General features: G+C 63.2%; 51 protein-coding genes and 1 tRNA gene (2 of these 52 running past the window's edge). 26 read left to right on the forward strand and 26 right to left on the reverse strand.

Going from position 1 to position 57515, the window contains the following annotated elements:
* A protein-coding gene (gene tyrS / locus ACX1DW_RS13640; RefSeq protein WP_200600368.1) for a tyrosine--tRNA ligase crosses the window boundary here: on the reverse strand, positions 1-1096 show its 5' portion. 104 nt of this gene lie to the left of the window's left edge; 1096 of the gene's 1200 nt are visible here — the first part of the coding sequence; the start codon lies at positions 1094-1096; its stop codon lies beyond the left edge, outside the window.
* 169 nt (positions 1097-1265) lie between these two features.
* On the opposite strand from tyrS, the gene ACX1DW_RS13645 reads away from it, so the two are divergent.
* Entirely contained in the window at positions 1266-2678 is a 1413-nt protein-coding gene (locus tag ACX1DW_RS13645; protein WP_102839641.1) for a peptidoglycan DD-metalloendopeptidase family protein, read from the forward strand.
* Between the two features lie 2 nt (positions 2679-2680).
* Complete coding sequence (locus ACX1DW_RS13650; RefSeq protein ID WP_200600370.1) at positions 2681-3772, forward strand: anhydro-N-acetylmuramic acid kinase; 1092 nt, start codon at positions 2681-2683, stop codon at positions 3770-3772.
* 53 nt (positions 3773-3825) lie between these two features.
* Here the strand turns inward: ACX1DW_RS13650 and erpA are convergent, their stop codons facing one another.
* On the reverse strand, positions 3826-4176 hold the full coding sequence (erpA, locus tag ACX1DW_RS13655) for an iron-sulfur cluster insertion protein ErpA (RefSeq protein WP_003296689.1): 351 nt from the start codon (positions 4174-4176) through the stop codon (positions 3826-3828).
* Positions 4177-4286: 110 nt separating this feature from the next.
* Entirely contained in the window at positions 4287-5321 is a 1035-nt protein-coding gene (gene argC, locus ACX1DW_RS13660; protein WP_102839639.1) for an N-acetyl-gamma-glutamyl-phosphate reductase, read from the reverse strand.
* 129 nt (positions 5322-5450) lie between these two features.
* Here argC and hemJ point away from each other — a divergent pair, with 129 nt between their 5' ends.
* Both hemJ and ACX1DW_RS13670 read left to right on the forward strand, forming a co-directional pair.
* Complete coding sequence (gene hemJ, locus ACX1DW_RS13665) at positions 5451-5879, forward strand: protoporphyrinogen oxidase HemJ (protein ID WP_063539679.1); 429 nt, start codon at positions 5451-5453, stop codon at positions 5877-5879.
* 111 nt (positions 5880-5990) lie between these two features.
* Positions 5991-6929 (forward strand): DUF805 domain-containing protein, encoded by a 939-nt coding sequence (locus tag ACX1DW_RS13670; protein WP_458991697.1) that lies wholly within the window; start codon positions 5991-5993, stop codon positions 6927-6929.
* Between the two features lie 16 nt (positions 6930-6945).
* Here ACX1DW_RS13670 and ACX1DW_RS13675 read toward each other — a convergent pair whose 3' ends face one another.
* Positions 6946-8421, reverse strand: coding sequence for an AAA family ATPase (locus ACX1DW_RS13675; protein ID WP_458991698.1), 1476 nt, complete (start codon positions 8419-8421; stop codon positions 6946-6948).
* 77 nt (positions 8422-8498) lie between these two features.
* Between ACX1DW_RS13675 and ACX1DW_RS13680 the strand changes: the two genes are divergently transcribed.
* Positions 8499-8840 (forward strand): histidine triad nucleotide-binding protein, encoded by a 342-nt coding sequence (locus tag ACX1DW_RS13680; protein WP_458991699.1) that lies wholly within the window; start codon positions 8499-8501, stop codon positions 8838-8840.
* 61 nt (positions 8841-8901) lie between these two features.
* Positions 8902-9549, forward strand: coding sequence for a 2-polyprenyl-3-methyl-6-methoxy-1,4-benzoquinone monooxygenase (gene coq7, locus ACX1DW_RS13685; protein ID WP_156245578.1), 648 nt, complete (start codon positions 8902-8904; stop codon positions 9547-9549).
* A 77-nt stretch (positions 9550-9626) separates the two neighbouring features.
* On the opposite strand, the gene ACX1DW_RS13690 is transcribed toward coq7, so the two are convergent.
* A complete protein-coding gene (locus tag ACX1DW_RS13690) occupies positions 9627-10049 on the reverse strand; it encodes an OsmC family protein (protein WP_063539674.1) in 423 nt (140 codons plus the stop codon).
* Positions 10050-10261: 212 nt separating this feature from the next.
* Here ACX1DW_RS13690 and crp point away from each other — a divergent pair, with 212 nt between their 5' ends.
* Complete coding sequence (gene crp / locus ACX1DW_RS13695; RefSeq protein ID WP_037037793.1) at positions 10262-10906, forward strand: cAMP-activated global transcriptional regulator CRP; 645 nt, start codon at positions 10262-10264, stop codon at positions 10904-10906.
* Positions 10907-10945: 39 nt separating this feature from the next.
* Here crp and trpC read toward each other — a convergent pair whose 3' ends face one another.
* From trpC to ACX1DW_RS13770, 15 genes are all read right to left on the reverse strand, one after another.
* Positions 10946-11782, reverse strand: a complete 837-nt coding sequence (trpC, locus tag ACX1DW_RS13700; protein WP_458991700.1) for an indole-3-glycerol phosphate synthase TrpC — start codon at positions 11780-11782, stop codon at positions 10946-10948.
* On the reverse strand, positions 11779-12825 hold the full coding sequence (trpD, locus tag ACX1DW_RS13705) for an anthranilate phosphoribosyltransferase (protein ID WP_458991701.1): 1047 nt from the start codon (positions 12823-12825) through the stop codon (positions 11779-11781). The genes trpC and trpD overlap by 4 nt, the downstream gene beginning before the upstream one ends.
* Positions 12825-13418: an aminodeoxychorismate/anthranilate synthase component II gene (locus tag ACX1DW_RS13710; RefSeq protein ID WP_063539671.1), complete on the reverse strand. Its 594-nt coding sequence runs from the start codon at positions 13416-13418 to the stop codon at positions 12825-12827. The genes trpD and ACX1DW_RS13710 overlap by 1 nt, the downstream gene beginning before the upstream one ends.
* Before the next feature lie 305 nt (positions 13419-13723).
* Positions 13724-15877, reverse strand: a complete 2154-nt coding sequence (locus ACX1DW_RS13715; RefSeq protein ID WP_458991702.1) for a putative bifunctional diguanylate cyclase/phosphodiesterase — start codon at positions 15875-15877, stop codon at positions 13724-13726.
* A 146-nt stretch (positions 15878-16023) separates the two neighbouring features.
* Positions 16024-17502: an anthranilate synthase component I gene (gene trpE / locus ACX1DW_RS13720; RefSeq protein WP_110778154.1), complete on the reverse strand. Its 1479-nt coding sequence runs from the start codon at positions 17500-17502 to the stop codon at positions 16024-16026.
* Positions 17503-17682: 180 nt separating this feature from the next.
* Positions 17683-18384: a phosphoglycolate phosphatase gene (locus ACX1DW_RS13725; protein WP_458991703.1), complete on the reverse strand. Its 702-nt coding sequence runs from the start codon at positions 18382-18384 to the stop codon at positions 17683-17685.
* Positions 18381-19055: a ribulose-phosphate 3-epimerase gene (gene rpe / locus ACX1DW_RS13730; RefSeq protein WP_045159403.1), complete on the reverse strand. Its 675-nt coding sequence runs from the start codon at positions 19053-19055 to the stop codon at positions 18381-18383. The genes ACX1DW_RS13725 and rpe overlap by 4 nt, the downstream gene beginning before the upstream one ends.
* A 103-nt stretch (positions 19056-19158) precedes the next feature.
* Positions 19159-20439, reverse strand: a complete 1281-nt coding sequence (gabT, locus tag ACX1DW_RS13735) for a 4-aminobutyrate--2-oxoglutarate transaminase (protein ID WP_063539667.1) — start codon at positions 20437-20439, stop codon at positions 19159-19161.
* Positions 20440-20596: 157 nt separating this feature from the next.
* Positions 20597-22057, reverse strand: coding sequence for an NADP-dependent succinate-semialdehyde dehydrogenase (gene gabD / locus ACX1DW_RS13740; RefSeq protein WP_458993407.1), 1461 nt, complete (start codon positions 22055-22057; stop codon positions 20597-20599).
* Between the two features lie 18 nt (positions 22058-22075).
* Complete coding sequence (locus tag ACX1DW_RS13745) at positions 22076-22903, reverse strand: ABC transporter permease (RefSeq protein ID WP_011911951.1); 828 nt, start codon at positions 22901-22903, stop codon at positions 22076-22078.
* A 63-nt stretch (positions 22904-22966) separates the two neighbouring features.
* Entirely contained in the window at positions 22967-24220 is a 1254-nt protein-coding gene (locus tag ACX1DW_RS13750; RefSeq protein WP_458991704.1) for an ABC transporter permease, read from the reverse strand.
* Between the two features lie 63 nt (positions 24221-24283).
* Positions 24284-25315, reverse strand: coding sequence for an ABC transporter substrate-binding protein (locus tag ACX1DW_RS13755; protein ID WP_458991705.1), 1032 nt, complete (start codon positions 25313-25315; stop codon positions 24284-24286).
* A 49-nt stretch (positions 25316-25364) separates the two neighbouring features.
* Positions 25365-26474: an ABC transporter ATP-binding protein gene (locus ACX1DW_RS13760; protein ID WP_458991706.1), complete on the reverse strand. Its 1110-nt coding sequence runs from the start codon at positions 26472-26474 to the stop codon at positions 25365-25367.
* A 148-nt stretch (positions 26475-26622) separates the two neighbouring features.
* Entirely contained in the window at positions 26623-27252 is a 630-nt protein-coding gene (locus ACX1DW_RS13765) for a response regulator (RefSeq protein WP_011911947.1), read from the reverse strand.
* Positions 27249-29666: a PAS domain-containing sensor histidine kinase gene (locus tag ACX1DW_RS13770; RefSeq protein ID WP_458991707.1), complete on the reverse strand. Its 2418-nt coding sequence runs from the start codon at positions 29664-29666 to the stop codon at positions 27249-27251. The genes ACX1DW_RS13765 and ACX1DW_RS13770 overlap by 4 nt, the downstream gene beginning before the upstream one ends.
* A 96-nt stretch (positions 29667-29762) precedes the next feature.
* Between ACX1DW_RS13770 and ACX1DW_RS13775 the strand changes: the two genes are divergently transcribed.
* On the forward strand, positions 29763-30785 hold the full coding sequence (locus ACX1DW_RS13775) for an alpha/beta hydrolase family protein (RefSeq protein ID WP_458991708.1): 1023 nt from the start codon (positions 29763-29765) through the stop codon (positions 30783-30785).
* A gap of 5 nt (positions 30786-30790) precedes the next feature.
* Here ACX1DW_RS13775 and ACX1DW_RS13780 read toward each other — a convergent pair whose 3' ends face one another.
* From ACX1DW_RS13780 to ACX1DW_RS13790, 3 genes are read right to left on the reverse strand one after another with little or no spacing between them, the layout of a single operon-like run.
* A complete protein-coding gene (locus ACX1DW_RS13780) occupies positions 30791-31558 on the reverse strand; it encodes a DnaJ domain-containing protein (protein ID WP_200600386.1) in 768 nt (255 codons plus the stop codon).
* 1 nt (position 31559) lies between these two features.
* The gene (gene murU, locus ACX1DW_RS13785) at positions 31560-32231 is read right to left on the reverse strand and encodes an N-acetylmuramate alpha-1-phosphate uridylyltransferase MurU (RefSeq protein ID WP_200600388.1); all 672 of its coding nucleotides are present in this window, start codon (positions 32229-32231) and stop codon (positions 31560-31562) included.
* Positions 32228-33247: an aminoglycoside phosphotransferase family protein gene (locus ACX1DW_RS13790; protein WP_200600390.1), complete on the reverse strand. Its 1020-nt coding sequence runs from the start codon at positions 33245-33247 to the stop codon at positions 32228-32230. The genes murU and ACX1DW_RS13790 overlap by 4 nt, the downstream gene beginning before the upstream one ends.
* 128 nt (positions 33248-33375) lie before the next feature.
* Here ACX1DW_RS13790 and ACX1DW_RS13795 point away from each other — a divergent pair, with 128 nt between their 5' ends.
* The 11 genes from ACX1DW_RS13795 to ACX1DW_RS13845 all read left to right on the forward strand — a co-directional run bounded on the left by ACX1DW_RS13795 (position 33376) and on the right by ACX1DW_RS13845 (position 47403).
* Entirely contained in the window at positions 33376-36144 is a 2769-nt protein-coding gene (locus tag ACX1DW_RS13795) for an LPS-assembly protein LptD (RefSeq protein WP_458991709.1), read from the forward strand.
* Positions 36125-37432 carry a peptidylprolyl isomerase gene (locus ACX1DW_RS13800; protein ID WP_394375460.1) on the forward strand — a complete coding sequence of 436 codons (1308 nt, stop codon included), beginning with the start codon at positions 36125-36127 and terminating at the stop codon, positions 37430-37432. Before ACX1DW_RS13795 ends, ACX1DW_RS13800 begins: the two co-directional genes overlap by 20 nt.
* Before the next feature lie 109 nt (positions 37433-37541).
* Positions 37542-38531 (forward strand): 4-hydroxythreonine-4-phosphate dehydrogenase PdxA, encoded by a 990-nt coding sequence (gene pdxA / locus ACX1DW_RS13805; RefSeq protein ID WP_458991710.1) that lies wholly within the window; start codon positions 37542-37544, stop codon positions 38529-38531.
* A gap of 133 nt (positions 38532-38664) precedes the next feature.
* Positions 38665-39459, forward strand: a complete 795-nt coding sequence (gene rsmA, locus ACX1DW_RS13810) for a 16S rRNA (adenine(1518)-N(6)/adenine(1519)-N(6))-dimethyltransferase RsmA (protein WP_014595745.1) — start codon at positions 38665-38667, stop codon at positions 39457-39459.
* Between the two features lie 33 nt (positions 39460-39492).
* The gene (gene apaG / locus ACX1DW_RS13815; protein WP_013981676.1) at positions 39493-39876 is read left to right on the forward strand and encodes a Co2+/Mg2+ efflux protein ApaG; all 384 of its coding nucleotides are present in this window, start codon (positions 39493-39495) and stop codon (positions 39874-39876) included.
* The gene (locus ACX1DW_RS13820) at positions 39873-40700 is read left to right on the forward strand and encodes a symmetrical bis(5'-nucleosyl)-tetraphosphatase (RefSeq protein ID WP_014595744.1); all 828 of its coding nucleotides are present in this window, start codon (positions 39873-39875) and stop codon (positions 40698-40700) included. Before apaG ends, ACX1DW_RS13820 begins: the two co-directional genes overlap by 4 nt.
* Positions 40697-41026, forward strand: coding sequence for a thiosulfate sulfurtransferase GlpE (glpE, locus tag ACX1DW_RS13825; RefSeq protein WP_011911935.1), 330 nt, complete (start codon positions 40697-40699; stop codon positions 41024-41026). Before ACX1DW_RS13820 ends, glpE begins: the two co-directional genes overlap by 4 nt.
* Positions 41027-41297: 271 nt before the next feature.
* Positions 41298-43220 (forward strand): PrkA family serine protein kinase, encoded by a 1923-nt coding sequence (locus ACX1DW_RS13830; protein ID WP_014595743.1) that lies wholly within the window; start codon positions 41298-41300, stop codon positions 43218-43220.
* Positions 43221-43302: 82 nt separating this feature from the next.
* Complete coding sequence (locus ACX1DW_RS13835; protein WP_011911933.1) at positions 43303-44574, forward strand: YeaH/YhbH family protein; 1272 nt, start codon at positions 43303-43305, stop codon at positions 44572-44574.
* Between the two features lie 10 nt (positions 44575-44584).
* Positions 44585-46132: a SpoVR family protein gene (locus tag ACX1DW_RS13840; protein WP_019405650.1), complete on the forward strand. Its 1548-nt coding sequence runs from the start codon at positions 44585-44587 to the stop codon at positions 46130-46132.
* A gap of 95 nt (positions 46133-46227) precedes the next feature.
* Positions 46228-47403 carry a multifunctional CCA addition/repair protein gene (locus ACX1DW_RS13845; RefSeq protein WP_458991711.1) on the forward strand — a complete coding sequence of 392 codons (1176 nt, stop codon included), beginning with the start codon at positions 46228-46230 and terminating at the stop codon, positions 47401-47403.
* On the opposite strand, the gene folK is transcribed toward ACX1DW_RS13845, so the two are convergent.
* Both folK and folB read right to left on the reverse strand, forming a co-directional pair.
* Positions 47404-47946, reverse strand: a complete 543-nt coding sequence (gene folK, locus ACX1DW_RS13850; protein WP_014595741.1) for a 2-amino-4-hydroxy-6-hydroxymethyldihydropteridine diphosphokinase — start codon at positions 47944-47946, stop codon at positions 47404-47406.
* Positions 47937-48290 carry a dihydroneopterin aldolase gene (gene folB, locus ACX1DW_RS13855; protein WP_013981670.1) on the reverse strand — a complete coding sequence of 118 codons (354 nt, stop codon included), beginning with the start codon at positions 48288-48290 and terminating at the stop codon, positions 47937-47939. Before folB ends, folK begins: the two co-directional genes overlap by 10 nt.
* Before the next feature lie 75 nt (positions 48291-48365).
* Between folB and plsY the strand changes: the two genes are divergently transcribed.
* On the forward strand, positions 48366-48935 hold the full coding sequence (gene plsY / locus ACX1DW_RS13860; RefSeq protein WP_043942105.1) for a glycerol-3-phosphate 1-O-acyltransferase PlsY: 570 nt from the start codon (positions 48366-48368) through the stop codon (positions 48933-48935).
* A gap of 11 nt (positions 48936-48946) precedes the next feature.
* On the opposite strand, the gene tsaD is transcribed toward plsY, so the two are convergent.
* Positions 48947-49972 (reverse strand): tRNA (adenosine(37)-N6)-threonylcarbamoyltransferase complex transferase subunit TsaD, encoded by a 1026-nt coding sequence (gene tsaD, locus ACX1DW_RS13865; protein ID WP_014595739.1) that lies wholly within the window; start codon positions 49970-49972, stop codon positions 48947-48949.
* A gap of 195 nt (positions 49973-50167) precedes the next feature.
* Between tsaD and rpsU the strand changes: the two genes are divergently transcribed.
* The 6 genes from rpsU to ACX1DW_RS13895 all read left to right on the forward strand — a co-directional run.
* Entirely contained in the window at positions 50168-50383 is a 216-nt protein-coding gene (gene rpsU, locus ACX1DW_RS13870; RefSeq protein ID WP_003290642.1) for a 30S ribosomal protein S21, read from the forward strand.
* Positions 50384-50516: 133 nt separating this feature from the next.
* Positions 50517-52469: a DNA primase gene (gene dnaG, locus ACX1DW_RS13875; protein WP_458991712.1), complete on the forward strand. Its 1953-nt coding sequence runs from the start codon at positions 50517-50519 to the stop codon at positions 52467-52469.
* Between the two features lie 67 nt (positions 52470-52536).
* A complete protein-coding gene (rpoD, locus tag ACX1DW_RS13880; RefSeq protein ID WP_063539646.1) occupies positions 52537-54390 on the forward strand; it encodes an RNA polymerase sigma factor RpoD in 1854 nt (617 codons plus the stop codon).
* A 111-nt stretch (positions 54391-54501) separates the two neighbouring features.
* A tRNA-Ile gene (locus ACX1DW_RS13885) sits at positions 54502-54578 on the forward strand.
* Between the two features lie 230 nt (positions 54579-54808).
* Complete coding sequence (locus tag ACX1DW_RS13890) at positions 54809-56599, forward strand: SLC13 family permease (RefSeq protein WP_102839611.1); 1791 nt, start codon at positions 54809-54811, stop codon at positions 56597-56599.
* A gap of 92 nt (positions 56600-56691) precedes the next feature.
* Positions 56692-57515, forward strand: the 5' portion of a protein-coding gene (locus tag ACX1DW_RS13895; RefSeq protein WP_200600402.1) for a bifunctional O-acetylhomoserine aminocarboxypropyltransferase/cysteine synthase. It continues 454 nt past the right edge of the window; the window shows 824 of its 1278 coding nt (coding positions 1-824); it begins with the start codon at positions 56692-56694; the stop codon falls past the right edge of the window.

The following is a 57515-nucleotide window of genomic DNA, read 5'->3' on the forward strand; positions in this document are numbered from 1 at the left end:
CGACGCGCACCCCACCAGAGCCGAGCAGATCGCGCGCCATGGCGGCGTTCTTAACAAGCCCAGCCTTATTAAGAACAGCGGCAATCGGCATGTCTATCTCCGAAACCAACTCAATCTCGGGCAAGTCCTCTGGCAGCTCGCCATCCTTCATTCTATTACCTGCCGAGCGATGAGCCGTCGCAGCCGCTTCGTCGCCATGAAAACGCGCCACAATCTCTTCCGCCAGCTTGATCTTGATGTCACGCGGATTGGCTCCACGCTCAACGTCAGAGCGGAACTCGGCGATCTCTTCCTCCGAGCGGAAGCTGAGCAATTCGAAATACCGCCACATGAGCGAATCAGGAATCGACACCAGCTTGCTATACATCACACCGGGAGCCTCCTGGATCCCAACGTAATTCCCGAGCGACTTGGACATCTTCTTGACGCCATCCAAACCCTCCAACAGCGGCATAGTCACTACACACTGGGATGACTGCCCGTACGCCCGCTGCAACTCACGCCCCATGAGCAGGTTGAATTTCTGGTCTGTCCCGCCGAGCTCGATATCAGCTTTGAGCGCGACTGAGTCATAGCCCTGAACCAGCGGATAGAGAAACTCATGGATGGCAATCGGCTGATTGGTCGAGTACCGCTTGCTGAAGTCGTCGCGCTCGAGCATGCGCGCGACGGTGTACTGCGAAGCCAGGCGTATGAAGTCCGCAGGCGACAGCTTATCCATCCATGCAGAGTTGAAAGCCACTTCCGTTCTTGCCGGATCCAGAATCTTGAAGACTTGAGCCTTATAGGTCTCGGCATTCTCCAGCACCTGATCGCGCGTCAGCGGCGGCCTCGTGGCACTTTTGCCACTTGGGTCACCAATCATCCCGGTGAAATCACCTATAAGGAAGACCACCTGATGCCCCAGATCCTGGAGCTGACGCATCTTGTTGATCAGTACTGTGTGACCGAGGTGAAGATCGGGAGCCGTCGGATCGAATCCAGCCTTGACGCGCAGCGGCTCGCCTCGCTCGAGCTTAGCGATTAGCTCAGACTCGACGAGCACCTCATCAGCGCCTCTCTTGATCACCGATAGCTGCTCTTGAACCGACTTCATGGCAATGCCCCGTACCATTTATTAAAGGGCGACAACCTTACAATATCGCAGGCCGTTTACAAACCACGGGCCCGAACCGACCGGCAGCTCACCCGCCGCAAGGGTTGCTTCATCAGGGCTTTGCTTATATTTTAGACAGTTATTTCCCGTTCAAAATGCCAGACGCCGAATGATGCCTTCCAAATCGAAAGCTCCTAACTACCCCAAGAGCCATCTTCTGGCTGCCAGTGGTGTAGCTGCGTTGTTGAGCCTGGCTCTGCTCGTGTTCCCTTCACGCGAGGTAGAAGCGAAGAAGACCTTCATCGACCTGAAACTGGAATCTTCTTTAGATCATTCCATCGGGGAGCAAGAAACGAATCTCCCGAACACGGACCATTCCCCTTTCGCACAACCACCGGCGCAAGGGCCGTCACACGAATCCAAGCAAGGCGGCGAGCCAGGCGAACTGAACGCTCAAGTCGTTGAACCCCTAGTGGATCCTCTCGAAAAAACCGTCGTGGTAGCCAACGGGGATACGCTATCGACGGTATTCGCAAAAGTTGGCCTATCGCCAGCAACTATGCATGCCGTGCTCTCAAGCAGCCAGGAAGCCAAGCAGTTTTCCCGACTGAGAATCGGCCAGACGCTTGAGTTCAAGCTGACAGAGCAAGGCGACCTTGCGAGCCTGCGAAGCAAGCTCAACAGCCTGGAGACCCTTGCCCTAGAGAAACGTGCCGACGGGTATGCCTTCAAGAAGGAGCAGATAAAGCCTGAAGTCGGTACGGTCTATGCTCGCGGCGAGATTGATAGCAGCCTGTTCCTAGCGGCGAGGCGTGCCGGTCTGAGCCACAATCTGACCATGGATCTGGCCAACGTGTTCGGCTACGACATCGACTTCGCACTCGACATTCGCAAGGGTGACAGTTTCGAAGTGCTTTACGAAGAGAAAACCGTGGGCGGTGAACGCGTCGGAACGGGCAATATTCTTGCCGCGCGCTTCACCAACCGAGGCAAAACCTACTCGGCGGTCCGTTATACCAACAAGGACGGCGCGACCAGTTATTACAATGCTGACGGGACCAGCATGCGAAAGGCGTTCATTCGAACTCCGGTCGACTTCGCCAGGATCAGCTCCCGATTCTCCAATGGCCGCAAGCATCCGATTCTGAACAAAATCCGCGCCCACAAAGGCGTCGATTACGCCGCACCACGCGGAACCCCGATCAAGAGCGCCGGCGATGGCAAGGTACTGCTTGCTGGACGCAAAGGGGGATACGGAAACACGGTGATCATTCAGCACGGCCAACGCTATCGTACGCTCTACGCTCACATGCAAGGATTCGCCAAGGGCGTGCGCAATGGATCAAGCGTCAAGCAGGGGCAGATCATCGGCTACATCGGCACTACCGGTCTTTCTACCGGTCCGCACCTGCATTACGAGTTTCAGGTGGACGGCGTCCATGTAGATCCGCTGGGCCTGAAGCTGCCCATGGCTGACCCAATCGCCAAGAATGAAAAGCAGCGTTTCATGCAGCTGAGCCAGCCACTCATGGCTCGCATGGACGAAGAGAAGGCAACCATGCTGGCCCTTAACCAGGAATAAACATGTCCCTGTATCTGGGCGTGATGTCTGGTACCAGCCTGGATGGGCTGGATGTCGCACTTGTCGAGCAAAACAGCCACACGCGACTGCTCGCCACACACTTCGTGCCCATGCCAGCATCGCTTCGCCAGGATCTTCTTGCCCTGTGCTCGCCTGGGCAAGACGAATTGGCGCGCTGCGCCATCGCCGAGCAGCATTGGGTGCAGCTGGCAGCAGAAGCAATTCTCAATTTGCTGGGCGAACAGCGGTTATCACCGCAAGCGATACGCGCCATCGGGAGCCACGGACAGACCGTTAGGCACGAGCCGCATCGAGGTTTCACGATACAGATTGGCAATCCTGCGCTACTGGCTGAGCTGACCGGCATCAATGTCGTTGCCGACTTTCGCCGGCGTGATGTTGCTGCTGGCGGCCAGGGCGCACCTCTGGTGCCAGCCTTTCATGAGGCCGTCTTTGGAGACAGCAGCAAGGCTCGCGCAGTGCTGAACATAGGTGGCTTTTGCAACCTAAGCCTTTTGTCCCCGGGCCAACCCTCTTACGGTTTCGATTGCGGCCCCGGAAATGTCTTGATGGACGCCTGGGTATGGCGCCACATGGCGCAACCGTTCGATCGTAATGGCGACTGGGCGGCGCAGGGTACGGTGGTGCAACCATTGCTCGACGCCATGCTCGCTGAAGAGTTCTTCACGACGAAGGGCCCCAAGAGCACCGGACGCGAACTATTCAATCCTGCCTGGCTTGATGAACACCTCGCCCGTTATGAAGCCATGCGCCCTGAAGACGTCCAGGCAACCTTGCTGGAGCTCACGGCCAGTAGCATCTGCGATTCACTTATGGCAGCACAACCCGACACGGAAGAACTACTGGTTTGCGGCGGGGGCGCGCACAACCAAGCATTGATGCATCGCTTGGAAGCGCTGCTCCCGCGCAGCCAAGTGCTCAGCACACAGAGCCACGGCGTTCCGCCGGACTGGGTGGAAGCGATGGCGTTCGCCTGGCTGGCCCATTGTTGTTTGGAAGGAATACCTGCAAATCGCCCGCGAGTGACCGGTGCACGCGGGAACCGAATCCTCGGCGCGATCTACCCGGCTTGAGCCCAAACGAAAACGCCGTGCATAGCACGGCGTTTTCCTTGCAGCACCAGCACTCAGATCGAGAAGGACTGGCCACATCCACAGGTAGTAGTCGCGTTCGGGTTCTTTATGACGAAACGAGAACCTTCCAACCCCTCCTGGTAATCGACTTCCGCACCAGCCAGGTATTGGTAGCTCATGGGATCTACCACCAAACTCACGCCCTCTCGCTCGATCACGGTGTCGTCATCGGCGATGTCCTCGTCAAACGTGAAGCCGTACTGGAAACCCGAGCAGCCCCCTCCGGTAACGAAGACACGCAGCTTCAAGCGCGGATTGCCTTCCTCGTCGACGAGGCTCTTCACCTTGCTCGCAGCCCCCTGACTGAACTGGATGGCGGTGGGCGTGAAGGATTCGACACTCATTGGGTTCTCCTGGCGTAAAACGCCCTACTGCGTTGACGGTGCATTATCGGCTTTCCCGACAAAACCGGTCAACTATTCGACATGCCCAGTCGGTCGGGCACGACACGTCATCAGGGTAACAAGGCTACATTGCCAAGGCCTGTACGCTCGTCCAGGCCAAACAGGATGTTCATGTTCTGCACGGCCTGACCCGAAGCGCCCTTCACCAGATTGTCGATCACCGACAGCACAACCGCCAAGTCGCCGTCCTGAGGGCGATGAACAGCAATCCTGCAAACATTCGCCCCACGCACACTGCGCGTCTCGGGGTGGCTCCCGGCAGGCATTACGTCGACAAACGGTTCATTGGCATAACGCTGCTCATACAGCTTCTGCAGATCGACCGATGCGTCAGTCACCGTTGCGTATAGCGTGGCGTGAATACCGCGAATCATCGGCGTCAGATGCGGGACAAAGGTGAGTCCGACATCAGCATTGGCGGCCCGGCGCAGGCCTTGGCTGATCTCGGGAAGGTGCCGGTGACCTTTCACCCCATAGGCCATCATGCTTTCGCCTGCCTCGGCGAACAAGGAGCCGATCTTCGCCGCACGGCCGGCACCGCTGACACCCGACTTACAGTCTGCAATCAAACGCGACGCGTCGGCCAGCCCTTGCTCGAGCAGAGGAATGAAACCAAGTTGCGTAGCCGTGGGATAACAACCAGGAACGGCAATGAGCCGTGCGGTCTTTATCTGCTCCCGGTTGACCTCCGGCAAACCGTACACCGCCTCAGGTAGCAGCTCGGGCGCCCCGTGAGGCTGGCCGTACCATTTGGCCCATTCGTCTGCATCCTGCAATCGGAAATCAGCAGAGAGGTCAATGACACGGGTACCGGCTGCTAGAAGCTCACCGGCAAGCGCGTGCGCCACACCATGCGGCGTAGCGAAAAACACCACATCACAGTCGCCCAGCGTGGTCGTGTCGGGAACGCTGAAAGCAAGGCCATCATAGTGGCCTCGCAGGTTCGGATACATGTCAGTCACCTTGACGCCATTCTCTGAGCGAGAAGTGATGACTGCCACTTCGGCCTGCGGATGCTGGGCGAGCAGGCGAAGCAACTCCACGCCCGTATAGCCTGTGCCGCCAACGATACCGACCTTGATCATGCCCTGCCCTCAACTGGATCCAGAAAGAACGCGATGATAAAGCTGCTTTGGTTTCGGGCCAACCGCCGGGATGACGGGCCTTTCCCCAGCCTCTAATATCGACGCACCTGTCCTTGAAGGATTCAATCGATGCTTTACCTCTGGCTCAAAGCGCTGCACATCATTGCGGTAGTCTGTTGGTTCGCCGGCTTATTCTACCTGCCCCGGCTATTCGTCTATCACGCAATGAGCGAAGACCAGCCTAGTCGGGAGCGTTTCAAGGTGATGGAACGCAAGCTGTATCGCGGCATCATGCTGCCATCGATGATCGCGACCCTTGGTTTAGGGATATGGATGATCGTGCTCAACCCTAGTCTGTTCAGTACCGGCGGCTGGCTGCATGCAAAACTAGCATTGGTGGCGCTCCTGATCGGCTATCACCACATCTGCGGCGCCCAACTCAAGCGCTTCGCCCGTGACGAGAACATGCGCGGTCATGTGTTCTATCGCTGGTTCAACGAAGTGCCAGTCCTGTTCCTTGTCGCCATCGTCATTCTGGTCGTAGTCAGGCCGTTCTGATCTCCCGAAGAGAATCTGTTATCCGGCGCAGGGTCCTGATTGAGCCACCTTGCCCAGGCGAGAACAGCGCTCTACTGTTCTCGCCCAACAACGTCGTGACATGGATGCCGCATGCAAGAAGCTCAGTACAGAATCGTCTTCAAAGGCGAGCTTGAATCCGGGATGAATCAGCAGACCGTCAAGGAAAACCTGGCGGCGTTGTTCAAAACCGACACCGGCAAGATCGACAAGCTTTTCGGCGGGGAGGCCACGGTCCTCAAGCGCCGCCTCACCAGGGCGGAGGCGGATAAGTACCTTGCCGCACTGCAGCGTGCCGGGGCAAAGGCCCACAAGGCTCAGGAGCAGCCCGCCCGAGAGCTCAGCCTGGTGCAGATGCACGAGGATACCGCTAACCCGACTGACCAGGCCGTAGTCGGGACCATGGAATGCCCGAAGTGCGGCCATGTGCAGGAGCGAGCCTCCATCTGCCAGGCGTGCGGCATTGTTTTCGATAAGTATCTGGCTCGCCAGTCGTTACTACAGCAGAACATGCCCTCTGCTGCCGCGCCCCCGAACTCGCCCTATGCGCCGCCAGCTGCCGACGTTGATGAAACCCTGCCGCTGCACGGCGAACTCAAACCCCTTTCGGTGTCAGGGCGGATCGGACGCCTGCGCTATCTCGCGTGGTCGATGGTCATCATGTTCGCCGGAGCGGGGCTGTTCGGGCTCGCGGCCATCATCATGGCCATGTCACCTACCGCCGGCCTGATTTGCATGGCTCTGGCAGGCGTTGCATTCGCGGTCGTCAGCGTGCTGATCGGCGTACAGCGTCTGCATGATTTTGGCTGGTCCGGCTGGTTGATTCTGCTGAACCTGGTGCCTGTAATAGGCAGCCTCTTTCCCTTCGCCATGCTACTGGTGCCAGGCACCAAGGAAGCCAATCGATATGGGTCGCCGCCTCCCCCTAACAGTCGCGCCGTGAAGTTACTCGCCACGCTGTGGCTGGTACTGATCCTTGTCGGTGTGGCAGCGCTACCGTCGCTGCTGAGCCTGTCCCGCGAAATAGGCTGATGAAGGCCCACGTAGCTTAGTCGGCGCACACTGTCCGCCCGCTCGCCCACTGGCGTAGCGCCGCGAGCTCTTCGGCCATGACAACCGATAGCGGCGACGTGGTGCGGATGCAATCGAGCAACATGGCCTGATCGACCTGTCGCTGTTGTGCCTGCGCCGCGTAGACCGCACTCACGACCACCTGCTCGATCTCGGCACCAGAGAAACCATCGCTGGCTTCGGCCAGCGATGCAAGCTCCAATGTGTCGGGTGCCAGCTCGCGCCGTTCGAGATGGATGCGAAATATGTCGATCCGCGTCGCCGCATCCGGCAAGTCGACGAAGAACAGTTCGTCGAAGCGCCCCTTTCGCAGCAGTTCGGGGGGCAGCCGCTTGATCACATTGGCAGTGGCGACCAGGAAGACCGGCGCAGCGCGCTCAGCCATCCAGGTCAACAGCGTGCCCAGCACTCGCTGGCTTACCCCGCCATCCATATCTCCGACTGCCAACCCTTTTTCGATCTCATCCATCCATAGCACGCACGGCGCCATCTGTTCGGCCAGCGCGAGTGCTTCTCGCAAATTCCGCTCGGTTTCCCCGAAGTACTTGTTGTACAGGCAGGCAAAATCCAGGCGCAGCAGTGGCAGCCCCCACAGCCCCGCTACGGCCTTGGCGGCCAGACTCTTGCCGCCACCCTGGACGCCGACGAGCATGACGCCGCGCGGCCGGTCGTCGGTCTCGGACAAGAACGCCGCCTGGCGCGCCGCCAGCCAGCGCTTGAAGTTCCCCAGCCCGCCGACTTCCGCGAAGCGGGCCGTCTCGTGTTCGAAGCCCAGCACACCGTCCAGATCCAGCAGCTGGAACTTGCTGCGATTGAGCTCCGGAAGATCTTCCTGAGTAATGGCGCCGTCATCGCAGATCAGATTCCGCGCCAGTGCGCGCGCCTCGGCATGGCTCAGACCTCGTAAGTTCTTCACGACCTGCTGCAACGTACGGTTATCCGTACGCACCCGCGCGCCACGGTTGCGCTCGCTCCAGCGGGTCGCTTCCTCACGGACGATGGCCAGCAGCTCCTCTTCGACAGGCAGGGACAGGCTGAAGCGAGACGAGTAACGCTGCACCTCCGGCGGAAGCTTGAGCGCATGGGATACCAGCACGACAGTAGGCGCCGAGGACGACTCCTTCATCGCGATGTCCTTGAGCAGGCGGACCAGGACAGGATCATCGAGATAGGGGTGCAGATCGCAGAACACGTAAAGATTGGCGAGTGGATCATGCTTCACCAGTTCCAGTGCGCTTGCGGGCTTGCGGCTGTCTTCTCCGCCGTGCAGCTCCCCGCCAAACACCAGGTGCCGCAGTCCTTCGGTGGCAGCCCAGACATACAGGCCCACACCGCGCCGAACGGCAAGCCCGGTCAACGTCTCGAGCACTCTCCGCTCATCCCACGACTCGACCAGCACCAGCTTGACCCGCGACTCCAGGACCAGGCCCAGATCATGAATATCGTTTCTCACGCCATCTCCCTGCGCAGGCTCACTCCGGCCTGGATGCCCTGATACACTGTGCGACCGATCTCCCACGGAGAACCGTCATGGATTGTCTTTTTTGCAAGATCGTGGTCGGGGAAATTCCCGCGCGCAAGCTCTATGAAGACGATCAGATTATCGCCTTCCACGATATCGCCGCTCAGGCACCAGTACACTTTCTGCTGATTCCGAAGAAGCACATCGCCACGCTGCACGACCTAGACGCGAAGACGGACAACGCGCTGGCAGGGCATATGCTTTTCACCGCCCAACGACTGGCCAGTGAGCAAGGGTGTCAGGACGGCTTTCGGGTGGTCGTCAATTGCAACGACTTGGGTGGCCAGACGGTCCATCACATCCATATGCACGTGTTGGGAAAACGTCAGATGCATTGGCCGCCGGGCTGACGGCCACACTGATAAGTTATCCATAACCTCGTTATCGGCCTCACCTCTCCAGGAGGGAATCATGTCCAGCCAACGTCACTACTCCCCAGCCGACCGCCTGTTGATGCAGGCCGACGCCGCGCTCCGTACCTTGCTACCGTTTAGCGGGCAGCCATCGAGGCCTTCGCCTGCCGTGCTGAAGAACGACAGCGAGCTCACCGAGAGCGAAACAAGGCACGTCGCCGGACTGATGCGCATCAACCATACCGGCGAAGTCTGCGCCCAGGCGCTGTATCAGGGACAGGCGCTGACGGCGCGGTTGCCGCATGTACGTCAGGCAATGGAACAGGCCGCGGACGAGGAAGTCGATCACCTGGCCTGGTGTGAACAACGGATACGACAGCTGGGCAGCCATACCAGCGTGCTCAACCCGCTATTCTACGGGCTGTCCTTCGGGATCGGCGCATCCGCCGGGCTGATCAGCGATCGCATCAGCCTCGGCTTCGTCGCCGCCACCGAAGATCAGGTCTGCAAGCATCTGGACGAGCACCTTGGCCAGCTGCCGGCGGGGGACGACAAGTCGCGGGCCATTCTCGAACAGATGCGCGAGGACGAAGCGCAGCACTCAACGGCAGCCATCGAGGCTGGCGGCCTGCGGTTTCCAGCCCCGATCAAGTTCGGCATGAGCCTGATGTCCAAGGTCATGACCAAAGCCACTTATCGAATCTGACCGGACCAGCCAGGTCCATGAAACTCACGAGACCTGGCTCGGCAATACAGCCAACCGTACCGGCCGGTGCGAACGGCTCATCCCAGCTCGACGATTTCGTATGAGTGGCTGATCTCCACACCTGCGCGACCGAGCATGATGGATGCCGAGCAGTATTTCTCGGCCGATAGTTCAACCGCCCGCTTGACGTGCGCCTCCTTCAATCCGCGTCCCTTGACGACGAAACGCAAATGGATGCGCGTGAATACCTTCGGATCCTCCGACGCCCGCTCGGCTTCCACGAAGGCCTCACAACTTTCCACCGCCTGGCGGGACTTCTTGAGGATGCTGACCACATCGAAGTTGCTGCAGCCGCCAAGGCCCAGCAGCAACATCTCCATCGGTCGCACCCCGAGATTGCGACCACCGCTCTCGGGCGGTCCGTCCATCACGACGACGTGTCCGCTGCCAGACTCACCGAGAAACATGGCGCCATCGACCCATTGAATGCGCGCTTTCATCGTCAGCTCCATAAAAAACAGGGCAAATAGCTTACCATGGCCCTCGGGATCGGCCGCGACGGGGCACGCGACTAAAGGTGCGTTGACCCTCTCGTTTCGATTGTCGCAACTTGTTGCCGGCGCACCTGCGTCTGTTAAGCTGGCGACAGCTGAATGACAGCGACATATAACAATAATCAGCCTTTATTAAGTACTTATCCGGGACCCACAGCATGGTAGCTATCACTCTTACGCCCAAGATAAAGAATATCGACAAGTTGCTCGCGCACTGCCATAGACGGCGGTACACGGCAAAAAGCACCATCATCTATGCTGGCGACCGTTGCGAGTCGCTATTTTTCATCGTCAAAGGCTCGGTCACCATTCTCATCGAGGACGATGACGGCCGCGAGATGATCATCGCGTACCTGAACGCTGGCGATTTCTTCGGAGAGATGGGGCTTTTCGAGAAAGAAGGTGCAGAAAAAGAACGCAGCGCCTGGGTTCGCGCGAAGACCGAATGCGAAGTGGCTGAACTGAGCTATGCAAAGTTCCGCGAGCTGACCCAGCAAGACCCGGATATCCTCTACGCACTCGGCAGCCAGATGGCCGAGCGTCTACGCAATACCACGCGCAAGGTGGGCGATTTGGCGTTTCTCGATGTCACCGGCCGTGTCGCGCGCACGCTACTCGATCTGTGCAAACAGCCGGATGCGATGACTCATCCCGACGGCATGCAGATCAAGATTACCCGCCAGGAAATCGGCCGAATCGTTGGTTGTTCCCGGGAAATGGTCGGGCGAGTGCTCAAGAGCCTGGAGTCGCAAGGTCTTGTCTATGTGAAAGGCAAGACCATGGTGGTGTTCGGCACCCGCTGACCGAGGCCACAGCGCCTGCCTGCGCAACGCAGGCAGGCGTCATTCCGGATCGGCAGGTGCGGCACGCGCCCGCACGCGATCAGGGAAGAACAGGCGCTGCAGTTCGCTCCCAGGTTGTTCGGCACGCATGAAGGCCTCACCGACCAGAAACGCGTAGACCTGATTGATTTCCATCAGCTCGACATCCGCACGATTGAGAATGCCGCTCTCGGTAATCACCAGACGGTCCTTCGGTACCCGCGGCAGCAGATCCAGCGTGGTTTCAAGGCTGACCTCGAAGGTATGCAGGTTTCGGTTGTTGATGCCCACCAACGGAGTATCCAGGTGCAACGCTCGCTCCAGCTCATCGCCGTCGTGCACCTCCACCAGCACATCCAGCCCCTGCTCCTTGGCGACCGCCGCTAGCTCATGCATGCGTGCGTCGTCCAATGCCGCAACGATCAACAGGATGCAGTCAGCCCCGAGTGCGCGCGCCTCGACCACCTGATAGGGGTCGACCATGAAGTCCTTGCGGATCACCGGCAGCGAACAGGCCGCGCGAGCCTGCTGCAGATAACTGTCTGCGCCCTGAAAGAAATCGACGTCGGTCAGCACAGAAAGGCAGGTGGCACCGCCTGCCGCATAGCTAGTGGCGATGTCGGCCGGCAGGAATGGCTCTCGAATCACGCCCTTGCTCGGTGACGCCTTTTTCACTTCGGCGATCACCGCCGCCTCCTTGCTGCGAACACGCTGCTCCAACGCTGCGGCAAACCCGCGCACCGGATCGGCCAACCTCGCACGCTGCTCGAGATCGCTCAGTCCAACCTGTCGGCTGCGTTCAGCAACCTCCTCGAACTTCCGCGCAATGATCTTTTCCAGCACGGTCGGCACGCTCATTTCTTGTTCTCCTGCTTGAACACTGCGGTGAAGGACACCAGCTCCTCCAGCTTGTCGCGCGCCAGCCCGGTACTAAGCGCATCGTGCGCCATCTCCACGCCTTGCTTGAGGCTGGTTGCCAGATCTGCGGCATAGAGTGCGGCGCCAGCGTTCAGCACGATCATGTCGGCGGCCTTCTGCCCGTTCTCGCTCTGCCGGCGTCCCAGCGCATCGCGGATCAAGGTCAGCGAGCCCAGGGCGTCTTCGACGTTGAGGCCGATGAGGCTCTGGCTCTTGATGCCGAAATCCTCCGGCTGAACGTCGTATTCGTGAATCTGACCATCCTTTAGTTCGGCCACATGAGTGGGCGCAGCCAGGCTGATCTCGTCCAAGCCGTCCTGCGCATGGACGACCAGGACATGCTTGCTGCCCAAGCGCAGCAGCACCTCGGCCATCGGTCGGCACAGCGCCTTGCTGAACACCCCGAGTACCTGATGGCGCACACCGGCTGGATTGGCCATTGGCCCGAGGATATTGAACAGGGTACGCAAACCCAGCTCGCGCCGCGGCCCAGCGGCGTGCTTCATGGCGCCATGGTGGGCCGGCGCAAACATGAAGCCGACACCGACTGTATCGACGCTGCGAGCCACTTGCTCCGGGGTGAGGTCGAGATACACCCCAGCCGCCTCGAGCAGATCGGCGCTGCCACTCTTGCCGGATACGGCGCGGTTGCCGTGCTTGGCCACCTTGCCGCCCGCTGCAGCGACAACGAAGGAGGCCGCCGTCGAGACGTTGAAGATATTCATCCCATCGCCGCCAGTGCCACAGGTGTCGACCAGCTTTTCCGTCGCGAAACGCACTGGCTCGGCCAGCTCGCGCATCACCTGCACCGCACCGACAATCTCGTCGATCGTCTCGCTCTTCATGCGCATGCCCATGAGGAAGGCGCCGATCTGTGCGTCAGTGCACTGCCCCGTCATGATCTGGCGCATCACTGCCTGCATTTCCTCAGTGGTCAGGTCCAGCTGACCGACGATGCGGTTGAGGGCTTCCTTGATATCCATCAGCGCATGCCTCCGGTCTGCTTCAGAAAGTTGGCGAACAGTTCATGCCCCTGTTCAGTGAGGATCGACTCCGGATGGAACTGCACACCTTCGACGTTCATCGTCCGATGCCGCAGCCCCATGATCTCGTCCACCGCCCCATCGTCCAGCTGTGTCCATGCGGTGACTTCCAGGCAGTCCGGAAGGGTTTCACGCTTGACCACCAGCGAGTGATAGCGGGTGACATTGAGTGGGTTGTTCAGGCCGGCGAAGACGCCCTGGTCATGATGGAACACCGGGCTGGTCTTGCCATGCATGGCCTGGCGAGCGCGAACCACATCGCCACCGAACGCCTGACCGATGCTCTGGTGTCCAAGACAGACCCCGAGAATCGGCAACTTGCCGGCGAAGTGACGGATCAGTTCCAGCGATACGCCGGCCTCATTCGGTGTACAGGGGCCCGGCGATACGACGATGCGCTCGGGCTTCAAGGCTTCGATCTCGGCCACGCTAAGTTCGTCGTTGCGTACAACCTTCACCTCGGCACCTAGCTCGCCCAGGTATTGCACGACGTTGTAGGTAAAGGAATCGTAGTTATCCAGCATTAGCAGCATTTGCGTCACCCTAAAGGCTTGAGACTGATCCAGCGCCCGCCGCGAGCTTCGGACGTCGCGGTAGCGACGCGGGAAGCGCTCGAAGGGCAGGCGTGAATGGCTATTTCGGCACGGAGCCAACGATGGGGATCAGGCGCGCCAACGCCACCGGGCATTGGCCTTGAACAGGCGCATCAGGAGAATACTGCTGAATATCACAGAAAGGCCTCGCAGGGCGGTCAGCGCAAAGTAGCCCATGCCAGGCCACGATTTCAACGGACTATACCAGAGCGATACCCGACAGCCATCGACAAGCGATGGCGAACCTAGCTACTCAGGGAGGCAATCGCATCAGGCAGCTGCGCTGCGCGAACCGGCCGCGCATACAGGAATCCCTGGGCCTGGCGGCAGCCGAGCCGGCGCAACTCGGCCGCAGTTTCCGCATTTTCCACCCCTTCGGCCAGCGTATTGAGCCCCAGCGACTCGGACATCTGGATGATCGCGGCGACAATGGCATGGCCATCCTCGTTCGCCAGGTCATTGACGAAGGAGCGATCGATTTTCAGCGTGTCCACCGACAGGCGGCGAAGGTATGCCAGGCAGGAATAGCCGGTACCGAAGTCATCGATTGCCAGCTTCACACCCAGGCCCTTGAGCCTTGCCAAGGTAGCCATCACCTGCTCGGTATTTTCGACCAGGCTGGATTCGGTCAGCTCCAGCTCGAGGGCCGCCGCAGGCAGGCCGCTCTGCTCAAGTGCTGCGGCTACGGTGTCCACCAGCGATCCCTGGTGCAGCTGCACCGCCGCGACATTCACCGCGACCTGCGGAACACCGAGCCCTTCGGCACGCCAGCGGGCAGCCTGCAGACAAGCTTCCAGAATGATCCACTTGCCGAGATCGACGATCAGGCCGCTCTGCTCCGCCGCCGGGATGAACCGCCCCGGCGACAGTAGCCCCCACTGCGGGTGCTGCCAGCGAACCAGTGCCTCCGCACCGACCACCTTGCCGCTGCCGAGATCGAGCTGCAGCTGATACTCAAGCAGCAACTCCTGCCGCTCGATCGCCAAGCGCAGCCCGTTGATCAGCAAGAGCCGGCCGCGCACCTCCGTATCGAGCTCAGGATTGTAGTAACACCAGGTGCGACGGCCGGCTTCCTTGGCCTTGTACATGGCCATTTCCGCATTGCGCAGCAGGCAGGTGAAATCCATTCCGTCGTCAGGCCCGACCGCGACCCCGACCGAGATCGAGACCACCATCTGCTGCTTCTGGATCATGAAGGGTTCGCCCAACCTCTCCAGCACATGCTGAACCACTGCGGAAGCACCATCGGCATCCCTCGGGTCCGCCAGCAGCACGACGAACTCGTCGCCACCTGCACGAGCCAGCACGGCACTGTCGGGCAGTACCGCCCGCAGTCGGGAGCCGGTGATACACAGCAACTCATCGCCAAACGCGCGTCCAAAGGAGTCGTTCACCATCTTGAAGTGGTCGATGTCGATATAGAGCACCGCCACGGCCCCCTTCAGGCTATGGGCCGCTGCGATTGCCTGGCGTGTACGCTCTTCCAGCAGACTGAGATTGGGCAGTCCCGTCAGGCTGTCGAAATAGGTGACGTAATCGGCACGCTGCTGTGCCGCCACCCGCTCGTTCATTTCGATGGCCAGACGCTGGTACGGGGCGCGCACGCTGGAAACGAACACCACCTGGTAGATGAAGCAGTAGGACACGATCTTGTAAGCATGTCCGAGCAGACTGTAGAAGCTGTTCACGCTGGTGTAGGCGGTGAAACACAGCTCGGCGAGGATCGAGATCAGCGTCGCGGCCAGCAAACCGTCGAAATAGGCTGCGTCGCTTTCTGCACGGTTACGCCAGAACAGCCAGGCGGCCAGCGCGAACAACGCGATCAACAGCCATTCCATGCTGACCTTGAAAGCGGTCAACCCCTGACCTTCGATGAAGGTACGCGGCCACAGCTGCGGCTGGAAAAGCTGCAGATAGCCCACCAGGGCCACCAGGCCCAGTGCCGATACGAGCAGCACATAGCGTGGCAGGGTCACGCACAGGCGGCAGGCTATGACCAAGAGCGTCAGCGCGAGCACGAAGCGGGACACCAGCCAGAACGCGATCGCCTTCTCCGGTGACGCAGGCGTCACCCAGAGAGGCATGCCTTGGTAGGAAAGCGTGTGCGCCATATCGAGCAGCGCGATGGCGAGAAACGAACAGGCCAGCAGTGGGTTGGACAGATGCACCGGTTGCTGACTGTGCCAAGCCACGGCAAACACCAGAATCGCCACGGTGATGGCGAAGGTTTCCATGACGATGTGCAGGGGCAACGGAAACCAAACCGGACTACCTCTGAAATCCAGCAGGCTCGAGAGCAGGTAGACCAGCACCAGCAGCCCGGTGAGCGCGACGGTCAGCACTGAAGCCCATAACTGACGCGGTGGATTGGCAGAACCGGAGCTGGGAGTCAGGGGCATCGGCAGGTCGAAGATGATGGAAGTTGGCAGCCAGGCGCTCTAGCCCGGCGTTCACCGACTATAGGCATAGCCAACTGCCATTACCATACAAAGCACGCGGACTTTAGTCGCATTTCACCGGATAAGTGAATCGCGCCGCGTCCGGGTCAGTCGCTACCCTTCTCCGCCAACGCCACTGCGCGGAACATGGCGCGGCGCTTGTTCAGCGTCTCTTCCCACTCCAGCGCCGGCTGCGAGTCGGCGACGATGCCGGCACCGGCCTGTACATGCAGCTCGCCATCCTTGATCACAGCGGTGCGGATGGCGATGGCGGTGTCCATGTTGCCGTTCCACGCCAGGTAGCCCACCGCGCCGCCATAGACGCCACGTTTGACCGGCTCCAACTCGTCGATGATCTCCATGGCACGGATCTTCGGTGCACCGGAGAGCGTGCCCGCCGGGAGGATCGCGCGCAGCGCATCCATCGCCGACAGCGGCGCCTTGAGCTGGCCGGTAACGTTGGAAACGATGTGCATGACGTTGGAGTAGCGCTCGATGACCATCTGCTCGGTGACTTTCACCGAGCCGGTTTCGGCGACCCGCCCGACATCGTTGCGACCCAGGTCGATCAGCATCAGGTGCTCGGCCAGTTCCTTGGTGTCGGACAGCAGGTCCTGCTCCAGCGCCAGGTCGGCCTCCTCGCTGGCGCCGCGCGGACGGGTGCCGGCGATCGGTCGCACGGTAACCAGGCCGTCCTCGACGCGCACCAGCACTTCCGGCGACGAGCCCACCACATGGAAGTCGCCGAAGTTGAAGAAGTACATATAGGGCGTCGGGTTGAAGCAGCGCAACGCGCGGTAGAGATCGATCGGCGCAGCCCTGAACGGGATCGACATGCGCTGGGAAATCACCACCTGCATGCAGTCACCAGCCAGGATGTAGTCCTTGATGCGGCAAACCGCCTGCTCGAAATCCTCGCGGCTGAAGCTCGAGCGGAACGCCGGCTCCGCGCCGGGCCCGGCCTCGAAGTCCAGCCCCAGGCGCGGCACGACCGGCTGGCGCAAGCGCTGGCGCAGCTGTGCCAAGTAGGCCTGGCCCTGCGCGTAGGCGTCCTCGGCGGCCGGGTCGGCAAGCACGATGCAGTGCAGCTTGCCGGCGAGGTTATCGAATACCACCACTGCGTCGGAGACCATCAGCAGGATATCCGGCGTACCCAGCGGGTCAGGGTTGGGACAGTTGCCGAGCTTACGCTCGACGTAGCGCACACTGTCGTAGCCGAAATAGCCCACCAGTCCGCCATTGAAGCGCGGCAGCCCTTCGACCGGCGCAACCCGGTAGCGCTGCTTGAAGGCCTCGACGAAGGCCAGCGGGTCCTCGACCTCCAGGCTTTCCGTCTCGATCCCATCGACGGTCACCCGCACCTGATAGCCGTGAACGCGCAGCACGGTGCGGCAAGGCAGTCCGATGATCGAGTATCGCCCCCACTTCTCACCGCCCTGGACGGATTCGAGCAGATAGGAGTTCGGCGCGTCGGCCAGTTTCAGGTACAGCGACAGCGGGGTGTCGAAGTCGGCGAGCGTCTCGAACGACAGGGGGATGCGGTTGTGGCCTTCGTCGGCCAAACGCAGGAATTCTTCGCGGGTCATGTCAGCCTCGTGGTCTGAGGAGGATTCGATCGAACAACGGCAAACGCACCGGCCGGGCCGGCAGGAAGAGTCAGGCGCGCCAGCGCCAACGGGCCAGGGCCTTGATGACGTTCATCCATTGTTTGCGGCTAATCACCACGAGTTTTTCTCTTGAGGCGGGGCAAAAAGAGTCCGGCCACACTAGCGCAGCCCCGAATCCGAAGCAACCAGCAGGCGCAGGTCGTCGAGTACCAGATCCGGGCGCTCCTCCTCGATAGGCCGGCCATGGTTGTAGCCGTAGCTCAGCCCGACGCAGGGCACACCGGCGGCCTGCGCGGCCCGCACGTCATTGCGCGAATCACCGATGAACAGCGACTCGGCGGGCGTCGCGCCGACCTTGTCCATCACCCAGAAGAGCGCCGCCGGATCAGGCTTCTGCTGCGGCAGCGTATCGCCTCCAACCAGCCAGCCGAAGTAATCACCCAGACCCTTCTCCTCCAGCAGCGGCGCGACGAACTGTGCCGGCTTGTTGGTGATGACCGCCAGTGCCACCTCGTGCGCGGCCAGCCAATCCAGGCACTCACGCACCCCAGGGTAGACGGTGGTCAAGGCATGGCTGCCGGCATAGGCCTGCATGAACAGCGCCAACGCGGCATCGGTCTCGTCCTCATCGACACCGGCATGCTCGTAGCTACCGGCCAGGGCGCGGCGCACCAGCACTCGCGAACCGTTGCCGACCCAGTCGCGCACGCGGGCCACACCGGCCGGTGGGCGGCCGAGCAGCATCAGCATCTTGTCCACCGCGGCCGCCAGGTCCGGTACCGAGTCCATCAGGGTGCCGTCCAGATCGAACATCACCAGCCGCGGTAGCGTGCCGTCGAACAGTTGCTCCAGGCGAGTCATGGGCGGGCCAGCGCCAGCTCGGCGCGCATCTGGTCGATCACCGCTTTGTAGTCCGGCTGGTTGAAGATGGCCGAGCCGGCGACGAAGGTGTCGGCGCCTGCTGCGGCGATCTCGCGGATGTTCTTCGGATTGACGCCGCCATCGATCTCCAGGCGAATCTCGCGGCCGCTGGCGTCGATCAGGGCGCGCGCCTCGCGCAGCTTGTCCAGCGTGCCGGGAATGAACTTCTGCCCGCCGAAGCCGGGGTTGACGCTCATCAGCAGGACCATGTCGATCTTGTCCATGACGTACTTGAGCACGTCCAACGGCGTCGCCGGATTGAACACCAGACCGGCCTTGGCACCGCCGTCCTTGATCAGCTGCAGCGAACGGTCGATGTGCTCCGAGGCTTCCGGATGGAAGGTGATGTAAGTCGCGCCGGCCTCGAGGAAGTCGCCGATCATGCGATCCACCGGCTTGACCATCAGGTGCACGTCGATGGGCGCGGTGACGCCATGCTTGCGCAGCGCCGAGCAGACCATCGGGCCGATGGTCAGGTTTGGCACGTAGTGGTTGTCCATCACGTCGAAATGGACGATGTCGGCGCCGGCGGCCAGCACGTTGTCCACTTCCTCGCCCAGGCGGGCGAAATTGGCGGAAAGAATCGAAGGGGCGATGGCGAACGGCTGCATGACGACCTCGGGTTGCACGGCAAGATGCCGCGCATTGTACCCGAGGGGTCAGGGTTGCGGCGCGCCTGACATCCGCTCACGAATGCCGGCGCGCCAGGTCGGATCAGGTCAGCTCGTCGAAACACTCGCCGAGGATGGCCAGGCCGCGCTCGAGCAGCTCGTCCTCGACGGTCAGCGGCACCAGCACGCGCAGCACGTTGTAGTAGGTACCGCAGGACAGCAGGATCAATCCCTTCTCCCGCGCCCGGGCGACGATCTGCGACGTGAGCGCCGCGGCCGGTCGCGCCAGGTCGCCATCCTCGAACAGCTCAATGGCGATCATCGCGCCGAGGCCGCGCACCTCACCGATCTCCTTGTGCTTGGCCTGGATCGCCTTGAGGCCGGCGGTGAGCTTCTCCGCCACGGCCTTGCAGCGGTCGAGCAAATGCTCCTCCTCGAAGATTTCCATGACCGCCAGCGCCGCCGCGCAGGACAGCGGGTTGCCGGCATAGGTGCCACCCAGCCCGCCGGGCGCGATGGCATCCATGATCTCGGCCTTGCCGCACACGCCGGCGATCGGGAAGCCGCCGCCGACCGACTTGGCAAAGGTGGTCAGGTCGGCGACCACGCCCATCTGCTCCATGGCGAAGAAGGTGCCGGTGCGCCCGGCGCCGGTCTGCACCTCGTCGGCGATCAGCAGGATGCCGTGCTCGTCACAGAGCGCGCGCAGGCGGGCCATGAAATCCTTCGGTGCGACATTGAAGCCGCCCTCGCCCTGCACCGGTTCGACGATGATCGCGGCGATGTCGCGCGGCTCGGCGTCATTCTTGAAGATGCGCTCGATGCTCGCGATCGAGTCATCGACACTGACACCATGGATTGCGCAGGGATACTGCGCACGGAAGATCCCGCCGGGCATCAGGCCCATGCCGGCGGAGTACGGGGCGACCTTGCCGGTCAGGCCGAGGGTCATCATGGTGCGGCCGTGATAGGCGCCGGTGAAGGCAATCACGCCGGCACGGCCGGTGGCGGCGCGGGCGATCTTCACCGCGTTCTCCACGGCCTCGGAGCCGGTGGTGACCAGCAGGGTCTTTTTGGCGAAATCACCCGGCACCCGCGCGTTGATCTTCTCGCACAGCTCGACGTACGGCTCGTAGGCCAGCACCTGGAAGCAGGTGTGGGTGAGCTTGTGCAGCTGGTCTTCCACCGCCTTGACGATCTTCGGATGCAGGTGGCCGGTATTCAGCACGGCAATGCCGCCGGCGAAATCGATGAACTCGCGGCCCTCCACATCCACCACGCTGCTGTTCTTCGCGTGGTCGGCAAAGATCGGGTGGATCTGGCCGACGCCACGGGGAACAGCGGCGACACGGCGTTGCATCAGGGATTCGTTGGTCTTGCTCATAAGCTCCTCGGTAGCCGCTCATCGTCGGCACGGGTCGGAAAGAACGCCAGGAAGCGGGTGCGGCAGCATACGATGATCGACTGCCGCACCATCCGAAGCGTTCGGATTACAGTAAAACTCCGTGCATTATTTTGCACGCCTGATTTGAGCCGCTTGGTCAGATGCCGCCCAGGCACAGGTATTTGATTTCCACGTATTCATCCAGGCCGTACTTCGAGCCTTCACGACCGAGGCCCGATGCCTTCATGCCACCGAACGGCGCCACCTCGGTGGAAATCACCCCAGTGTTGATGCCGACCATGCCGTACTCCAGCGCCTCGGCGACGCGGAACACGCGGCTCAGGTCGCGTGCGTAGAAGTAGGCGGCGAGGCCGAACTCGGTGTCGTTGGCCTGGCGGATCACCTCGGCCTCATCGCGGAAGCGGAACAGCGGCGCCAGCGGGCCGAAGGTTTCCTCGCGCGCCACGGCCATCTCGGCAGTGACGCCGCCCACCAGCGTCGGCTCGAAGAAGTTGCCACCCAAGACATGGGGCTTGCCGCCGGCCAGCAGGGTGGCGCCATTGTCCAGCGCGTCCTGCAGATGGCGCTGCACCTTGGCCACGGCTGCGGCGTCGATCAGCGGACCGGTGGTCACGCCCTCCTCCGCTCCGTTGCCGACCTTCAGCCGCGCGACCGCCGCGGAGAATTTGTCGACGAAGGCGTCGTAGATGCCGTCCTGCACGTAGATGCGATTGGCACATACGCAGGTCTGCCCGGCGTTGCGGTACTTGGAGATCATCGCGCCCTCGACCGCCGCGTCCAGATCGGCGTCGTCGAAGACGATAAAGGGCGCGTTGCCGCCAAGCTCCAAGGAGAGCTTCTTCAGCGTCGGCGCGCACTGCTGCATCAGCTTGATGCCCACCGCCGTCGAGCCGGTGAACGAGAGCTTGCGCACCACCGGGTGTTCACAGAGCTCGGCGCCCACTTCGCGGGACATGGCGGCATCGGCGGTGATCACGCTGAACAGCCCCGCCGGGATGCCCGCGCGCTCGGCCAGTGCGGCCAGTGCCAGCGCCGAGAATGGTGTCTGCGGTGCCGGCTTGAGCACCATGGCGCAGCCCGCGGCGAGGGCCGGGCCGGCCTTGCGGGTGATCATCGCGCTGGGGAAATTCCACGGCGTGATTGCCGCGGTGACACCGACCGGCTCCTTCTGCACCAGGATGCGCTTGTCGCCCGCGTGGGCCGGGATCACGTCGCCGTACAGGCGCTTGCCTTCCTCGGCGAACCATTCGAGGAAGGATGCGGCGTAGGCCACCTCACCCCGCGCCTCGGCCAGCGGCTTACCCTGTTCGGCGGTCATGATCCGCGCCAGGTCTTCCTGATTCTCCAGCATCAGTTCGTACCACCGCCGCAGGCCCGCAGCGCGCTCCTTCGCGGTCAGCGCGCGCCAGGCCGGCTGGGCTGCCTGCGCGGCTTCGATGGCGCGGCGGGTTTCACCACGGCCCATGTTCGGCACGGCGCCGATCAGCTCGCCGGTGGCCGGGTTGAAGATCTCGGTGCGCGCGCCACTGTCGGCCTCGCACCATTCACCGTTGAGATAGGCCGTTTGGCGCAACAGATGGGGTTGCCCAAGTTGCAGAGTCATGTGCGTATTCCGTCAGGCAGGTTGTTGGGTGCGCAGCTTCTCGGCGCGGCCTCGCAGCCACTCCAGGGTCAGCAGCAGAGCGATGGAGAAGCCGATCAGCAACGTCGCCGCGGCGGCGATGGTCGGGCTGAGGTTCTCGCGGATGCCGCTGAACATCTGCCGTGGCAGGGTGATCTGCTCGGGGCCGGCGAGGAACAGCGTCACCACCACTTCATCGAACGAGGTGGCGAAGGCGAACAGCGCGCCGGAAATCACCCCCGGTGCGATCAGCGGCAGGGTCACCCGGAAGAACGCCGTCAGCGGCGAGGCGCCGAGACTGGCCGCAGCGCGCACCAGGTTGTAGTTGAAGCCCTGCAGCGTCGCCGACACCGTGATGATCACGAACGGCACGCCGAGCACCGCGTGCACCAGGATCAGCGACAGGTAGCTGTTGCCCATGCCCAGCGGTGCGAAGAACAGGTAGCTGGCGACACCGATGATCACCACCGGCACCACCATCGGCGAGATCAGCACTGTCATCAGCAGCGCCTTGCCGCGGAACTCCGCGCGGGTCAGGCCGACCGCCGCCAGGGTGCCAAGGACCACGGCGAGCAAGGTCGCGGCTGGCGCGATGAGCAGGCTGTTCTTCAGCGAGCGCATCCAGTCCGCCGAGGTGAACAGCGCCTCGTACCAGCGCAACGAGAACCCCTGCAGCGGATAGACCAGGAACGAGCCGGAGTTGAACGACAGCGGCACGATGACCAGCACCGGCACGATCAGAAACAGCAGCACCAGCGCGCAGAGGATGCGCAGCGCGTAGTACCAGGCCCGTTCGACGGGCGACATGTAGGGGCTCAGCATGAACGGTTCTCCTGGCCGGCATGAAGACTCTGAAAAGGCGGCCGCGCCGCGACGTGCGTCATCTCAACCCAGCCGCAGGCGACTGGCACCGACCAGCCAGCTGTAGATGACGTACAGCAGCATGGTGGCGAGCAGCAGCAGGCCGCCCAGCGCCGTGGCCATGCCCCAGTTGATGGTGGTGTTGGTATAGAAGGCGACGAAATAGCTGACCATCTGGTCGTTCGGGCTGCCGAGCAGCGCCGGGGTGATGTAGTAGCCGATGGCGATGATGAACACCAGCAGGCTGCCGGCACCGACCCCGGCCAGCGTCTGCGGGAAGTACACCCGCCAGAAGCTGGCGAACGGGTGACAGCCCAGCGAGACCGCCGCACGCATGTAGCTCGGCGAGATGTTCTTCATCACGCTGTAGATCGGCAGGATCATGAACGGCAGCAGGATGTGCACCATGGCGATGTACACACCGGTGCGGTTGAACACCAGCTGCAGCGGCTCGTCGATCAGGCCCATCTTGAGCAGCGCGCCGTTGATCAGCCCGCCCGACTGCAGCAGCACGATCCACGCGGCGACGCGCACCAGAATCGAGGTCCAGAACGGCAGCAGCACCAGGATCATCAGCAGGTTGCTCTGCCGCGCCGGCAGGTTGGCCAACAGATAGGCCAGCGGATAGGCCAGCAGCAGGCAGACCACCGTGATCACCAGGCCCATCCAGAAGGTCCGGGCAAAGATGTCCAGATACACCGCCTGATCCGGCGAGACCTTGGCCAGTTCACCCAGCTCGTCAATGCGGTGATCCAGCGCCGCCAGCAGGTAATAACCGGTCACCGCACTGTCGTTACGCTGGATGATCTGCCAGAACGCCGGATCGCCCCAGCGCTCGTCGAGCGACTCCAGCGCCTCCTGATACGACGCGGGCGTCTCGCGGAACGGCAGCGCTCGCGCGGTCTTGGTCAGCAGGCTGCGGTAGCCGGCCAGCTCCATGTTCAGCCGCTTGGACAGATCGCCCAGGGTTTGCTCGCGACGCGCCTGATAGAGATCCTCGGCCAATGCCTGGTAGGCGGGTTCCGCCGGCAGTCCGCGACCATCCCATGCGGCCAGCGCCTCCAGCGTGCGTGGCAGCGTGTTCACCACCTCCGGATTCTCGACGCTGCGCCAGAGCAGCGAGGCGATGGGCACCAGAAAGGTCAGCAGCACGAACAGCAGCAGCGGCAGGATCAGCGCCTGCGACTTGAGCTTGTTCACCCGCTCGGCCCGTGCCAGTCGCTGTTTCAGATTGGGCTCGGCGATCTCGTTCGCCGGCAGGGATATTGCTGTGGCCATGAAGACTCCGCGATTCGTTCCGATGGCTGGGACCGGCCCCGCCAGTGCGGCGGGGCTCCAGGGTCAGCGTGCTGCCCAGGCGTTGAAACGCTGTTCGAGCTGTTCGCCGTAGTCGGCCCAGAAGGTCACGTCCATCGCCACCTGGTCGGCAATGTTCTCCGGCGCGGTGGGCATCTGCGCCAGGCGCTTTTCATCCAGCAGCGACACGGCCTGGGTGTTCGCCGGGCCATAGGCGATGTTCTCGGCATAGGCCTTCTGCTGCTGCGGCTCGACGGTGAAGGCGATGAACTTGCGTGCCTGCTCCTGACTCTTGGCACCCTTTGGGATGGCCCAGGAATCGAAGTCGTAGATGCCGCCGTTCCAGACGATCTGCAGGTTGCTCTCGTTCTGCACGGCAGCGATGCGGCCGTTGTAGGCGCTGCTCATCACCACGTCGCCGGAGGCGAGGAACTGCGGCGGCTGCGCGCCGGCTTCCCACCACTGGATATGCGGCTTGAGCTGATCGAGCTTCCTGAAGGCGCGGTTCTGGCCGTCCTTGGTGGCCAGCACCTGATAGACCTCCTTGGCCGGCACACCATCGGCCATCAGCGCAAATTCCAGGGTGTACTTGGCACCCTTGCGCAGGCCGCGCTTGCCGGGGAATTTCTCGGTATCCCAGAAATCCGCCCAGCTGGCCGGCGCGCTTTTCAGCTTGTCGGCGTTGTAGGCCAGCACCGTCGACCAGACGAAGAAGCCCACACCGCAGGGCTGGATCGCGCCTTCAACGAAGTCGTCCGGATTGCCGACGATGGCCGGGTCGAGCTCCTCGAACAGCCCTTCGTCGCAACCACGGGACAGCTCCGGCGACTCCACTTCCACCAGGTTCCACGACACGCTGTTGGTGTCGACCATCGCCTTGACCTTGGCCATTTCGCCGTTGTATTCGCCGGCGACGATGCGGCCGTGACCGGCGGCTTCCCAGGGCTGATAGAAGGCCTTGACCTGGGCCTGCTTGTTGGCGCCGCCGAAGCTCACCGCGGTGAGGCTGTTGGCAGTGGCTTGACCGGCGCAGACGAGCCCGAGCGCCAGCGCGGACAGTTTCAGGTAGTTGCTCATGACAGTTCGCTCCTTGATGCAGTTGTTTGGGTTTCTTGTTCGCTTCGCTTCAAGCCGCCTGCAGTGGATCGAGCGCGCGAACGTGCTCGACATGCCAGCCGATCGGCACCACGTCACCGACCCGCAGGGCGCTGTCGAACTCGGCGATCGGCTGCTTGACGAAGAAGTCGTTGACCCCGCATACCTCGAGACGGATACGGATGTGGTCGCCCAGGTAGATGAACTCGGCAACGCGCCCGGTGAAGCGGTTCGGGCAGTTGGCACTGGCGCCGTTGAGCAGCACCCGCTCCGGGCGGATCGACAGGCTGACCGGCGACCCCGTCGCGCCGACGTTGACGGCCAGCGCCTCGACGGTCTCGCCGCGGCCGAGCTTGACCGTGCAGCTATCGCCACGGCGGTCGAGCAGATGCGCCGGCAGGCGGTTGTTCTCGCCAAGGAAGTTGGCGACGAAGGTGTTCACCGGCTTTTCGTACAGGGTGCGCGGGTCTTCGATCTGCTGGATCTGGCCCTGATGGAACACCGCCACCCGATCGGACATGGTCAGCGCCTCGCCCTGGTCGTGGGTGACGTACACCACGGTGACGCCGAGGCGCTCGTGCAGGTGCTTGATCTCCATCTGCATCTGCTCGCGCAGCTGCTTGTCCAGCGCGCCCAGCGGTTCGTCCATCAGCACCAGCTGCGGCTCGAACACCAGCGCGCGGGCGAGCGCCACGCGCTGCTGCTGGCCACCGGAAAGCTGCGCCGGATAGCGGTTGCGAAAGCCCTCCAGCTGGACCATCGCCAGCGCGCGCTTGACCCGCTCCTTGATGTCCGGCTTGGCCATGCCGCGCACGCTGAGCGGGAACGCCAGGTTTTCCGACACGGTCATGTGCGGGAACAGCGCGTAGTTCTGAAACACCATGCCCATGTCGCGCTTGTGCGGCGGCACGTTGTTGATCGCCCGGCCATTGAGGAGAATCTCCCCCGCGGTGGGCGTCTCGAAACCGGCCAGCATCATCAGGCTGGTGGTCTTGCCCGAGCCGGACGGCCCGAGCAGGGTGAGGAATTCGCCGCGGCGGATATCCAGGTTCAGATCCCTGACGATCAGCGACTCGCCGTCATAACTCTTCTGGACGCCGCGAAAGCTCACCAGGATATCGTTCGTCGTTGACTCGACCATGCTGCTGCACCTGCCTAACCGTTGAACCGTGGCCACAGCGTAGAAGCGCAGCGGCGGCGGAAAAATCGGTGCAGCGGAGCGATTGCCCTAGGCGTGCAGGAGAGTCGCGTGTAGGGAACGCCCTACAGACGGGTCGGCGGGCGGGAGCTCAGACCAGCTTGTGCTCCATGGCGTAGCGCACCAGGTCGGCCACGGAATGCGCGGCCAGCTTCTGCATCAGGCGGGCCTTGTGGGTGCTGATTGTCTTGCTGCTCAGGGCCAGCTTGCCGGCGATGTCGTTTACCGAATCGCCCTGCACCAGGCGTTCGAACACCGAGTACTCGCGCTCGGAAAGCAATGCATGGGGCGGCCGCGAATCGGTCAGACCGACCTCGAAGACCATGCGGTCGGCCAGTGCCGGATCGATGTAGCGCCCGCCACCGGCCACCTTGCGCAAGGCAGTCAGCAGCAGCGCCGGCTCGCTGTCCTTGGTCGCGTAGCCGGCGGCACCTATCTTCAGTGCCCGCGCCGCCATCTGCGCTTCGTCGTGCATCGACAGCACCAGCACAGCCGGCGGCTGGCTCAGCGCGCGAATCCGTGGGATCGCCTCGAGGCCGTTGACGCCGGGCATGGAAAGGTCCAGCAGCACCACGTCGCAGCTGACCTGGCGCAGCTGGTCGAGCAGCTGCTGGCCGTTGGCGGCCTCGCCGACCACCTGCATGTCGCGCGCCATACCGATCAACTGTTTGATGCCCTCACGGACGATGGTGTGATCCTCGGCGACCATGACCCTGATCATGACGGCAGTGCTCCAGTGCTTGCAGGTGAAGGAAGTGGCAGGGGGTCCAGCGGGACCCGCGCCGTGATGGTAGTGCCCTCGCCGGGCTGGCTGTCGATGCAGAGCTGGCCGCCGAGCATCTGGATGCGCTCGCGCATGCCCACCAGGCCGAACGAGCTGCCCGCGCTGCGCGCCGCGTCGGCGAAGCCACAGCCGTCATCGCTGACACGCAGGCAGAGCAGGTCGCCCTCGAGCTGCAGCTGCACGCTGACCGTTTGTGCGCGGGCATGGCGCATCACGTTGGTCAATGACTCCTGAAGGATACGGAACAGGCCGATGGCCTTGGCATTGCCCAGCGCGGGCGGACACTCGGGCACCTCGACCAGGCAGGCCACGCCGCTGCGTTCCTCGAAGCGCCGCGCCTGCCACTCCACCGCAGAAGCAATGCCGGCGTCGAGGATCGGCGGGCGTAGCGCCGTTGCCACGTCGCGCACCCGCTGGAACAGCTGGGCGATCAGCCGCTTCATGCTGTCCAGGCGCTGCGCCAGCGCCGGATCGAGCTCGGCGAAGCCCAGCTCGCACATCGAGGTCTCGAGCTTCAGCACGGTCAGCACCTGGCCCAGCTCGTCATGCACCTCGCGCGCGATGTGCGCCTTCTCCTCCTCGCGCACCGTCTCCAGGTGCGCGGCCAGCTGGCGCAATTGCGCGCGCGAGGCATCCAGCTCCAGCTCGATGCGCTTGTTCTCGGTGATGTCCCAGACGATACCGTCCCACACCTGGCGGCCATCCGGCTGGCCGCGCACGGAGGCGCGGATATCGGCCCAGCGCACCTCGCCATCGCGATTGAGAATGCGCCCCTGCCAGCGCCAGTCCTGGCTTTTCTCCAGCGCCAGCTGCTGGCTGGCCCAGTAGCCGGCCTCGTCATCGGCGTGCACCAGGCTGCGGATGCCCTGCCCCGGCTGCAACAGGCGCTCGGCGGAGTAGCCCACCAGGCGCTGGCTGGCTTCGCTGATATAGGCGACCCGAACCGGCGCCTGCGGCCCGTCGCGCTCCAGGCGAAACACCAAGCCCGGCACGTTGCCCGCCATGGCCTTCAGGCGCGCCTCGCTCTCCTGCAGTTGGGCGCTGGCGCGGCGGCGCTCGGTGATGTCGGCGAGAAAGACCACCAGGTATTCGCGGCTGCCGAAGCGCAGGAAGCTGTAGGTGACCGCCGCCGGAAAGCGCTGGCCGTCGGCGCGCTGCCACTCGCATTCATGCACCTGGCGGTCGTCTTCGCCCGTGCGCGCGGCCCGCCAACGCGCCAGCCAGGCATCCATGCCCAGCGCCGGGTCGAAGGTTTCCAGCGGCAGGTCGAGCAAGCCACCGGACGAATGCCCGAGCAGCAGTTCGGCGGCCTGATTGGCGTAGCGCACTCGGCTGTCCCAGTTGAGCCAGAGGATGCCGACAGTGCTGTGATCGAGACAGAACTGCGTCAACCGCTGCGCTTCCTCGGCCGCCTCGCGCAGCTCGATGTCACGGCGGGCGGTCTTCAATCGACTTTCCAGCAGGCCGTGCTGGCGCCGTTGCCAGGCCAGCATCAGCAGGCAGGCCAGCAGCAGGACGCCGAGCAGCAGGCTGAGACTGCGCCAGTAACTGACCTCGCGACCGAGGTCGATGCTGCGGGTCTTGAGCCACTGCTCCTGCAGCTGACTGAATTCCCGCGCCGGAAACTGCCGTATCGCCGCCTCGAGCACGGCAGCGAGTTCGGGGCTGTCACGCCGCGAGGCGATACGCAGCAGCTGCGGGTTGCCCAGATCACCAACCACCGCCAGCGAGTCGTACTCCACCTGCTGCGACAGGCGGCCGAACACCGGCTCGTCGATGACGGCATAACTGGCCTTGGCTTCCAGCACCTGACGCAGCGCATCGGCCTGGCTGGTCGCGGTCAGCACGGTGATATTGGGATAGTTGCTGGCGAGGAACTCGGTAATCGGGCCCGGCCCGACGGCGGCAACCAGTTCGCGAGGGTGCAGGTACTCCAGATCGATGGCACGCGGACCGCCACGGTCACCGACGAGCAAGCGCGGAATGCGCAGGAAGGGATCGCTGTAACGCCACAGGCGCAGGCCAGCCGGCGTCTGGCGCAAGCCCGGAGCCACATCGATGAGGCCTTCGCGCGCGGCCTTCTCCAGCGCGTCTTCGTCAGCGAAGCGGCGCCATTGCAGGCGCACGCCGAGGTCATCTGCCAGATGCTCCATCAGCTGCACATGAAAGCCTGACAGGCGCCGCTGGCGCTGGTCATATTCGGCGTAGGGAGCGCCCATCACCACCCCGACGCGCCACTCCGGATGCTGCTCCAGCCAGGCACGACTGTCGTCCTCAAGCGTCACGGCACCGGCGGTAAAAGACAGCACCAGTCCAATGAGAAGAAGGAAACGCAGGGTTAAGGCGAGCATATATTCACGCAATTGATGGGCGTGCCGACACGCTGTTGTAATGCATAACCCCTGCCGGCGCCAGCGTGGTGCCGACACCCATAGCGGAGACAAACCATGCGTCGCTTGCCTGCTCTAGTGCTTTTGTTCGGCGTCGCGCTTGGCGGCGGCGTGCCGTACATGGCCGCGGCGCAGGAACCAGAGACGCCGCAGGAAGCACCGGCGGACGAGCCAGCCGCAACGCCACGTCCATCACCACAAACACGCGGCGCGGCGCTGGCCGAAGGGCTGCAACGACAGCTCGACGCCGCAGCCCAGCTGCAGCTGGGCGACGAGGACAAGTTCCTCGCGCTCTGGCAGCCGGCCAACACTCCAAAGGCCCGTGGCGTGCTCGTCATCGTGCCAAGCGAAGGCGAAACCGCCGATTGGCCACGCGCAGTCGGACCGCTACGACGCGGCCTTCCCGAGCACGGCTGGCACACCCTGAGCCTGACGCCCACGGACTCGACGTTGAGCCCTGGCCCGCGCCCGCCAGTGACCGAAGCCCCGACTGCGGAAGAAAAGTCCGACACGGAGAAAGGCGCCGAGCCTGACGCCAGCGATGCCCAAGCCGCGGCACAAACGACTTCGGCAGGCTACTTGCCCGAGCAGACGGCAGCCACGGACAACGACGACTCGACGCCGCCACAAGCCGAGCAGGACACCCCGCCGCCAACGGATGCCGAGCGCATGCTGGCGCGCCTGCATGCTGCCATCGAGCATGCGCGCACACTGCAGGCGCCCATGATCGTTCTGCTCGGCCATGGCACCGGTGCCTACTGGGCGAGCCAGTACCTGGCGCAGCGTCAGCCAAAGGATGTCGGGCAAATCGTGGTGATCGATCCGCGCGCGCCGTTGCAGGCGGAACAGCCGCTGGAGAGCCTTTTCGCGGCGTTGCCAGTGGGCATTGGCGACTTCTATACCAGTACCCGTGCAGCTGCGAAACAGCAGGCGCTGCAACGACGCAATGCGGCGCGTCGTGCCGGGCATCCGGATTATCGACAGGTCGCCCTGCCGAACCTGGGTGGCGGTCGCGACGCCGATCAGGAGCAGCTGGTGCGCCGGGTGCGCGGCTGGCTCGAGCGCAAGCCGGTGCGCTGACCGGCTCAGCGAAAACCGCGGCGCTCGCGAATCAACGCATAGGCGCTGTGCAGCTCGCGGGTGCGCTCGGTCGCTTCGCGAACTTGCGCCGGGCTCGCTCCCGCGCCAGCCTGCTTGTCCGGGTGATGCTTGCTCAGCAGGCGGCGATACGCCCGTTTGATCAACTGCGGGTCGCTGTCCTGACGCACGCCCAGTAGCTGCAGGGCCTGCTCGTAGGCTCCACCGCGCCCGGCTGGCGCTTCGTTGCGCCGCGCCGCGCCCTGATCGAGCGCCGCCACTTCGGCAGCATTCCAACCCAGCCACTTGCCCCAGAGCAGCACCAGTTCATGCTCACGTGCGCCCATGCTTCCCTGGGCTCGGGCCATGCGCCAACAGGCCTGGATCAGGCGCCGCCCCTCCTCACGCTGCCCACGTAGCCGCTGCAGGGTCACGCGCAAGCCATCGCCGCTGGCCTTGCCGCGATTGAACGCGGCGATGGCCCGCTGCTGCCCCGACGCATCGAGGCTCTGGCGGCGCATCTCCTCGCGTGCCGCCTGGATATGCGCAGGACTGACCCGCCCGCCACTTTTGGCCAGGCGCCCGAGCAGAAAGAACAGCAGCTCATTGCCCTTCAGCGCCGATTTGCCAGCCAGGCGCTCACGCAAGCTGGCCCATGAATCTAGGCCCAGGCGACGATCGACTACCTGCCCCAGCAGACCACCGAGCAGCGCACCAGGGATGCTGGCGAGCAACCAGCCGATCAACAGCCCCAACAGGGTGATGGGCCAGAACATCTCAGCGCCGAGCCTCGAGTATCCGCTCGACATCCGCCAGCCGCTCGTGCGTACCCACGTCCACCCAGGATCCACCGAAACGCTCGCCGCTCACTCGCTCAGCAACCATGGCACGCCGCAGCAGGGGCGCGAGCTTGAACGCACCCGCCTGACAGCCCTCGAACAAGGCCGGATGCAGCACCGAGATGCCGCTGTAGGTCAGCGCCTCGCCCTCCCCTTCGGCTGTCGCGACACGCTCGGCGGCCAGGCGGAAATCGCCGCCGGGGTTGTGAGGCGGATTGTCGACCAACACCAGGTGGGCCAGCCCATCGAGCGGTTTGCGTAGCCGGGCGAAATCGTAGTCGGTCCAGATATCGCCGTTGACCACCAGGAATGGCTCATCGCCAAGCAGGCCCAGAGCCCGGTGGATTCCGCCGCCGGTCTCCAGCGGCTCGCCTTCGGCCGAATAGCGGATCGCCACGCCGAAGCGGCTGCCATCGCCGAGGTAGTCCTCGATCTGCTGGCCGAGCCAGGCATGGTTGATGACGAGTTCGACGAAGCCGGCAGCCGCCAGCGCGCGAACGTGATACTCGATCAGCGGCACGCCGGCGGCGCGCACCAGCGGCTTGGGCGTGTGCAGGGTCAAGGGACGCAGGCGCTCGCCCTTGCCTGCGGCGAGGATCATGGCCTTCATGCCTGCGGCGCCTTTGACAGCTCGGCGATCAGCTGCCGCAACTCGCCCAGCTCCGGCCGCCGCACCAGCACGGCCTCGATATAGGCGAAGAAACGCGGCACATCGGCGAGATAACGGGGCTTGCCGTCGCGATGGCAGATTCGGGCGAAGATGCCGATCACCTTGAGGTGACGTTGCACCCCCATCAGATCGCTGGCGCGCAGGAATTCCTCGAACGACTCGGGCAGCGCCACGCCCGCCGCACGGGCACGGCCCCAATAGGCTTCCAGCCACGCCCGTACCTGCGGCTCGGGCCAGCTGAGGAAGGCGTCCTTGAACAGCGAGGTGATGTCGTAGCTGACCGGGCCGAGCACCGCATCCTGAAAGTCCAGGACGCCAGGGTTGGGCTCACTGATCATCAGGTTGCGCGGCATGTAGTCGCGATGCACCAGAACCCGTGGTTGCGCCAGGGCCGAGTCGATCAGCAGCCGGCAGATGCGCTCCCACGCGCCCTGCTGCGCTTCGCTGAGCGCATGGCCCAGGTGGCGCTGCACGTACCATTCGGGGAACAGCTGCAGCTCACGCCGCAGCAAGGTCTCGTCATAGGCCGGCATCGACTGCGCGACCGGCTGCAGCTGGAACTTGAGCAGCGCCTCGATGGCATCGTCGAACAGCTGATCGGCGTTACCCGCGTCGATCACGTCCAGATAGGTCTGGCGTCCGAGGTCGGTCAGCAGCAGGAAGCCGCGATCCAGATCGGCCGCCAGCACCTGCGGTACATGCACACCGGCTTCGTCCAGCATCTGCGCCACCTTGACGAAGGGACGGCAGTCTTCCTGAGGTGGCGGCGCGTCCATCACGATCAGGCTGCGCTCGCCGCCTTGCCAGCGGAAGTAACGACGAAAACTGGCATCGCTGCTCGCCGCGGTGAGCTCCGCGGTCGGTACTTCGCCCCAGCCGCAACGGGCAAAGAGTTCCGGTAGTTGCTGGTCCAGCCAGGCGCTGAGGTCCAGCAGACGTTGATCTTGATGCGGCATCCAGGGGTCTCCACGGCGCTAGCCGATAGGCGGGTCATGCTTTATTATCCTGCATCTTTCTCAGCCCATCGAGAGGCGTGCGGCCCAGCCGGCCGATGGCTCGCCGCAAGCACGGACCAAAAAACAAGATGGCAGTCAAATACCCCGCGTTTCGTAAAAAATTCCCTCTATTGGTTACTGGCGGTCTGCTTGCATTGCAACCGGTAGCTGTTCCTTTTGTCATCGCCGCCGAACAGTTCGCCTGCCAGCCGGACGCATCCGGTGGCTGGAACTGTGCCTCCAACGCAGCCAGCCCCGCACTGCCACCGCGCCCGACCCATAGCGGCAGCGTCGTGAGCACGACGGGGACAGCCAAGTCAGCCACTGCCAAGACGCAAGAGCCGACCGCCACGACCAAGCTGGTCACCGAGAGCAAGGGCCGCGCGCTGGCCTCGCGCAGCGCCGACTATAGCCATCTGGACTGGGTGCCACGCGATCAGCTGACGCCTGCTCAGCTCGCCGAAACCGGCCCGTACTGCGCAGGCACCTATGTCGAGCCGGACCGTCCAGGCAAATTCGACACCACGCCGATGAGCGAAGCGCCCACCTACGTGTCGGCCAAGGCCACCCGCTACGAGCAGGAGCAGGAGATCGCCACCCTAGCTGGCGATGTGGTCCTGCGCCAGGGCAGCATTCAGGTCGAGGCGGACGAAGCCAGCCTGCACCAGTTGGAGAACCGCGGCGAGCTGACCGGCAACGTGCGCTTTCGCGACCGCGATGCACTGCTGGTCGGCGACCGCGCCGAGATCTTCCTCGACAGCGGCGAAGCCAAGGTGGAGAACGCCGAATACGTGGTGCACTCTGGCAAGGTCCGCGGCAGCGCGCAGTACGCCAAGCGTGAGGAAACCGCAATCATCCGCCTGAAGGACGGCACCTACACCAGCTGCGAGCCGGGCGAGAACAGCTGGCACCTGAAGGGCAACAACGTCACCCTGAACCCGGCTACCGGCTTCGGTTCGGCCACCAACGTGACGCTGCGGGTCAAGGATATTCCGGTGTTCTACACCCCTTATATCCACTTCCCCATCGATGATCGTCGCCAGTCCGGCTTTCTCGCACCGAGCATCGGCTCGTCCAGCGACAACGGCTTCTCGCTGCAGACGCCCTATTACTTCAACTTGGCGCCGAATTTCGACGCCACGTTGTATCCGCATCTGATGACCGACCGCGGCCTGCTGATGGAAGGCGAGTTCCGCTACCTGACGCGCAGCAGCGAGGGCCAGTTCGGCGCCGCCTACCTGGACGACAGCAACGACGACCGCAAGCTGCAGTCCGAGTACGAGGACCAGCGCTGGATGTACAGCTGGCAAAACCGTACTGGTCTGGATTCGCGCTGGCTCGCCGAGGTGGACTACACCGATATCAGCGATCCTTACTACTTCCAGGATCTGGATACCAACCTCAACATCGACCAACCTGATCATCTCGATCAGCGCGGCACACTCTCCTACCGCGGCGACACCTATACCGCGCGCTTGAACATGCACGCCTATGAGCGTGCCACAGTGGCCGACATCACGCCGTACGAGCGCCTGCCGCAGCTGACCCTGGACGGACGCCTGCCCTTCCAGCCGGGCGGCTTGAACTTCGCCTACAAGACCGAGTTCGTCAGCTTCCAACGCAGCCTGCGTGACGGCAACTTCATCAACGAAGATGGCAATCCGGAGCAGTGGTATGACGATCGCCTGCGTGGCCTGACCCGTGCGGAAGGCGAACGCCTGCACCTTGAGCCTGGCGTCAGCCTGCCGCTGAACTGGTCCTGGGGCTTCCTCAAGCCTTCGCTGAAATATGCCTACACCCAATACGACCTGGACCTGGACAGCCGGGGCCAGAGCACACTGGCAAGCTACGAATCGTTCGACAGCAGCCAGAACCGCAGCGTGCCGATTCTCAGCGTTGACAGCGGCCTGTACTTCGACCGCGACACCCAGTGGTTCGGCAAAGACTATCGCCAGACTCTCGAGCCGCGCCTGTTCTATCTCTACGTACCGGAGGAAGATCAGGACGATATCCCGATCTTCGATACCAGCGAGAGCAGCTTCAGTTATTCCTCTCTGTGGCGCGAAAATCGCTTCTCCGGCAAGGATCGCATCGGCGACGCCAATCAGGTTTCGCTCGGTGTCACCAGCCGCTGGGTCGAGCCCAACGGCTTCGAGCGCCAGCGCTTCAGCATCGGCCAGGCATTCTATTTCGAGGACCGCAAGGTACAGCTGCGCGGCATCGACTATCGCGAGCGCGCCAGCGCCACCTCCGACGTGTCGCCGTACGCGCTGGAATACATGTACCGCTACAACCGCGACTGGCGCTTCACCTCGACCTTCAACTGGGATCCGGACAGCCACAGCACCCGCTCCGGCAGCGCCATGTGGCATTACCAGCCGGCCGACAACCCGGGCAAGATCGTCAACCTCGGCTATCGCTATCGCAACGACACCATGCGTTTCGACCAGGCGACCGGCGAATGGACCTATGGCGGCGATTACGGCACGCCAGGCACCCCGGAGTACATCAAGGATTACTACAAGATCAACCAGCACGACTTCTCGGTCATCTGGCCGGTGGTCCCGCAATGGAGCGTCATTGCCCGCTGGCAGCATGACTACAGCCGCAGCCGCACACTGGAAGCCTTCGGTGGCTTCGAGTACGACAGCTGCTGCTGGAAGCTGCGCCTGATCAATCGCTACTGGATCGACTACGACGAGACCAGCCTCAACCCCGAACGCAACGACGAGCCCGACCGCGGCATTTTCCTGCAGATCGTCCTCAAGGGACTCGGCGGCGTAGTCGGCAATGCGACTGAAACTTTCCTCGACGAAGGCATCCAAGGCTACCGTGAACGTGAAGATCAAGCTTTCTGAAGTACTGCGCCCGCTCGCGCTCGGCGCACTGCTGCTGAGCGGTGCGACCCTCGCGCCTGCGGCCCTCGCCCAGGTTCAACCACTGGATCGCGTGGTGGCGATCGTCGATAACGACGTCATCATGCAAAGCCAACTGGATCAGCGCATGCGCGAAGTCCAGCAGACCATCGAAAAGCGCGGCGCCGATGCGCCGCCGACCGACGTCCTGCAGCAGCAGGTGCTTGAGCGCCTGATCACCGAGAACCTGCAGTTGCAGATCGGTGAGCGCTCCGGCATCCGCATCTCCGACGAAGAACTCAACCAGGCCATGGGCACCATCGCCCAGCGCAACAACATGTCACTGGAGCAGTTCCGCGAGGCGCTGACCCGTGATGGCCTGAGCCTGGAAACCGCCCGCGAGCAGATCCGCCGCGAGATGATCATCAGCCGCGTGCGCCAGCGTCGCGTTGCCGAACGCATCCAGGTGTCCAACCAGGAAGTGCAGAACTTCCTCGCCTCGGACCTCGGCAAGCTGCAGCTGTCGGAGGAGTACCACCTCGCCAACATCCTGATTCCGGTTCCGGAATCTGCTGATGCCGCCACCATCCAGGCAGCCGAACGCACTGCAATGGATACCTATCAGCAGCTGCAGCAGGGCGCCGATTTCGCTCGCCTGGCCGTATCCCGCTCGGCCAGCGAGAACGCTCTCGAGGGCGGCGACATGGGCTGGCGCAAAGCGGCTCAGCTGCCACCGCCGTTCGACACCGCGGTTCAGGAGCTGGCGGTCGGCGAAGTGACCCAACCGGTGCGCACGCCGCCAGGCTTCATCATGGTCAAGCTGCTGGACAAGCGTGGTGGCGAAACCCAGGTACGCGACGAAGTGCATGTCCGCCACATCCTGATCAAGCCGAGCGCGATCCGTAGCGAAGAAGAAGCACGCCTGCTGGTGCAGCGCCTGCGTGACCGCATCGAGGCCGGCGAGGATTTCGCCGAGCTGGCCAAGAGCTTCTCCGAAGACCCGGGCTCGGCGCTCAACGGCGGCGACCTGAACTGGATCGACCCGGCTTCTCTGGTACCCGAGTTCCGCGAAGTCATGGCAGATACCGCCAGTGGCGAGTTGTCCCAGGCGTTCAAGTCGCCCTATGGCTGGCACATCCTGGAGGTGCTCGGCCGCCGCGCGACCGACACCAGCGAGCAGTTCCGCGAGCAACAGGCGCTGAGCCTGCTGCGCAACCGCAAGTACGATGAAGAACTGCAGGCCTGGCTGCGCCAGATCCGCGACGAGGCCTACGTCGAGATCAAGCTCTAAACTGCACGCTGCACCTAAGAGCAACAGGAAGGCGGGGTGATGACCGAAGGGTCGCCACCCCGTTTTCATTTCCGGCGGATCACCGCCAGATGCCTAGCGGAGAATTTCGATGTCCACGTCCCGCTCCTTCGTTCTGACCCCCGGCGAACCGGCCGGCATCGGCCCGGATCTGTGCCTGTTGCTGGCACGCCAGGCGCAACCGCAGCCACTGGTAGCCATCGCCAGCCGCGCGCTGCTGGCCGAGCGCGCTGTACAGCTTGGACTGCACATCGAACTGCGCGATGCCGGACCGCAGAACTGGCCAGGCCACCCCGCGCCTGCCAACTGTCTGTACGTATGGGACACACCGCTCGCCACCACAGTGACGGCCGGCCAGCTCGACCCGCGCAATGCCCACTATGTGCTGGAGACGTTGACCCGCGCCGGACGCGGCTGTCTGGACGGCAGTTTCGCCGGCATGATCACCGCCCCCGTGCACAAAGGCGTGATCAACGAAGCCGGTGTCGCCTTCTCCGGGCATACGGAATTTCTCGCGGAGCTGACCCACACCGAACAGGTGGTAATGATGCTCGCCACGCGCGGCCTGCGTGTGGCGCTGGTGACCACCCACCTGCCGCTCAGGGATGTCGCCGATGCGATCACCGCCGAGCGTCTGCAGCGGGTCACGCGCATCCTGCACGCGGACCTGGTGAGCAAGTTCGGTATCGCCCGCCCGCGCATTCTGGTCTGTGGCCTGAATCCCCATGCCGGGGAAGGCGGCCACCTGGGGCGCGAGGAAATCGAAGTCATCGAGCCGACGCTGGCGGGTCTGCGCGAGGAGGGCATCGAGCTGATCGGCCCACTGCCAGCCGACACGTTGTTCACCCCCAAGCACCTCGAACACTGCGATGCAGTGCTGGCGATGTATCACGATCAGGGCCTGCCTGTGCTCAAGTACAAGGGCTTTGGCGCAGCGGTCAACGTCACCCTCGGCCTGCCGATCGTACGCACCTCCGTCGACCACGGCACCGCGCTGGACCTGGCCGGGACCGGCCGCGTCGACATCGGCAGCCTGCAGGTCGCGCTGGAAACGGCCTACCAGATGTCGGGCGCAGCTTAGGAAGCCGGTCCACCCCGGCATCCGTCTCGCAATGGGTGCCGGCCCGGCGACTCAGCTGGTAAGCTTCGCTCCTTTCATTTTTCGCTTTACGCTCTTGCTTGACGCTTGCGGCTTGAAGCCTGGAGCTGCCTTCATGTCCGACTACCAACACCGCGCGCGCAAACGCTTCGGCCAGAACTTCCTGCACGACGCCGGCGTGATCCACCGCATTCTGCGGGCGATCCACGCCAAGCCGGGTGAGCGACTGGTGGAGATCGGTCCCGGGCAGGGTGCCCTCACCGAGGGGTTGCTCGACAGCGGCGCCCATCTGGATGTGGTCGAGCTCGATCTCGACCTGATCCCGATTCTCCAGAGCCGCTTCGCCGAGCGAAGCAATTTCGCCCTGCACCAGGGCGATGCGCTGAAATTCGACTTCGCCCAGCTCAGCCGCGAGCCAGCCAGCCTGCGTATCGTCGGCAACCTGCCCTACAACATTTCCACGCCGTTGATCTTCCACCTGCTCGAGCACGCCGGCCTGATCCGCGACATGCACTTCATGCTGCAAAAGGAAGTGGTCGAGCGGCTGGCCGCGCAACCTGGCGGCGGTGATTGGGGGCGGCTGTCGATCATGGTGCAGTATCACTGCCGGGTGGAGCATCTGTTCAACGTCGGCCCGGGTGCCTTCAACCCGGCACCGAAGGTCGATTCGGCGATCGTTCGCCTGGTGCCGCACGAGACGCTGCCTCATCCGGCGCGCGATCACCGCCAGCTCGAGCGCGTCGTTCGCGAGGCGTTCAATCAAAGGCGCAAGACCCTGCGCAACACCCTCAAGGGCCTGCTGGATGGCGAAGCCATCGAGGCAGCGGGCGTAGATGGCAGTCTGCGCCCCGAACAGCTGGACCTGGCGGCCTTCGTCCGCCTTTCCGATCAACTGACCGAGCGCAGCTAGGGCATCCGCCCTGGCGCCTCCCGCGAGCTGACCATGACCGAAGACCCACGCTACCGCATCGACGTCAGCGTCACGCCCCGCTATCTGGCCGCGCAATCCGAGCCGGAACAAAACCGCTATGCCTTTGCCTACACCGTAACCATCGAGAACAAAGGCGAGGTGGCGGCGCAGCTGCTGTCGCGACACTGGATCATCACCGACGGCGACGGCCACGTGCAGGAAGTGCGTGGCGCCGGCGTCATCGGCGAACAACCGTTGATCGCACCGGGCGAGCACCACGTCTACACCAGCGGAACGTTGCTGCCGACCTGTGTCGGCAGCATGCAGGGCAGCTATCAGATGGTGGCCGAGGACGGTCACAGCTTCGATGCCGTCATCGCACCGTTCCGCCTTGCCGTACCCGGAGCATTGCATTGACGACCTATGCCGTCGGCGACCTGCAGGGTTGCCTCGAACCCCTGACCTGCCTTCTGGAGCGGGTCGACTTCAGCCCCTCGCGGGATTGTCTGTGGCTGGCCGGTGATCTGGTCAACCGCGGGCCGCAGTCGCTGGAAGCCCTGCGTTTCGTGCGCGACCTCGAATCCTCCGCGATCACCGTGCTGGGCAACCACGACCTGCACCTGCTGGCGGTGGCCCATAACATCGAGCGCATGCGCAAGTCCGACACCCTGCAGGCGATCCTCGACGCTCCGGATCGCACCGACCTGATCGACTGGTTGCGCCAGCAGAAACTCATTCACTATGACGCCGAACGGCATACCGCCATGGTGCACGCCGGCATCCCGCCGCAGTGGTCGCTGGAAAAGGCCCTGCGTCGCGCCGCCGAGGTTGAGCAGGCGCTGCAGGACGACGCATTGCTGCTGCCCTTCCTCGACGGCATGTATGGCAACCAGCCGGCGAAGTGGAACAAGGAGCTGCACGGAGTGCCGCGCCTGCGCCTGATCACGAACTACTTCACCCGCATGCGCTTCTGCAAGGCCGACGGCACGCTCGACCTGGACGCCAAGGAAGGTGCCGACAGCGCGCCAGCCGGCTACGCGCCCTGGTTCAGTCACGCCAGCCGCAAGACCCGCAACGTCAAGCTGATCTTCGGCCACTGGGCCGCACTGGAAGGCCAGTGCGACGAGCCGAACGTCTTCGCGCTGGACACCGGCTGCGTCTGGGGCAACGCCATGACCCTGATGAACCTCGACAGCGGCGAAATGCATCGCTGCGAATGCGAACACGGGAAACCCGCATGACCGACTTCAAACGCATCCCGCCGGAACAGGCCCACGCCATGCGCAATGCAGGCGCGGTCATCGTCGATATCCGCGACCCGCACAGCTTTGCCAACGGCCATATCAGCGGCTCGCGGCACCTGGACAACCATTCGCTGCCGGACTTCATCGCTGCGGCCGACCTCGACCATCCACTGATCGTTACCTGCTATCACGGCCACTCCAGCCAGAGCGCCGCCGCCTACCTGGTCAACCAAGGCTTCTCCGAGGTCTACAGCCTCGACGGTGGCTTCGAGCTCTGGCGCCATACCTACCCCAGCGACGTCGAGCACGACGAACAACAGTAAAAAATTATTTCGCCTCAACGCCGCGTCATCCGCGGCCCAGACGCTGTTGTCAGCCGAACGGCAGCGCCGAAAACCCCTCGCGCACCTTGACCTTGCCGAATCCGAACTATCCTTGAGTTCAGGCCATCCAAATAAACGAAGCCGGGAAACGGCTGACGGAATTCAGGGTTTCGACCATTAGGTGTTCGGGGGAACTCCACTGGCCGCCACTTCGGCCGTGCTCCAGAGTGCCTGATGACGCGCCTATTCGTGCATCGATCGAGGTGAAGTCATGAGCATTTTCAGCCACTTCCAGCAACGTTTCGAAGCGACCCGCCAGGAGGAATATTCACTCCAGGAATACCTCGATCTGTGCAAGGCGGACCCACGAACCTACGCCAGCGCAGCCGAGCGCCTGCTGATGGCGATCGGCGAGCCCGAACTGGTGGACACTTCCACCGACGCACGACTGTCGCGCATCTTCTCCAACAAGGTGATCCGCCGTTATCCGGCCTTCGAGGATTTCCATGGCATGGAGGAATGCATCGACCAGATCGTCTCCTACTTCCGCCACGCCGCACAGGGCCTGGAAGAGAAGAAGCAGATCCTCTATCTCCTCGGCCCGGTGGGTGGCGGTAAGTCGTCGCTGGCCGAAAAGCTCAAGCAACTGATGGAACGCGTGCCCTTCTACGCCATCAAGGGCTCGCCGGTCTTCGAATCGCCGTTGGGGCTGTTCAACCCGGTGGAGGACGCGCAGATCCTCGAGGAGGACTACGGCATCCCGCCGCGCTACCTGAACTCGATCATGTCGCCCTGGGCCACCAAGCGCCTGCAGGAATTCGGCGGCGACATTTCCAAGTTCCGCGTGGTCAAGCTTTATCCGTCGATCCTCAACCAGATCGCCGTGGCCAAGACCGAGCCGGGTGACGAGAACAACCAGGACATCTCTTCGCTGGTGGGCAAGGTGGATATCCGCAAGCTCGAGGAATTCCCGCAGAACGATGCCGACGCCTACAGCTACTCGGGCGCGCTGTGCCGGGCCAACCAGGGCCTTATGGAATTCGTCGAGATGTTCAAGGCGCCGATCAAAGTCTTGCACCCGCTGCTGACCGCGACTCAGGAGGGCAACTACAACAGCACCGAGGGCCTGGGCGCGATTCCCTACAGCGGCATCCTGCTGGCCCACTCCAACGAGTCGGAGTGGCACAGCTTCCGCAACAACAAGAACAACGAGGCCTTCATCGACCGCATCTACATCGTCAAGGTGCCGTACTGCCTGCGCGTCTCGGATGAGATCAAGATCTACGACAAGCTGCTGGCCAACAGCTCGCTGTCCAGGGCTCATTGCGCGCCGGACACGCTGAAGATGCTCGCGCAGTTCTCGGTGCTGTCGCGCCTGAAGGAGCCAGAGAACTCCAACATCTATTCGAAGATGCGCGTCTATGACGGCGAGAACCTCAAGGACACCGACCCCAAGGCCAAGTCGATCCAGGAATACCGCGATGCCGCTGGCGTCGACGAGGGCATGAACGGACTTTCCACCCGTTTCGCCTTCAAGATTCTTTCCAAAGTGTTCAACTTCGACCCCCACGAGATCGCCGCGAACCCGGTGCACCTGCTCTACGTGCTGGAGCAGCAGATCGAGCAGGAACAGTTCCCCGCCGAGGTGCGCGAGCGCTACCTGCGCTTCATCAAGGAGTACCTGGCGCCGCGCTACATCGAGTTCATCGGCAAAGAGATCCAGACCGCCTACCTCGAGTCGTACAGCGAGTACGGGCAGAACATCTTCGATCGCTACGTGCTGTACGCCGACTTCTGGATTCAGGATCAGGAATACCGCGATCCGGAGACCGGCGAAATCCTCAACCGCGTGGCGCTCAATGAAGAGCTGGAAAAAATCGAGAAGCCAGCCGGCATCAGCAACCCGAAGGATTTCCGCAACGAGATCGTCAACTTCGTGCTGCGCGCCCGCGCCAACAACAACGGCAAGAACCCGTCGTGGCTGTCCTACGAGAAGCTGCGCGTGGTGATCGAGAAGAAGATGTTCTCCAACACCGAGGACCTGCTGCCGGTCATCAGCTTCAACGCCAAGGCCAGCAAGGAAGACCAGAAGAAGCACAACGATTTCGTCGTGCGCATGGTTGAGCGCGGCTATACCGAGAAGCAGGTTCGCCTGCTCTCCGAGTGGTATCTGCGGGTGCGTAAATCGCAGTAAGCGGCTGGAAGCCTGAAGCCGGGAACGGAACGCTCCGCTTCCGACTTCGGGTCTATGCTTTTCAGCCTAGCCCGGAGGGCCTATGAGCTACGTGATCGACCGTCGCCTGAATGGCAAGAACAAAAGCACGGTGAACCGCCAGCGCTTCCTGCAGCGGTACCGTGGGCACATCAAGAAAGCGGTGGAGGAAGCCGTTGGCCGTCGTTCCATCACCGATATGGAACACGGCGAACAGATCAGCATCCCCGGACGCGACATCGATGAGCCGGTACTTCACCACGGCCGCGGCGGACGCCAGACCATCGTCCACCCCGGCAACAAGGAGTTTGTCGCCGGCGAGCGCATTCCAAGGCCGCAGGGTGGCGGCGGTGGGCAAGGCGCAGGCCAGGCCAGCAACAGCGGCGAAGGCATGGATGACTTCGTCTTTCAGATCACCCAGGAGGAATTTCTCGACTTCATGTTCGAGGACCTGGAGCTGCCCAACCTGGTCAAGCGTCACCTTACCGGCACGGACACCTTCAAGACGGTACGCGCCGGCATCGCCAACGAAGGCAACCCGTCGCGCATCAACATCGTCCGCACCCTGCGTTCGGCCCATGCACGCCGCATTGCGCTATCGGGCAGCAGCCGTGCCCAGCTCAGGGCGCTGAAGGCCGAGCTGGAACGGCTGCGCCTGGAGGAGCCGCACAATTTCGGCGACATCAAGGCTGCCGAAGAAGAGATCGAACGGCTCAAGGCGCGCATCAACCGCGTGCCATTTCTGGACACCTTCGATCTCAAGTACAACCTGCTGGTCAAGCATCCCAACCCCAGCTCAAAGGCGGTGATGTTCTGCCTGATGGACGTTTCCGGTTCGATGACCCAGTCCACCAAGGACATCGCCAAGCGCTTCTTCATCCTGTTGTACCTGTTCCTCAAGCGGAACTACGACAAGATCGACGTGGTGTTCATTCGCCACCACACCAGTGCCAAGGAAGTGGACGAGGAAGAGTTCTTCTACTCACGCGAAACCGGCGGCACCATCGTTTCCAGCGCGCTGAAGATGATGCAGGAGATCATGGCCGAGCGTTATCCGGCCAACGAGTGGAACATCTACGCCGCGCAAGCTTCCGACGGCGACAACTGGAACGACGATTCGCCGCTGTGCCGCGATATCCTGATCAACCAGATCATGCCGTTCGTGCAGTACTTCACCTACGTCGAAATCACCCCGCGCGAACACCAGGCGCTCTGGTACGAATACAACCAGGTCGCCGAAGCCTTTTCCGATGCGTTCGCCCAACAGCAACTGGTGAGTGCCGCGGACATCTATCCGGTGTTCCGCGAACTCTTCCAGCGGCGCATGACCAGCTGAGGTGTGCAGCATGAAACGACAGCCCATTTCCACCGGCTCGGAATGGACCTTCGACCTGATCCGGCAATACGACCGCGAGATCGGCCGCATCGCCGAACGCTACGCGCTGGATACCTATCCGAACCAGATCGAGGTGATTACCGCCGAGCAGATGATGGACGCCTATGCGTCGGTGGGCATGCCGCTGGGCTATCACCACTGGTCCTACGGCAAGCAGTTCCTGCATACCGAAAAGCACTACAAGCGTGGCCAGATGGGGCTGGCCTACGAGATCGTGATCAACTCCGACCCCTGCATTGCTTACCTCATGGAAGAGAACACCATGTGCATGCAGGCACTGGTGATTGCCCATGCGAGCTACGGCCACAACAGTTTCTTCAAGGGCAACTACCTGTTCCGCACCTGGACCGACGCCAGCTCGATCATCGACTACCTGGTGTTCGCCAAGCAGTACATCATGCAGTGCGAGGAACGCCACGGCATCGATGCGGTGGAAGACCTGCTCGACTCGTGCCACGCGCTGATGAACTACGGCGTCGACCGCTACAAGCGCCCCTACCCCATCTCTGCCGAGGAAGAACGGCGCCGGCAGAAGGACCGCGAGGAGCATCTGCAGCGGCAGATCAACGATCTCTGGCGAACCATTCCCAAGGGCGCCGACAAGGGCGACGGGCAGGCCGGGAACCAGCGCTTCCCGGCCGAGCCGCAGGAGAACATCCTCTACTTCATCGAGAAGCATGCGCCGCTGCTGGAACCCTGGCAGCGGGAGATCGTGCGCATCGTTCGCAAGATCGCGCAGTACTTCTACCCGCAGCGCCAGACCCAGGTGATGAACGAGGGCTGGGCTACCTTCTGGCACTACACCCTGCTCAATGACCTCTACGACGAAGGACTGGTCACCGACGGCTTCATGATGGAGTTCCTGCAGTCGCACACCAGCGTCATCTACCAGCCCGGCTTCGACAGCCCCTACTACAGCGGCATCAACCCTTACACCCTGGGCTTCGCCATGTACCAGGACATCCGCCGGATCTGCGAGAACCCGACCGAAGAGGACAAGCGCTGGTTCCCGGACATCGCCGGCAGCGACTGGCTGACCACGGTGAAATTCGCCATGAACAACTTCAAGGACGAGAGCTTCATCCTACAATTCCTCTCGCCCAAGGTGATCCGCGACCTGAAGCTGTTCAGCATTCTCGACGACGACCGCAAGGACGAACTGCTGGTGCCGGCGATCCACGACGAAAGTGGCTACCACACCATTCGCGAATTGCTCGCGGCGCAGTACAACCTCGGCAACCGCGAACCCAACGTGCAGGTGTGGAACGTCGATCGCCGCGGTGATCGCTCGCTGACCCTGCGTCACATGCAGCATGACCGCAAGCCGCTGGGCGCATCCACCGACGAGGTACTCAAGCATCTGCACCGGCTGTGGGGGTTCGACGTGCACCTGCAATCGATGCAGGACGACAAGCTGGTCAACACCCATCACATGCCCCCGCGCGCCAGCAACGAGACGGAGACCGACAGCCGCTTCCCCGGCATGAACTTCGCCTGACCGACGTCGCGGGCAACGCCCGCGGCCCCTTCCTCAGCACCAATCTGTGGCCATACGGCCGATATCCTTTATCCTCCGCGCCTACGGAGGTGGTTATGCAGATCTACAAAGTCGGCGGCGCGGTGCGTGATCGTCTGTTGGGGCGCGCGGTCAGTGAAGTGGACTGGGTGGTGGTCGGTGCCACCCCGGAGGTAATGCAGGCCCTGGGCTTTCGCCCGGTGGGCGCAGACTTTCCGGTGTTCCTGCATCCGCAGAGCGGCGAGGAGTACGCCCTGGCGCGTACCGAGCGCAAGAGCGGCCGCGGTTATGGCGGCTTCACCTTCCATGCCAGCCCCGAGGTCACCCTCGAGGAGGATCTGCAGCGACGCGACCTCACCATCAATGCCATTGCCGAAGACGAGCAGGGGCAATTGATCGACCCCTACGGCGGCCAGCGTGATCTGCAGGCCCGACTGCTGCGCCACGTGTCGCCGGCCTTCGCCGAAGACCCGCTGCGAGTGCTGCGCGTGGCGCGCTTCGCCGCGCGTTACGCCGAGCTCGGCTTCCGCATCGCCGACGAAACCCTTGAGCTGATGCGTCAGCTGGCGCGCTCCGGCGAGCTGTCGGCACTCACCGCCGAACGCAGCTGGAAGGAGATCTCCCGCGCCTTGATGGAGCCGCGCCCGGATGTCTTCATTCAGGTACTGCAAGCCTGTCACGCCCTACCGGAGCTGTTCCCCGAACTGGCTGCCAGTTTCGAGGAGCAGAGCGCATATGGCGAAGCATTGCTCGGCGCACTGCGGCGCTGTGCGAAGCACGCCCAGCCACTGCCGGTACGCTGGACCTGCCTGCTGCTCGGCAGCGCCGGACCAGCCGCCAGCCAGGAGGCACGCCTGCAGGCCATCGCCGCCCTGAACCAGCGCTGCAAGGCGCCGCGGGATTGCCAGGAACTGGCGATGCTGTTCGGCCGCTACCATCAGGACGCACTCGATGCGCGCACGCTGCCCGCCGAGGCATTGCTCGACATGCTGCAGCACTTCGATATCTATCGCCGCCCGGAACGCTTCGAGCACTTCATCGCGGCCTGCGAAATGACCGCCCCGGCAGACGGCGCCGCGCAATCCTTACCCCAGGTCGACTACCTGCGGGCGGCGGCGAAAACAGCTCGTGACGTCGCGATCAAACCGCTGCTGGAACAAGGCCACCAGGGCGCCGAACTGGGCAAGGCACTCGCCGCTGCCCGACTCGAGGCGCTGCGGCGGCATTGCCAGCAGAATGCGAATAACGGCTAGTCAGGCACAACGCGGCGGGTGGGCGCGGACCAGCTCCGGGGGCGTGAGCTCCGCGCCGCGCCACTGGAAGGGCACCGGCCAGAGCTGTTGGTCGATGGTCGATTGCGCCCACAGCTCGGCAAAGCTGGCATCCGCGGCGGGATGCCGTACGGTCGGGGCCAGCAGCGCCAGCGGCCAGAGCACGAAGGCGTTCTTGAGAATCTCCGCACGCGGCAGCAGCAAACCGTGGAAATTGCCGACCAGCTCGCCATAGAGCAGCACGTCGATATCCAGTGGCAATCCCTTGCGATCCGGCGCGTAACGCCCGTTGTCCGCCTCGATGAACTTGAGCCGCCGGTCCAGTTCGGTCAGCGGCAGCTCGGTATCGCCGGCGACCACGAGGTTGTAGAAGTTGTCGCCCTTGTAGCCCACCGCCAGGCTTTCGAACACCGGCGAACAACGCATGCTCACCAGCAGCTCGGCCAGCGCATCGAGGCCGGCATGCAGATGGGGCTCACGCTGGACATTGCTGCCCAGGCCGAGCAGCACCGGAGTTAGCGACATCCGCGTTCGATCTCCACGCCCAGCGCACGGGCGCGCGCATTAACGCCGGGCTTGGTGACCCGCAGGCGCAGCCAGAGAATGCCGAACTCGCTCATCAGGCGCTGTGCCAGGCGTTCGGCGAAGGTCTCGACCAGCTCGAAGCGCGCCTCGGCAGCGAACTGATCGATGGCCGCCGCGACCTTGGCATAGTCCAGCGCCTTGTCCAGCTCGTCGTTCCGCGCCGCCGGACGGATGTCCCAGCCCAGCGTCAGGTCCAACTGCAGGCACTGCCGGATGCCGCGCTCCCAATCATAGGCGCCGATCACCGTATCCACTTCCAGGCCTTCGATGAAGACTGTATCCACGCAACGTTCTCCTGCGGCACGACAAGCTCGAAACGCGCCGTTAGACTCAGGGACTCCCTGCCCCGGATGGACTCCATGTTCTGGCTGCTGACCTTGCTCGCGTACCTGATCGGCTCGCTGTCATTCGCCATACTGCTCAGCCGCCTGGCCGGAATACCCGACCCGCGCGCCAGTGGCTCCGGCAACCCCGGCGCCACCAATATGCTTCGTCTGGCCGGCAAGCGTCTGGCGATCTGCACGCTGTTCGGCGATCTGCTCAAGGGCTTGCTGCCCGTCCTGCTGGCCGCCTCGCTGGACATGAGCGTTCAGCAGCAGGCCTGGATCGGTCTGGCGGCGGTATGCGGCCATCTCTATCCGTTGTACTTCCGTTTTCGCGGCGGCAAGGGCGTGGCGACCGCCGCCGGCGCCCTGCTCGCGCTCTACCCGCCGGCCGCGCTGTTGGCCATCGCCGCCTGGCTCCTGGTATTCCGCATGACCCGCACCAGTTCGCTGGCAGCCCTGATCGCCCTGCCGCTCTGCCTGCCGCTGCTGGCCTGGCAGCAGCCCGGTGCGCTGCTGCCGATGAGCCTGTTGGCAACGCTGATAGTCTGGCGTCACCGCAGCAATGTTCGCGATCTGTTCGCTGGCCGGGAAAGGCACTTCTAGGCCGATTCGGTTCAGATCGCCGGCAGCGTCTCCATTGACCAGCGTGGCTGCACGGCGATCGCCGGCCCATCATGCTGGCCCGCCAGCAGGCGTTGACAGCCAGCGTAGGCGATCATTGCGCCGTTGTCGGTGCAGAAACGTGGCCGCGCATAGAACACCTGCCCCTTGAGTTCGGCAAGCATCGTTTCCAGCGACTGACGCAGCGACTGGTTGGCACTGACCCCTCCAGCGATGACCAGCGATTTCAGCCCGGTCTGCTTCAGCGCCCGTCGGCACTTGATGGTCAGCGTCTCCACCACCGCCTGCTGGAAGGCCAGCGCGATGTCGCAGCGAGTCTGCTCGCTGTCGTCGCCGGCATCGCGGCACTGCTGCCAGGTATTGAGCGTGAAGGTCTTCAACCCACTGAAGCTGAAGTCCAGTCCCGGCCGGTCGGTCATCGGGCGCGGGAAGACGAAGCGGCCCGGCGTGCCCTGCTCGGCCAGCCGTGCGATCTCCGGTCCGCCCGGGTAGCGCAGGCCCATGAGCTTGGCGGTCTTGTCGAACGCCTCGCCAGCGGCATCGTCCACCGATTCGCCGAGCAGCTCGTAGCGGCCGATGCCATCCACACGCACCAGCTGCGTATGCCCGCCAGACACCAGCAAGGCGACGAACGGAAACGCCGGAGGCTGCGCTTCGAGCATCGGCGCCAGCAGATGGCCCTCCATATGGTGCACGCCGACCGCCGGCACGCCCCAGGCCAGCGCCAGCGCCTGAGCACAGGACGCACCGACCAGCAGGGCACCGACCAGGCCCGGGCCGGCCGTATAGGCCACCGCGTCGACCTGCCCCGGCTCGCGGCCGGCCTCGGCCAGCACCTGACGGATCAGCGGCAGCATGCGTTTCACGTGATCACGGGAAGCCAGCTCCGGCACCACGCCGCCATAGACGCGATGCAGGTCGATCTGGCTGAATAGCGCGTCGGCCAGCAGGCCCCGCTCGCTGTCATAAAGCGCGACACCCGTTTCGTCGCAGGACGTTTCCAACCCCAGCACCAGCATGGGTTCAACCTTCCGGAAGGCGAATGAAGCCGTGCATATTAATCGTCGGGCCGTCCGACCGACCAGCGCTTTTCGATCAGGGGCTTTGCATTCCGCCATTGGAGCGGGTAACATCCGCAACCCTTAAAACCAGCGTGCTTGCGAGTCATTGCCGAAGCGCGTTGCCACCGGTAATCAAGTGAAGGTAAGTCCTGGATGCCCGCTGTCAAAGTTAAAGAGAATGAACCCTTCGACGTAGCACTGCGTCGCTTCAAGCGCTCCTGCGAAAAAGCCGGCGTTCTGGCCGAAGTCCGTTCGCGCGAGTTCTACGAGAAGCCGACTGCCGAGCGCAAGCGCAAGGCTGCTGCCGCAGTCAAGCGTCACGCCAAGAAAGTGCAGCGCGAGCAGCGCCGTAGCGTCCGCCTGTACTGATCCAGTACAGCTGACGTTGCATCAAACCCGGCTTCGGCCGGGTTTTGCATTGCATGCAGACTCCGCTTCGCCAGCCGGCGAAAGGCCGGAGTTTTTTCATTTCCGGCGCATGCGAGCGTAATCTGATACCCCTATGGCCGGACTGATCCCCCAATCCTTCATCGATGACCTGCTCAACCGCTCCGACATCGTCGAAGTGGTCGGTTCGCGCATCCAGCTGAAGAAGACCGGCAAGAACTACAGCGCCCTCTGCCCGTTCCACAAAGAAAAGACACCGTCCTTCAGCGTCAGCCCGGACAAACAGTTCTACTACTGCTTTGGCTGCGGTGCCGGCGGCAACGCCCTCGGCTTCGTCATGGACCACGACCAGCTGGACTTCCCCCAGGCGGTCGAAGAGCTGGCAAAGCGCGCCGGCATGGAAGTCCCACGCGAGGACAGCGGGCGCAAGCACAAGCCCCGCCAGCTGGTCGATTCACCGCTCTACCCACTGCTCGCCGCCGCCGCCGACTATTACCGCCAGGCGCTGAAAAGCCATCCGACGCGCAAGGCCGCGGTGGAATACCTCAAGGGACGCGGGCTGTCCGGCGTCATCGCCCGCGACTTCGGCCTGGGCTTCGCACCGCCCGGCTGGGACAACCTGATGAAGCACCTCGGCGGCGACGCCCTTCAGCAGAAGGCGCTGATCGATGCCGGCCTGCTGATCGAGAACGCCGAGAACGGCAAGCGCTACGACCGCTTTCGCGACCGCGTGATGTTTCCCATCCGCGACAGCCGTGGTCGGGTGATCGCCTTCGGCGGTCGAGTGCTGGGCGACGACAAGCCCAAGTACCTCAACTCGCCGGAGACCCCGGTATTCCACAAGGGTCAGGAGCTCTACGGCCTCTACGAAGCGCGCCAGGCCAACCGCGATCTCGACGAGATCATGGTGGTCGAGGGCTACATGGACGTCATTGCCCTGGCCCAGCAAGGTCTGCGCAATGCCGTCGCCACCCTGGGCACCGCCACCAGCGAGGAACACCTCAAACGCCTGTTCCGCATCGTTCCTAGCGTGCTGTTCTGCTTCGACGGAGACGCCGCCGGACGCAAGGCTGCCTGGCGCGCACTGGAGGCTACATTGCCGAACCTTCAGGACGGGCGCCGCGCCCGCTTTCTGTTCCTGCCGGACGGCGAAGATCCGGACACCCTGGTCCGCGCCGAGGGCACCGACGCCTTTCGCGCCCGCATACAGCAGCACTCGCAACCACTTGCCGACTATTTCTTCCAGCAGCTGAGTGAAGAGGCCGATCCGCGCTCCCTGGAAGGCAAGGCGCATCTGGCGACACTGGCCGCACCGCTCATCGAAAAGATACCGGGCAACAACCTGCGCGCACTGATGCGTCAGCGCCTGACCGAGATCACCGGGCTCAACGGCGAGGCGCTGCAGCACATGGCCGCCGCGCCCGTATCCGCGCCCAGCAGCACGCCGACCTACGACGACTACACCTACTACGACGCCAGCCCGGCCTACGGCGAGCCCGACCATTTCGAGCCACCGGAACCCGTGCAGCCGCAACCGCGCAACGGCAAGCCCGGCAAGAAAGAGTGGAAAAAGGACTGGAAAAAAAACGGCCAGGGTCCAGACTTAATGCCACGCGGGCCGCGCACGCCCGCCACGGTCGAGCCCCCGGCACTGACCACCCTGCGCACCCTGCTGCACCATCCGGAGCTGGCGCAGAAGGTGGAAGACGTCAGTCATTTCGCCGCAGAAGACGATACCTACGCCCAATTGCTAGTGGCGCTGCTCGGCACCCTGCAGAAAAACCCAAGGCTGCGCAGCCTGCAGTTGATCGCCCGCTGGCACGGCACGGATCAGGGTCGACTTTTACGCGCACTGGCAGAGAAAGAATGGCTGATCTCTGCCGATAACCTTGAACAGCAGTTTTTCGACACCATTAATAGCCTTGCCGCCAGACAGCGGGAACGGCGCCTCGAAAACCTGCTGCGCAAGGCTCGCCAAGGTGAACTCAGCGCAGAGGAAAAAGACCAACTGCGTAACCTATTGAGCCGCAACGCAATACCCACTACACCGACCTCAACTGGCGCGTGAGGTCCTAGCTCGGCTATAATGCTCAGCTTGTTTTCAGCCCGCCAGAACCTTCAGTGGATAGGGTTATATGTCCGGAAAAGCGCAACAGCAGTCCCGCCTCAAAGAGTTGATCCAGCGTGGCCGTGAGCAGGGTTACCTGACTTACGCCGAGGTCAACGACCACCTGCCGGAGGATATTTCCGATCCGGAACAGGTGGAAGACATCATTCGCATGATCAACGACATGGGCATCAACGTATTCGAGACCGCTCCGGATGCCGATGCCCTGTTGTTGGCCGAAGCCGATACCGATGAAGCTGCCGCCGAAGAGGCCGCCGCTGCACTCGCGGCGGTCGAGACCGACATCGGCCGCACCACCGACCCGGTGCGCATGTACATGCGCGAAATGGGCACCGTCGAACTGCTGACCCGCGAAGGCGAGATCGAAATCGCCAAACGCATCGAGGAAGGCATTCGCGAAGTCATGAGCGCGATCGCCCACTTCCCCGGCACCGTCGACAGCATTCTCGCTGACTACGAGCGCGTGACGAACGAAGGCGGCCGCCTGTCCGACATCCTCAGCGGCTACATCGACCCCGACGACGACGGCGCCGCCGCGCCTCAGGAAGTCGAGCCGCAGACGCCGCAGTCCACCAGCAAGCCGGTGGACGATGACAAGGACGACGAGGACGAAGAAGAGTCCGAGAGCGAAGAAGAAGAAGGCGACGGCGGGCCCGATCCGGAAGTCGCGCGCCTACGCTTCGGCGCGGTCGCCGAACAGCTTGAAAAAGCCAACAAGGCCCTCAAGAAGCATGGCCGCGCCAGCCAGCAGGCTACCGAGGAACTCGAAGCCCTCGCCATCCTGTTCATGCCGATCAAGCTCGTGCCCAAGCAGTACGATGCCCTGGTCGAGCGCGTGCGTGACGCACTGAGCCAGATCCGCGCCCAGGAGCGAGCCATCATGCAGCTGTGCGTGCGTGATGCCCGCATGCCACGCGCCGACTTCCTGCGCCAGTTCCCGAACAACGAGACCAATCTCGACTGGGCCGAGCAACTGGCTGCCGGCAAGAGCAAGTACGCCGAGGCCATCGGCAACCGCAAGGAAGACATCCAGCGCTGCCAGCAGAAGCTGATCGAACTGGAACAGCAGTGCGAGCTCGCCATCGCCGACATCAAGGACATCAACCGTCGCATGTCCATTGGCGAGGCCAAGGCCCGTCGGGCGAAGAAGGAGATGGTCGAGGCCAACCTGCGCCTGGTGATCTCCATCGCCAAGAAGTACACCAACCGCGGCCTGCAGTTCCTCGACCTGATCCAGGAAGGCAACATCGGCCTGATGAAGGCGGTGGACAAGTTCGAATACCGCCGCGGCTACAAGTTCTCGACCTACGCAACCTGGTGGATTCGCCAGGCGATCACTCGCTCCATTGCCGACCAGGCGCGGACCATCCGCATCCCGGTGCACATGATCGAGACGATCAACAAGCTCAACCGCATCTCCCGCCAGATGCTGCAGGAAATGGGCCGCGAGCCCACGCCCGAAGAGCTTGGCGAGCGCATGGAAATGCCCGAGGACAAGATCCGCAAGGTACTGAAGATCGCCAAGGAGCCGATCTCCATGGAAACGCCGATCGGTGACGACGAAGACTCGCACCTGGGCGATTTTATCGAGGACTCGGCCATGCAGTCGCCGATCGACGTAGCCACCGTGGAAAGCCTCAAGGAGGCCACCCGCGAAGTGCTCTCCGGCCTCACCGCCCGTGAAGCCAAAGTGCTGCGCATGCGCTTCGGCATCGACATGAATACCGACCACACCCTCGAGGAAGTCGGCAAGCAGTTCGATGTCACCCGCGAGCGCATTCGTCAGATCGAAGCCAAGGCGCTGCGCAAGCTGCGCCACCCGACGCGAAGCGAGCATCTGCGCTCCTTCCTCGACGAGTAAGACCAGAACCCCCGGCATGCCGGGGGTTGTTTTTTCAGCCGTATGCCTCGGAGCAGCTAGCTTCGATTGGCGCAGCCGCCATACCGCCGGTATAATCCGCCGGCCTTCTGGGGGCCTATAGCTCAGTTGGTTAGAGCAGAGGACTCATAATCCTTTGGTCCACGGTTCGAGTCCGTGTGGGCCCACCACCTTCAAAGCCGCGCATTGCGCGGCTTTTTCGTTTATCCGCTGTCGACGGACGACTCAGCGACGCCGCCATTTCCGGCCCCGCGCTCGCCAGCCGCGCCCATTCTCCGTTAATAACCAGATCGCATATAAACAGCAGGAAAGGTTTCTGGACTCTCTAAGCTGACGTCTCTATCTTGCGCCGCGGGCCCGTTGTTTCGACGCGCCTCAGTCGCCATCCTTAAGGACGTCCATGCTTCCAGAATCGCTGCCGCTGTTGTTCGTCTGCGCCTTGCTGATCTGGGTATTGGTGGCGTTCGTGAGGGAGAGCTGGAGCCCCGACATCGTCGTGGCGATTGCCGTGGCGGTGCTACTGGCGACGCAGCTGCTGACGCCCGGCGAGGTGCTCGGCGTGCTGTCCAACTCGGCGCCGGTCACCATCGCTTGCATGTTCATCATCTCGGCGGCGCTGGAGCGCACCGGATGCATCGATGCGCTGGGCAACTGGCTCGGCAATCTGGTGGGCACCAGCCCTACACGGGTCCTATTCGGCCTGACGATCACCGCGCTGGTCATTTCCGCCGGCCTGAACAACACGCCGGTGGTGGCGATCCTCACGCCCGTGGCGATTTCCTTGGCCAAGCGTGCCGGCACCACACCCTCGAAACTGCTGATTCCTCTGTCGTACGCGACGATCCTCGGTGGCACGCTGACGATGATCGGCACCTCGACCAACATCCTCGTCGACGGCGTGGCGCGCAAAGCCGGCCTCGCCCCTTTCGGCATGTTCGAGATCACCGCAGCGGGGCTGATCATGGCCGCCGCCGGCATGGTCTATCTGCTGACCATCGGCAAGCACCTGTTGCCGGAACGCGACACACTGTCCAAGCTGCTCGGCCCACGCCTGGACCGCAACTTCATGACCGAGCTGCGCGTTCCGCTGAGTTCGCCGGTGATCGGCAAGACCATCGCCGAGGCCAACCTCAATGGCGGCAGCGGCTTGCAGGTGCTGCAGGTGAATCGCGACAGCCAGCTTTTCAGCCGCCCGGAGCACGACTTCACGCTGAACGCCGGCGATCTGCTGATGATCCACGGCCAAGTCAAGGACGTGGTCGAGCTGCGCGAAAGCGGCCACCTGACCTTCAACCGTGGCGACGCCTTCGAGACCATCAGCAGTGAAGATGTGATTCTCGCCGAAGCCATCGTCGGCCGCGGCTCGCGCTACAGCCACCGCCCGATGCGCGACCTCGACCTGTCCGCACGCTATGGCATCAGTGTGCTGGCCGTGCACCGCCAAGACGAGAACATCCAGGGCAACTTCGACGATTTCCAGCTGCAGTTCGGTGATGTGATGCTGGTCGAGGGCACGCCAGCGCAGATCAAGCGCTTCGCCGACAACGGCGAGCTGATCAGCCTCAACGCGGTGCAGGAACGTGCGTTCCGCCGCGACAAGGCGCCGATCGCGATCATCGCCACACTCTCGGTCATGGTGTTGGCGGCCTTTGGCGTGATGCCGATCGAAGGCCTGGCGATCATCGGTGCAGCCGCAGTGCTGGCGACGCGCTGCCTGGATGTCGAGGACGCCTACAAAGCAGTCGACTGGAAGATCCTCAGCCTGATCTTCGGCATGCTGGCGATCAGCATCGCCATGGACAAGGTGGGGCTGGTGCAGCTGGTCGTGCAGAACGTGACGGCCATTACCCCCTGGGCCGGCCCACTGTTCATGCTTTCGTTCATCTACCTGCTGACCTCGATCCTCACCGAGATACTGTCGAACAACGCGGTGGCCGTACTGATCACTCCGATCGCCATTGGCCTAGCCCAGCACCTGGGGGTCGACCCACGCCCGTTCGTGGTCGCCGTGATGTTCGCCGCCAGCGCCAGCTTTGCCACGCCGATCGGCTATCAGACCAACACCTTCGTCTACAACGCCGGCGGCTATCGCTTCACCGACTTCCTCAAGGTGGGCATACCGCTGAACCTGCTGCTGTGGGTCGTGGCTACGCTGGTGATTCCGCTATTCTGGCCGCTCACGCCGCTCTGACGACAAGGCTTGCGCTGGATCATTGACCGTCCAGGCGTTCAGTTTCATGCTCTCGGGCCTTTGCCCCCGACGAACAAAAAAAGGAGCGCGCCATGAAGCTGGAAACCCTCGCCATCCATGCAGGCTATAGCCCGGACCCGACCACCCGGGCCGTGGCGGTACCGATCTACCAGACCACCTCGTACGCGTTCGATGACACCCAGCACGGCGCCGACCTGTTCGATCTGAAGGTGCCGGGCAACATTTATACGCGCATCATGAATCCCACCACCGACGTGCTCGAGCAGCGAGTAGCGGCCCTAGAGGGTGGCGTGGCCGCACTGGCCGTAGCCTCGGGGATGGCAGCGATCACCTACGCCATTCAGACCATCGCCGAAGTCGGCGACAACATCGTTTCGGTGGCCAAGCTCTACGGCGGCACCTACAACCTGTTCGCCCATACCCTGCCGCGCCAGGGCATCGAGGTGCGCTTCGCCGCCCACGACAACATCGCCGCCCTGGAAGCGCTGATCGACGAGCGCACCAAGGCGGTGTTCTGCGAGTCCATCGGCAACCCGGCCGGCAACATCATCGACCTTGCCGCCCTGGCCGAAGCCGCGCACCGCCACGGCGTGCCGCTGATCGTCGACAACACCGTCGCCACGCCCGTGCTCTGCCGACCGTTCGAGCATGGCGCGGACATCGCCGTGCACTCGCTGACCAAGTACATGGGCGGCCATGGCACCAGCATTGGCGGTATCGTCGTCGACTCCGGCAAATTCCCCTGGGCGCAGTACAAGGAACGTTTCGCGCTGCTGAACACGCCGGACGTGTCCTACCACGGCGTCACCTACACCGAGGCCTTTGGCCCTGCCGCCTTCATCGGCCGCTGCCGCGTTGTGCCGCTGCGCAACATGGGCGCGGCGATTTCACCGTT

The sequence above is a fragment of the Stutzerimonas sp. KH-1 genome (assembly GCF_054483855.1).

What these genes read in the sequence shown, in the direction of transcription:
- trpE (WP_110778154.1), bottom strand. Translation starts at nt 17,502, where the DNA reads ATGACCCGCGAAGAATTCCTGCGTTTGGCCGACGAAGGCCACAACCGC.
- hemJ (WP_063539679.1), top strand. Translation starts at nt 5,451, where the DNA reads ATGCTTTACCTCTGGCTCAAAGCGCTGCACATCATTGCGGTAGTCTGT.
- ACX1DW_RS13840 (WP_019405650.1), top strand. Translation starts at nt 44,585, where the DNA reads ATGAAACGACAGCCCATTTCCACCGGCTCGGAATGGACCTTCGACCTG.
- ACX1DW_RS13755 (WP_458991705.1), bottom strand. Translation starts at nt 25,315, where the DNA reads ATGAGCAACTACCTGAAACTGTCCGCGCTGGCGCTCGGGCTCGTCTGC.
- ACX1DW_RS13680 (WP_458991699.1), top strand. Translation starts at nt 8,499, where the DNA reads ATGGATTGTCTTTTTTGCAAGATCGTGGTCGGGGAAATTCCCGCGCGC.
- ACX1DW_RS13830 (WP_014595743.1), top strand. Translation starts at nt 41,298, where the DNA reads ATGAGCATTTTCAGCCACTTCCAGCAACGTTTCGAAGCGACCCGCCAG.
- ACX1DW_RS13765 (WP_011911947.1), bottom strand. Translation starts at nt 27,252, where the DNA reads ATGATCAGGGTCATGGTCGCCGAGGATCACACCATCGTCCGTGAGGGC.
- gabT (WP_063539667.1), bottom strand. Translation starts at nt 20,439, where the DNA reads ATGAGCAAGACCAACGAATCCCTGATGCAACGCCGTGTCGCCGCTGTT.
- ACX1DW_RS13890 (WP_102839611.1), top strand. Translation starts at nt 54,809, where the DNA reads ATGCTTCCAGAATCGCTGCCGCTGTTGTTCGTCTGCGCCTTGCTGATC.
- ACX1DW_RS13645 (WP_102839641.1), top strand. Translation starts at nt 1,266, where the DNA reads ATGATGCCTTCCAAATCGAAAGCTCCTAACTACCCCAAGAGCCATCTT.
- argC (WP_102839639.1), bottom strand. Translation starts at nt 5,321, where the DNA reads ATGATCAAGGTCGGTATCGTTGGCGGCACAGGCTATACGGGCGTGGAG.
- plsY (WP_043942105.1), top strand. Translation starts at nt 48,366, where the DNA reads ATGTTCTGGCTGCTGACCTTGCTCGCGTACCTGATCGGCTCGCTGTCA.
- tsaD (WP_014595739.1), bottom strand. Translation starts at nt 49,972, where the DNA reads ATGCTGGTGCTGGGGTTGGAAACGTCCTGCGACGAAACGGGTGTCGCG.
- ACX1DW_RS13650 (WP_200600370.1), top strand. Translation starts at nt 2,681, where the DNA reads ATGTCCCTGTATCTGGGCGTGATGTCTGGTACCAGCCTGGATGGGCTG.
- rpoD (WP_063539646.1), top strand. Translation starts at nt 52,537, where the DNA reads ATGTCCGGAAAAGCGCAACAGCAGTCCCGCCTCAAAGAGTTGATCCAG.
- trpD (WP_458991701.1), bottom strand. Translation starts at nt 12,825, where the DNA reads ATGGATATCAAGGAAGCCCTCAACCGCATCGTCGGTCAGCTGGACCTG.
- crp (WP_037037793.1), top strand. Translation starts at nt 10,262, where the DNA reads ATGGTAGCTATCACTCTTACGCCCAAGATAAAGAATATCGACAAGTTG.
- rsmA (WP_014595745.1), top strand. Translation starts at nt 38,665, where the DNA reads ATGTCCGACTACCAACACCGCGCGCGCAAACGCTTCGGCCAGAACTTC.
- ACX1DW_RS13790 (WP_200600390.1), bottom strand. Translation starts at nt 33,247, where the DNA reads ATGCCGCATCAAGATCAACGTCTGCTGGACCTCAGCGCCTGGCTGGAC.
- apaG (WP_013981676.1), top strand. Translation starts at nt 39,493, where the DNA reads ATGACCGAAGACCCACGCTACCGCATCGACGTCAGCGTCACGCCCCGC.
- ACX1DW_RS13670 (WP_458991697.1), top strand. Translation starts at nt 5,991, where the DNA reads ATGCAAGAAGCTCAGTACAGAATCGTCTTCAAAGGCGAGCTTGAATCC.
- glpE (WP_011911935.1), top strand. Translation starts at nt 40,697, where the DNA reads ATGACCGACTTCAAACGCATCCCGCCGGAACAGGCCCACGCCATGCGC.
- ACX1DW_RS13845 (WP_458991711.1), top strand. Translation starts at nt 46,228, where the DNA reads ATGCAGATCTACAAAGTCGGCGGCGCGGTGCGTGATCGTCTGTTGGGG.
- rpsU (WP_003290642.1), top strand. Translation starts at nt 50,168, where the DNA reads ATGCCCGCTGTCAAAGTTAAAGAGAATGAACCCTTCGACGTAGCACTG.
- pdxA (WP_458991710.1), top strand. Translation starts at nt 37,542, where the DNA reads ATGTCCACGTCCCGCTCCTTCGTTCTGACCCCCGGCGAACCGGCCGGC.
- ACX1DW_RS13835 (WP_011911933.1), top strand. Translation starts at nt 43,303, where the DNA reads ATGAGCTACGTGATCGACCGTCGCCTGAATGGCAAGAACAAAAGCACG.
- trpC (WP_458991700.1), bottom strand. Translation starts at nt 11,782, where the DNA reads ATGAGCGTGCCGACCGTGCTGGAAAAGATCATTGCGCGGAAGTTCGAG.
- ACX1DW_RS13795 (WP_458991709.1), top strand. Translation starts at nt 33,376, where the DNA reads ATGGCAGTCAAATACCCCGCGTTTCGTAAAAAATTCCCTCTATTGGTT.
- ACX1DW_RS13780 (WP_200600386.1), bottom strand. Translation starts at nt 31,558, where the DNA reads ATGTTCTGGCCCATCACCCTGTTGGGGCTGTTGATCGGCTGGTTGCTC.
- ACX1DW_RS13725 (WP_458991703.1), bottom strand. Translation starts at nt 18,384, where the DNA reads ATGACTCGCCTGGAGCAACTGTTCGACGGCACGCTACCGCGGCTGGTG.
- ACX1DW_RS13770 (WP_458991707.1), bottom strand. Translation starts at nt 29,666, where the DNA reads ATGCTCGCCTTAACCCTGCGTTTCCTTCTTCTCATTGGACTGGTGCTG.
- folK (WP_014595741.1), bottom strand. Translation starts at nt 47,946, where the DNA reads ATGTCGCTAACTCCGGTGCTGCTCGGCCTGGGCAGCAATGTCCAGCGT.
- coq7 (WP_156245578.1), top strand. Translation starts at nt 8,902, where the DNA reads ATGTCCAGCCAACGTCACTACTCCCCAGCCGACCGCCTGTTGATGCAG.
- ACX1DW_RS13710 (WP_063539671.1), bottom strand. Translation starts at nt 13,418, where the DNA reads ATGCTGCTAATGCTGGATAACTACGATTCCTTTACCTACAACGTCGTG.
- ACX1DW_RS13760 (WP_458991706.1), bottom strand. Translation starts at nt 26,474, where the DNA reads ATGGTCGAGTCAACGACGAACGATATCCTGGTGAGCTTTCGCGGCGTC.
- ACX1DW_RS13750 (WP_458991704.1), bottom strand. Translation starts at nt 24,220, where the DNA reads ATGGCCACAGCAATATCCCTGCCGGCGAACGAGATCGCCGAGCCCAAT.
- ACX1DW_RS13690 (WP_063539674.1), bottom strand. Translation starts at nt 10,049, where the DNA reads ATGAAAGCGCGCATTCAATGGGTCGATGGCGCCATGTTTCTCGGTGAG.
- ACX1DW_RS13775 (WP_458991708.1), top strand. Translation starts at nt 29,763, where the DNA reads ATGCGTCGCTTGCCTGCTCTAGTGCTTTTGTTCGGCGTCGCGCTTGGC.
- rpe (WP_045159403.1), bottom strand. Translation starts at nt 19,055, where the DNA reads ATGCAGCCGTTCGCCATCGCCCCTTCGATTCTTTCCGCCAATTTCGCC.
- murU (WP_200600388.1), bottom strand. Translation starts at nt 32,231, where the DNA reads ATGAAGGCCATGATCCTCGCCGCAGGCAAGGGCGAGCGCCTGCGTCCC.
- dnaG (WP_458991712.1), top strand. Translation starts at nt 50,517, where the DNA reads ATGGCCGGACTGATCCCCCAATCCTTCATCGATGACCTGCTCAACCGC.
- ACX1DW_RS13745 (WP_011911951.1), bottom strand. Translation starts at nt 22,903, where the DNA reads ATGCTGAGCCCCTACATGTCGCCCGTCGAACGGGCCTGGTACTACGCG.
- ACX1DW_RS13715 (WP_458991702.1), bottom strand. Translation starts at nt 15,877, where the DNA reads ATGCCCCTGACTCCCAGCTCCGGTTCTGCCAATCCACCGCGTCAGTTA.
- erpA (WP_003296689.1), bottom strand. Translation starts at nt 4,176, where the DNA reads ATGAGTGTCGAATCCTTCACGCCCACCGCCATCCAGTTCAGTCAGGGG.